The 57,671-nt window shown below is 75.6% G+C and carries 29 protein-coding genes, 5 pseudogenes and 1 riboswitch (1 of these 35 running past the window's edge); of the genes and pseudogenes, 20 read left to right on the top strand and 14 right to left on the bottom strand.

Features of this window, described 5'->3' with window-relative positions:
* From ACFY4B_RS39260 to ACFY4B_RS39225, 8 genes and pseudogenes are all read right to left on the bottom strand, one after another.
* On the bottom strand, nucleotides 1–1,542 hold the 5' portion of the coding sequence (locus tag ACFY4B_RS39260; protein ID WP_387976103.1) for a bifunctional 3-(3-hydroxy-phenyl)propionate/3-hydroxycinnamic acid hydroxylase. The gene continues 84 nt to the left of window position 1, outside the view; 1,542 of the gene's 1,626 nt are visible here — the first part of the coding sequence; the start codon lies at nucleotides 1,540–1,542; its stop codon lies off the left edge, out of view.
* The gene (locus ACFY4B_RS39255; RefSeq protein ID WP_387976101.1) at nucleotides 1,539–2,327 is read right to left on the bottom strand and encodes an arylamine N-acetyltransferase; all 789 of its coding nucleotides are present in this window, start codon (nucleotides 2,325–2,327) and stop codon (nucleotides 1,539–1,541) included. The genes ACFY4B_RS39260 and ACFY4B_RS39255 overlap by 4 nt, the downstream gene beginning before the upstream one ends.
* Before the next feature lie 5 nt (nucleotides 2,328–2,332).
* Nucleotides 2,333–5,509: pseudogene (locus tag ACFY4B_RS39250) on the bottom strand (type I polyketide synthase); the annotation flags it as partial.
* A gap of 195 nt (nucleotides 5,510–5,704) precedes the next feature.
* Nucleotides 5,705–11,023, bottom strand: a pseudogene (locus ACFY4B_RS39245) (type I polyketide synthase); the annotation flags it as partial.
* Nucleotides 11,024–11,058: 35 nt separating this feature from the next.
* Nucleotides 11,059–24,780: an SDR family NAD(P)-dependent oxidoreductase gene (locus ACFY4B_RS39240; protein WP_387976098.1), complete on the bottom strand. Its 13,722-nt coding sequence runs from the start codon at nucleotides 24,778–24,780 to the stop codon at nucleotides 11,059–11,061.
* A 441-nt stretch (nucleotides 24,781–25,221) separates the two neighbouring features.
* Complete coding sequence (locus ACFY4B_RS39235) at nucleotides 25,222–25,938, bottom strand: HAD-IA family hydrolase (protein WP_079272307.1); 717 nt, start codon at nucleotides 25,936–25,938, stop codon at nucleotides 25,222–25,224.
* A gap of 180 nt (nucleotides 25,939–26,118) precedes the next feature.
* Nucleotides 26,119–27,225, bottom strand: a complete 1,107-nt coding sequence (locus ACFY4B_RS39230) for a Gfo/Idh/MocA family protein (RefSeq protein WP_387976096.1) — start codon at nucleotides 27,223–27,225, stop codon at nucleotides 26,119–26,121.
* Between the two features lie 8 nt (nucleotides 27,226–27,233).
* The gene (locus ACFY4B_RS39225) at nucleotides 27,234–28,400 is read right to left on the bottom strand and encodes a DegT/DnrJ/EryC1/StrS family aminotransferase (RefSeq protein ID WP_387976093.1); all 1,167 of its coding nucleotides are present in this window, start codon (nucleotides 28,398–28,400) and stop codon (nucleotides 27,234–27,236) included.
* A gap of 162 nt (nucleotides 28,401–28,562) precedes the next feature.
* Here ACFY4B_RS39225 and ACFY4B_RS39220 point away from each other — a divergent pair, with 162 nt between their 5' ends.
* The 13 genes from ACFY4B_RS39220 to ACFY4B_RS39160 all read left to right on the top strand — a co-directional run bounded on the left by ACFY4B_RS39220 (nucleotide 28,563) and on the right by ACFY4B_RS39160 (nucleotide 42,200).
* Complete coding sequence (locus tag ACFY4B_RS39220) at nucleotides 28,563–29,003, top strand: type II 3-dehydroquinate dehydratase (protein ID WP_074003444.1); 441 nt, start codon at nucleotides 28,563–28,565, stop codon at nucleotides 29,001–29,003.
* A 173-nt stretch (nucleotides 29,004–29,176) separates the two neighbouring features.
* Entirely contained in the window at nucleotides 29,177–30,082 is a 906-nt protein-coding gene (locus ACFY4B_RS39215; protein WP_387976091.1) for an ROK family protein, read from the top strand.
* 74 nt (nucleotides 30,083–30,156) lie between these two features.
* Nucleotides 30,157–31,221, top strand: a complete 1,065-nt coding sequence (locus tag ACFY4B_RS39210) for a 3-dehydroquinate synthase (RefSeq protein WP_259316404.1) — start codon at nucleotides 30,157–30,159, stop codon at nucleotides 31,219–31,221.
* A 1-nt stretch (nucleotide 31,222) separates the two neighbouring features.
* Nucleotides 31,223–32,101, top strand: coding sequence for a shikimate dehydrogenase family protein (locus tag ACFY4B_RS39205; protein WP_387976088.1), 879 nt, complete (start codon nucleotides 31,223–31,225; stop codon nucleotides 32,099–32,101).
* A 111-nt stretch (nucleotides 32,102–32,212) separates the two neighbouring features.
* Nucleotides 32,213–32,419: riboswitch (cobalamin riboswitch) on the top strand.
* A 163-nt stretch (nucleotides 32,420–32,582) separates the two neighbouring features.
* On the top strand, nucleotides 32,583–33,527 hold the full coding sequence (locus tag ACFY4B_RS39200) for an ABC transporter substrate-binding protein (RefSeq protein ID WP_387976085.1): 945 nt from the start codon (nucleotides 32,583–32,585) through the stop codon (nucleotides 33,525–33,527).
* The gene (locus ACFY4B_RS39195; RefSeq protein ID WP_387976082.1) at nucleotides 33,524–34,603 is read left to right on the top strand and encodes a FecCD family ABC transporter permease; all 1,080 of its coding nucleotides are present in this window, start codon (nucleotides 33,524–33,526) and stop codon (nucleotides 34,601–34,603) included. The genes ACFY4B_RS39200 and ACFY4B_RS39195 overlap by 4 nt, the downstream gene beginning before the upstream one ends.
* Nucleotides 34,600–35,418 (top strand): ABC transporter ATP-binding protein, encoded by an 819-nt coding sequence (locus tag ACFY4B_RS39190; protein WP_387976079.1) that lies wholly within the window; start codon nucleotides 34,600–34,602, stop codon nucleotides 35,416–35,418. The genes ACFY4B_RS39195 and ACFY4B_RS39190 overlap by 4 nt, the downstream gene beginning before the upstream one ends.
* Complete coding sequence (locus ACFY4B_RS39185) at nucleotides 35,415–36,173, top strand: ferredoxin (protein WP_387976076.1); 759 nt, start codon at nucleotides 35,415–35,417, stop codon at nucleotides 36,171–36,173. The genes ACFY4B_RS39190 and ACFY4B_RS39185 overlap by 4 nt, the downstream gene beginning before the upstream one ends.
* 269 nt (nucleotides 36,174–36,442) lie before the next feature.
* A complete protein-coding gene (locus ACFY4B_RS39180; protein ID WP_387976073.1) occupies nucleotides 36,443–37,549 on the top strand; it encodes a hypothetical protein in 1,107 nt (368 codons plus the stop codon).
* Between the two features lie 309 nt (nucleotides 37,550–37,858).
* Nucleotides 37,859–39,067: a hypothetical protein gene (locus ACFY4B_RS39175; RefSeq protein WP_387976071.1), complete on the top strand. Its 1,209-nt coding sequence runs from the start codon at nucleotides 37,859–37,861 to the stop codon at nucleotides 39,065–39,067.
* Nucleotides 39,068–39,296: 229 nt separating this feature from the next.
* Entirely contained in the window at nucleotides 39,297–39,548 is a 252-nt protein-coding gene (locus ACFY4B_RS39170) for a ferredoxin (RefSeq protein WP_387976069.1), read from the top strand.
* On the top strand, nucleotides 39,538–40,905 hold the full coding sequence (locus ACFY4B_RS39165; protein ID WP_387976066.1) for an NAD(P)/FAD-dependent oxidoreductase: 1,368 nt from the start codon (nucleotides 39,538–39,540) through the stop codon (nucleotides 40,903–40,905). The genes ACFY4B_RS39170 and ACFY4B_RS39165 overlap by 11 nt, the downstream gene beginning before the upstream one ends.
* Nucleotides 40,906–40,955: 50 nt before the next feature.
* Nucleotides 40,956–42,200: a cytochrome P450 gene (locus ACFY4B_RS39160; RefSeq protein WP_387976063.1), complete on the top strand. Its 1,245-nt coding sequence runs from the start codon at nucleotides 40,956–40,958 to the stop codon at nucleotides 42,198–42,200.
* A gap of 28 nt (nucleotides 42,201–42,228) precedes the next feature.
* Here ACFY4B_RS39160 and ACFY4B_RS39155 read toward each other — a convergent pair whose 3' ends face one another.
* Nucleotides 42,229–43,632 carry a short-chain fatty acyl-CoA regulator family protein gene (locus tag ACFY4B_RS39155; protein ID WP_387976060.1) on the bottom strand — a complete coding sequence of 468 codons (1,404 nt, stop codon included), beginning with the start codon at nucleotides 43,630–43,632 and terminating at the stop codon, nucleotides 42,229–42,231.
* Between the two features lie 348 nt (nucleotides 43,633–43,980).
* Here ACFY4B_RS39155 and aceA point away from each other — a divergent pair, with 348 nt between their 5' ends.
* From aceA to ACFY4B_RS39140, 3 genes are all read left to right on the top strand, one after another.
* The gene (gene aceA, locus ACFY4B_RS39150) at nucleotides 43,981–45,273 is read left to right on the top strand and encodes an isocitrate lyase (protein ID WP_387976057.1); all 1,293 of its coding nucleotides are present in this window, start codon (nucleotides 43,981–43,983) and stop codon (nucleotides 45,271–45,273) included.
* 167 nt (nucleotides 45,274–45,440) lie between these two features.
* Nucleotides 45,441–47,051 carry a malate synthase A gene (aceB, locus tag ACFY4B_RS39145; RefSeq protein WP_387976054.1) on the top strand — a complete coding sequence of 537 codons (1,611 nt, stop codon included), beginning with the start codon at nucleotides 45,441–45,443 and terminating at the stop codon, nucleotides 47,049–47,051.
* Between the two features lie 27 nt (nucleotides 47,052–47,078).
* On the top strand, nucleotides 47,079–47,945 hold the full coding sequence (locus ACFY4B_RS39140; RefSeq protein WP_387976051.1) for a 3-hydroxybutyryl-CoA dehydrogenase: 867 nt from the start codon (nucleotides 47,079–47,081) through the stop codon (nucleotides 47,943–47,945).
* A gap of 240 nt (nucleotides 47,946–48,185) precedes the next feature.
* On the opposite strand, the pseudogene ACFY4B_RS39135 reads toward ACFY4B_RS39140, so the two are convergent.
* Nucleotides 48,186–48,836: pseudogene (locus ACFY4B_RS39135) on the bottom strand (adenosylcobinamide amidohydrolase); the annotation flags it as partial.
* A 285-nt stretch (nucleotides 48,837–49,121) separates the two neighbouring features.
* On the opposite strand from ACFY4B_RS39135, the gene ACFY4B_RS39130 reads away from it, so the two are divergent.
* From ACFY4B_RS39130 to ACFY4B_RS39120, 3 genes are read left to right on the top strand one after another with little or no spacing between them, the layout of a single operon-like run.
* The gene (locus tag ACFY4B_RS39130; RefSeq protein WP_387976049.1) at nucleotides 49,122–50,627 is read left to right on the top strand and encodes an MmgE/PrpD family protein; all 1,506 of its coding nucleotides are present in this window, start codon (nucleotides 49,122–49,124) and stop codon (nucleotides 50,625–50,627) included.
* On the top strand, nucleotides 50,627–51,532 hold the full coding sequence (gene prpB, locus ACFY4B_RS39125) for a methylisocitrate lyase (RefSeq protein ID WP_387976047.1): 906 nt from the start codon (nucleotides 50,627–50,629) through the stop codon (nucleotides 51,530–51,532). The genes ACFY4B_RS39130 and prpB overlap by 1 nt, the downstream gene beginning before the upstream one ends.
* Nucleotides 51,533–51,551: 19 nt before the next feature.
* The gene (locus ACFY4B_RS39120; RefSeq protein WP_387976044.1) at nucleotides 51,552–52,688 is read left to right on the top strand and encodes a bifunctional 2-methylcitrate synthase/citrate synthase; all 1,137 of its coding nucleotides are present in this window, start codon (nucleotides 51,552–51,554) and stop codon (nucleotides 52,686–52,688) included.
* Between the two features lie 21 nt (nucleotides 52,689–52,709).
* Here ACFY4B_RS39120 and ACFY4B_RS39115 read toward each other — a convergent pair whose 3' ends face one another.
* From ACFY4B_RS39115 to folP, 3 genes are all read right to left on the bottom strand, one after another.
* On the bottom strand, nucleotides 52,710–53,321 hold the full coding sequence (locus ACFY4B_RS39115) for a polysaccharide deacetylase family protein (protein ID WP_241852960.1): 612 nt from the start codon (nucleotides 53,319–53,321) through the stop codon (nucleotides 52,710–52,712).
* A gap of 446 nt (nucleotides 53,322–53,767) precedes the next feature.
* Nucleotides 53,768–55,231: a short-chain fatty acyl-CoA regulator family protein gene (locus ACFY4B_RS39110; RefSeq protein ID WP_387976041.1), complete on the bottom strand. Its 1,464-nt coding sequence runs from the start codon at nucleotides 55,229–55,231 to the stop codon at nucleotides 53,768–53,770.
* Nucleotides 55,232–55,280: 49 nt separating this feature from the next.
* Nucleotides 55,281–56,162, bottom strand: coding sequence for a dihydropteroate synthase (folP, locus tag ACFY4B_RS39105; RefSeq protein WP_387976038.1), 882 nt, complete (start codon nucleotides 56,160–56,162; stop codon nucleotides 55,281–55,283).
* 134 nt (nucleotides 56,163–56,296) lie between these two features.
* Here folP and metF point away from each other — a divergent pair.
* Nucleotides 56,297–57,214 (top strand): annotated as a pseudogene (metF, locus tag ACFY4B_RS39100) (methylenetetrahydrofolate reductase [NAD(P)H]).
* Between the two features lie 83 nt (nucleotides 57,215–57,297).
* On the opposite strand, the pseudogene ACFY4B_RS39095 reads toward metF, so the two are convergent.
* Nucleotides 57,298–57,585, bottom strand: a pseudogene (locus tag ACFY4B_RS39095) (5-methyltetrahydropteroyltriglutamate--homocysteine S-methyltransferase); the annotation flags it as partial.
* Nucleotides 57,586–57,671 lie beyond the last annotated feature (86 nt).

Genomic DNA, 57,671 nt, shown 5'->3' with positions numbered 1-57,671 from the left:
GGGCCGGACCAGCACCGCGACCGCCCCGGCCTCGGCCAGGTACGGCAGGTACACCCCGTCGGTGTCGCCCACCGCGCCCGCCGGGGGCTCCTCGTCGGCGGCCGCGAGCACCCTCACCGCGTGGCCGCCGAGGTCGGCCAGCCAGGCGCGGTCCCCGGCGGTGAGCAGGCTCTCCGGCGGCTCGGTGGTGAGCAGCACGAAGCCGCGCCCCACCACGTCGTCGAAGAGCCCGGCGGGCCGGCCGGCCGCCGTCACGCGCCCCTGGACGACCAGGTCGCCGGCCGGCCCGCCGCCGTGCCGCAGGCCCGCCGTGAGCGGCTGGACCGGGGTGCGCGGCCGGGCCGCGCCGACCTCCGCGCCGCGCCGGGCCCGCTCCTGGGCGGCCAGCATGACGGTGTCGCGGTCGCGGGCCGCGGCCGAATCGGTCTGGCAGATGACCCGGCCCAGGTCCATCGACATGGTGAGCGCGTGCCGCACGTGCTCGCGCCGCTCGGCGGTGTAGCTGTCGAGCAGCCCTTCGCCGGCCCGGCCGGTGAGCACCAGGTCCAGCTTCCAGGCGAGGTTGGCGGCGTCCCGGAGGCCCGAGCACATGCCCTGCCCGGCGAACGGCGGCATCAGGTGGGCGGCGTCCCCGGCGATCAGCACCCGGCCGCGCCGCCACTGGTCCGCGTAGCGCGCCTGGAAGGTGTAGACGGCGTGCCGCAGCAGGGTGGCGTTGCCGGGGTCGATGTCGAACAGCGAGAGCAGCTTCCAGACGTTGGCCTCGCCGCCGAACTCCTCGGGCGACTCGTGGTCGAGCCGCATGAACTCCCAGCGCCGGTGGCCCGGCCCGGCGGAGACGGCGGTGCGCGGCCGGGCCGGGTCGCAGACCTGGAGGTTGTTGGGGACGAACTCCCGGCCGTCGTGCGGGACGACGTCGCAGGTCAGCCAGTCGTTGAAGAACGCGAAGTCGGTGGCGGTCAGCCCGGCCTCCTCGCGCACCACGCTGTTGGCGCCGTCGCAGCCGATCACCCAGCGGGCGGTGAGCGGGCCGCCCGAGGGGCCGGTCCGCGGTCCTTCGACCGTGAGCGTGACCGCGTCGCCGCGGTCGGCGAGCGCCGTCACCCGGTGGCCGCGCAGGACGCGCAGCGTGGGAAACCGCTCGCCGTGGGCGGCCAGCGCGGCCTCCAGGCCGGGCTGGTAGACGGCGCTGGAGTCGGGCCAGCCGGAGCGGCCGGCGTCCTCGACGTCCACCCGGAAGAGGGTCTGCCCGTCGGCGTTGTGCCAGACGTAGTCCCGGGAGGACTCGACGTGCTCGTCCAGGGCCGCGCCCACGCCGGTGGCGGCGAGGATACGGGCGGACTCGCCGTCGAAGGAGACCGCCCGCGGCATCGGGTACGGCCGGGGGAAGCGCTCCAGGACGGTGACCCGGTGGCCGCGGGCGGCCAGCAGCAGGGCGGCGGTCTGGCCGACCGGCCCGTAGCCGACGATCGCGACGTCGGCGTCGAAGCCGTCGCCGTCTCCCACAGCGGCGGCGGTCTCGGTGTGGACGGGGGTGCTCATGCGGTGGCCGCGTCCTTCCGCAGGATCTCGGCGAGCACCCGGGCGTGCTCCTCCGGGTCGGCGAGGCCGCGCAGCCGCTCGGTGCCGTCCTCGACGACGACCAGGCGGGTGCCGATCAGGATCCGCTGGCCGCCCTCGAAGGCCCGGCCGCGCACCACGATGCCGGAGCCGGCCAGGGCCCGGGCGAACCGGTCCAGCTCCGGCGAGGGGACCAGCCAGTCCGCGAAGGCGCGCGGCCGCGCATGGAGCCGGTAGACGGCGCGCCAGTCGCCGACCCGGCCCCGGCGCTGCACCACATGGTGGCCGGTGTCCGCGCGCACGACGCGGAAGTCGGTGCCGAACTGCGGCTGCACCTCGTCGGGCACCACCCGCAGCGGCTCCAGGTAGGACGGGCCGACGAAGCCGACGTCGACCAGCCAGAGGTCGCCGTCCAGCCGGACGAAGCCGAGGACGTGCTCCAGGTCCGGCCCGAAGCTGTCGTCCACCTGCCGGATCCCGGCCGAGAACAGCCCGGTCTCGTAGCCGAGTTCGCGCAGCAGCGCGAGGAAGAGCCCGTTCAGTTCGTAGCAGACGCCGCCCCGGCCGCCGAGCACGACGGCGTCGAACACGGCGTCGACGTCGATGTCGACGCCCGCCCACAGGGCCTCGCCGCGGGCGGTGTTGAGCGAGGAGTCGTACGGGATGGCGATCAGGTGGCGCCGGTGCAGCTCGCGCAGGGTGTCGGCGGTGGGGTCGAGCGGGCCGTCGTAGTCGAGGGCCTTGAGGTAGGCGGCGGTGTCGAACACGGCGGTCACTTCCCTTCGGTCCGCTGCTCGGCGGGCACGGTCTCGGAGGCTTCGGTTTCGGCGACTCCGGTGTCGGTCAGTCCGGTCTCGGCGGGCACGGTCTCGTCGAGCAGGGAGAGGAGGTGGCCGGCGATCCGCTCCGGGGTCGGCTGGTCGAAGGCGAGCAGGGCGGGCAGTTCGAGCCCGGTGACGTTCTGGAGGCGGTTGCGCAGTTCGACGGCGGTCAGCGAGACGAAGCCGATGTCGAAGAAGACGGCGTCCGCCCCGATCTCGTCGGTGCCCTCGTGCCCGAGGACGGCCGCGACCTCCGTGCGGACCACGTCGACCAGCACGGCCAGGCGCTCCCCCGGGTCGGCGTCCGCCAGCCGGCGGGCGAGGACGGCGCCGGGCGCCTCCTCGGTGGTGGTGTCGGGCTCGGTCTCGGTGGCCATCGGGGAATCTCCTGCGGGGGTGGTCGTCACGGGCACCGACTCCAGCCAGTAGTGCCGGTGTTGGAAGGGGTAGGTCGGAAGTTCGGAGGCGGGGAGGGTGCCGGCGCCCGCGTAGGAGGCCGACCAGTCGACCTCCACGCCGCGGACGTGCAGCGCGGCGGCCGAGAGCAGGACGCGGTCCCAGCCGCCCTCGTCGCGCCGCAGGGTGCCGGTGACGGCCGCGTCGCGCACGGAGGCCGCCTCCAGGGCCTCGACGATGCCGTGGGCGAGTACGGGGTGGGCGCTGACCTCGACGAACGCCCGGTACTCGGCGGCGGCCAGGGTGTCGACGGCCTCGGCGAAGCGGACGGTCTGCCGCAGGTTGCGGTACCAGTACTCCGCGTCCAGCTCCGGGCCCTCCAGCCAGCGGCTCTCGACCGTGGAGAGGAAGGGGATCGCGGCGGGCTGGGGCTTCACGGAGCCCAGCAGCTCGGCGAGTTCGGCCTCGATCGACTCCACGTGCGAGGTGTGCGAGGCGTAGTCCACCGGGATCCGCCGCACCCGCACACCCTGCTCCTCGTACGCGGTCACCAGGGTGTCGAGCGCGGCCGGGTCACCGGCCACGACCACCGAGGAGGGGCCGTTCACGGCCGCGATCTCGACACCGTCCGGCAGCGCGCTCGCCACCCGCTCCCGGGGAAGGCCGACCGAGACCATGCCGCCCCGGCCCGCCAGACCCCGCGCGATGGCCTGCGATCGCAGCGCGACCACGGCGGCCGCGTCGTCCAGGGAGAGGATGCCGGCGACGTGCGCCGCCGCGATCTCCCCCTGGGAGTGACCGACCACCGCGTCCGGAACGACACCCAGCGACGCCCAGAGGCGCGCCAGGCCGACGTTCACCGCGAACGACACCGGCTGCACCACGTCCACCCGCTCCAGCGAGGCGGCACCCGGCACCTGGTTCACCACATCCAGCAACGACCAGTCGACATAGGACGTCAAGGCCTTGTCGACCTCACCGAGCGCCTCCGCGAACACCGCCGACTCGGCGAGCAGCCGACGCCCCATCCCCGCCCACTGGGAACCCTGGCCCGGGAAGACGAAGACGGTCTGCCCGGCGACGTCCGCCGTGCCGGTGACCAGGGCGGGCGAGGCGGCGTCGCCCGCGAGCGCGGCCAGGCCGGTGCGGTGACCGTCGAGCGCGTCGGCCACCACGACGGCGCGGTGCGCCAGCAGGGTCCGGGCCTCGGCCAGTGTCCGGGCCGCGTCGGCGGGTGCCGGGCCGCGTGCCTCGGTGTAGTCGAGCAGCCGCTCCGCCTGAGCACGCAGGGCGCCGGTGGAAGCGGCGGACAGCAGCCAGGGGACGGCGGCGGCCTCGGGGGCGGGTGTCCGCGCCTCCGCGGCGGGCGCCTCCTCCAGGATGACGTGGGCGTTGGTGCCGCTCACCCCGAAGGCCGACACGGCGGCCCGGCGCGGGCGGTCGGCCGCCGGCCACGGCCGGGCCTCCGTCAGCAGCCGCACCTCCCCGACCGACCAGTCGACCTGGGTGGTCGGCGCGTCCACGTGGAGGGTCCGCGGGAGCACGCCGTGGCGCAGCGCCTCGACCATCTTGATCACGCCGGCGACGCCGGCGGCTGCCTGGGTGTGGCCGATGTTGGACTTCAACGACCCCAGCCAGAGCGGCTGTTCGGCCGGACGGCCCTGCCCGTAGGTGGCCAGCACCGCCTGCGCCTCGATCGGGTCGCCCAGCGGGGTGCCGGTGCCGTGGCCCTCGACGGCGTCGACGTCCGCCGCCGTCAGCCGGGCGTTGGCGAGCGCGGCCCGGATCACCCGCTGCTGGGCGGGCCCGTTGGGCGCGGTGAGACCGTTGGACGCACCGTCCTGGTTGACGGCCGAACCCCGGACCACGGCCAGCACCTCGTGCCCCAGACGACGGGCGTCCGACAGCCGCTCCAGGACAAGGACCGCCACGCCCTCCGCCCAGCCGGTGCCGTCGGCGGCGTCCGCGAAGGCCTTGCAGCGCCCGTCGGTCGCCAGGCCGCGCTGCCGGGAGAACTCCACGAACGGCGAGGGCTGGGACATCACCGCGACACCGCCGGCCAGCGCCAGCGTGGACTCGCCGCTGCGCAGCGACTGGGCGGCCAGGTGGACGGCGACCAGTGAGGAGGAGCAGGCGGTGTCGACGGTGATCGCCGGCCCCTCCAGGCCGAGCGTGTAGGCGACCCGGCCCGAGGCCACGGAGCCGGAGGTGCCGGTGGCGAGGAAGCCTTCGAGCCCGGCGGGCACGCTTCGCAGACCGGTGGCGTAGTCGTGGTACATGACGCCGGAGAACACGCCGACGGCCGTGCCGCGCAGGCCCGCCGGGTCCAGGCCGGCCCGCTCCAGGGCCTCCCAGGAGGTCTCCAGCAGCAGCCGCTGCTGCGGGTCCATGGCGAGCGCCTCGCGCGGCGAGATCCCGAAGAAGGCGGCGTCGAAGTCGGCGGCGCCGTGCAGGAATCCGCCCTCGCGGACGTAGGAGCGGCCGGCCCGGTCCGGGTCGGGGTCGAAGAGTCCGTCGAGGTCCCAGCCGCGGTCCTCGGGGAACTCGGCCACGCCGTCGCGTCCGTCGGCGACCAGCTGCCACAGGTCGGCCGGGGAGGCGATGTCGCCCGGCAGCCGGCAGGCCATCCCGACGATGGCGATCGGCTCACCGGCCGCCGCCTCCAACGCGGCCTTCTCGGAGGCGAGTTGTTCGTTGTCCTGGAGCGCGGCCCGCAGTGCCTCGACCAGCCTCGCCGTCTGGTCGAGGGCGGCCGCGCCGTCGTTGGTGGTGGTGGTCATGTCAGCCTTTCGGATGGTGCGCCGGGCGCCGAGCGCGGACGAACGGGCGCGGGTCGGTGAGCGCGGTGCGTCGGCTCGGTGGGTCTGCGCGGTGGGTCCGCGCGGTCGGGTGGGCGCGGTCGGGTTGGGCGCGGTCGGGTGGACGGTTCAGCCGCGGCCGCGCAGGGCGCGGGCGACGAGGCCGTCGATGTCCAGGTCCGCGATGGCGGGCCCGTCCACGGGCACCGGTCCTGCGTCCGGGCCGGCCGCGCGCGGCTCGGGGGGCACGGCCGCCGGACCGGCCGCCGGCTCCGGCAGCAGCTCGGACCGCAGGTGGCGGGCGAGCGCGAGCGGGGTCGGGTGGTCGAAGACCAGGGTCGCCGGGAGCCGGACGCCCGTCGCCCGGGCCAGCCGGTTGCGCAGCTGCACCGCGCCGAGCGAGTCGAACCCGGCCTCCTTGAAGGCCTGGGCGGCGGCGACGGCGTTCTTGGACGGGTGCCCGAGGACGGCGGCGGCGGCGGAGCGCACCAGGTCGAGGACCTCGCGGTGCTGCTCGCGCTCCGGCAGCGCGGCCAGCCGGGCGGCGAAGTCCGCCGCGTCGTCGGCGGGCGCTCCGGTGGCGGCGGTGCGGCGGGGGGTGCGGACCAGGCCGCGCAGCAGCGGGTTCAGCTCGCCGCCCGCCGCCTGCCCGCGCAGCGCGTCGCGGTCCAGCCGGGTCGGGACCAGCAGCGCCTCCGGGGACCGCAGCGCGGCGTCGAACAGCGCCAGCGCCTCCTCCGTCGCCATGGCCGCCAGGCCGCCCCGGGCCAGCCGGGCGCGATCGGCCTCGTCCAGGTGCCCGGTCAGGCCGCTGGCCTGAGCCCACAGGCCCCAGGCCAGCGAGACCGCCGGCAGGCCCCGCTCACGGCGCCACCCGGCCAGGCCGTCCAGGAAGCCGTTCGCCGACCCGTACAGGCTCTGCCCGGCGTTCCCGAAGACACTGGCGCCGGAGGAGAAGAGGACGAAGGCCGCCAGACCCAGGCCCTCGGTCGCCTCGTGCAGGTGCCAGGCCGCGTCCGCCTTCGGCGCGAACACCTCCTTCAGCCGCCCTGCGGGCTGCCCCTCGAACACGCCGTCGGCCAGCGCACCGGCCGTGTGCACCACCGCCGTCAGCGGACGCCCCTCCGGGACCCGACGGACCAGGTCATCGACCACCGAACGGTCCGACACGTCCGCGGCCACCACCTCCACCTCGGCACCCAGCGCCTCGAGCCCGGCCACCAACTCCGCCGCACCCGGCGCCGCCACGCCGCGGCGACTCACCAACAGCAGCCGCCGCGCCCCGTGCGACTCCACCAGGTGCCGGGCCACCAACCCGCCCAACGTCCCCGTGCCACCCGTCACCAGCACCGTCCCCGCCGGATCCAGGACGCCGTGCCCGTCGGCGGAGGCCGGAGCGGAGGCACGCGCCAGACGCGGCACCACCACACCGCCGTCGCGCCAGAGCGCCTGGGTCTCGCCGGACGCCAGCAGGCCGCCCACCACCGACGGGTCCACCGCCGCGGCGGGGAAGCCCGTTCCCTCGCCGCCGAGGAGCACGATCCGGCCGGGCTGCTCCTGCTGGACCGAACGGACCAGCCCCCACACCGCGTTGACCGCCGGGTCCGCGTCCGGCGGCCCGGTCACGACCGCCAGCGGCTCCCCGCTCCGGGCGGGATCGGTGAGCCCCTGGTGCAGGAACTCCGAGACCCGGCCGACCAGCGCCCGGGCGCCCTCGGGCCCCTCGGCCGTCCCGGCGGTCAGGTCCAGCACCGCCGGGGCGGCGACACCGGCGGCGCCGGCGGGCAGGACGAGAGGCGTCCAGCCCACCTGGTAGAGGTGGTCGGTACCGGCCCCGCCGAGGCCGGCGAGCCGGTCGACCGGCACCTGCCGCAGCGACAGGGAGCCGACCGAGGCCACCGGTCCGCCGGTCGGGTCGGTGAGGACGAGCGAGAACGCGTGCGGGCCGGTCTGCCGGGCGTGCACCCGCAGAGCAGTGGGACGCGTGGCGAACAGGGCCACGTCGTTCCAGGCGAACGGCAGCAGGACGTGGCCCGGCTCCGGCTCGGCGATGCCCAGGAAGTTGGTGGCCTGCAGGGCGGCGTCCAGCAGCACCGGGTGGATGCCGAAGTCCTCGGCGGCCCGGCCGGCGGGCAGGGACACCTCGGCGTGCACCTCGCCGTCGAGCCGCCAGACGGCCCGCAGCCCCTGGAACGCCGGTCCGTAGCCGAAGCCGCGGTCCGCCAGCCGCTCGTAGAAGCCGTCCAGGGCAACCGGCTCCGCGCCGGCCGGCGGCCACGCGCCGGGGGCGGCGGTGTCCGGCGCCTGCTCGCCGGCCAGGAAGCCGGTGGCGTGCCTGGTCCAGGCACCGCCCTCGCCGTCCTCGGGCCGCGAGTACAGGGCGAACGGCCGCCGGCCGTCGGGGGCGTCGTCCTCCGGCGCGTCCACCCGCAGGTGCAGCTGCAGGGCGCCGCGCCCGGGGACGAGCAGCGGGGCCTCGATCACCAGCTCCTCGACGGTGGGCGTGCCCGCCTCGTCGCCGGCCCGCGAGGCCAGCTCCAGCACCGCTGCCCCCGGGGCGAGGACGGTGCCGGCGACGGCGTGGTCCGCGAGCCACGGGTGGTCCTTCGGATCGAGCCGCCCGGTGAGGAGCGCCCCGCCCTCGGGCAGCTGCACCGCCGCGCCCAGCAGCGGGTGCCCGACGGGCGCCAGCCCGGCGGCGCCCACGTCGGTGGCGGGGCGGGTCTCCAGCCAGTAGCGCTGGTGCTGGAAGGGGTAGGTGGGCAGCTCGGAGGCGGGGAGGAGGGCGGCGTCCGGGAAGGCCGTGGACCAGTCCACGGGCAGGCCCCGGACGTGGAGTTCGGCGGCGGCGAGCAGGACACGGTCCCAGCCGCCGTCCTCGCGCCGAAGGGTCCCGGTGACGACGGTCGGCGCCTGGACGGCCTCCTCCAGAGCCTCGACGACCGCGTGGGCGAGCACGGGGTGGGCGCTGACCTCGACGAACGCCCGGAAACCGTCACCCGCCAGGGTCTCGACGGCGTCGGCGAAGCGGACGGTCTGCCGCAGGTTGCGGTACCAGTACCCGGCGTCCAGCTCCGGACCCTCCAGCCAGCGGCCCTCGACCGTCGACAGGAACGGGACGACGGCCGGCTGCGGCTTCACCGAGCCCAGCAGCTCGGCGAGTTCGGCCTCGATGGACTCCACGTGCGAGGTGTGCGAGGCGTAGTCCACCGGAATCCGGCGCACCCGCACGCCCTGCTCCTCGTACGCGACGACGAGCGTGTCCAGACCCGCCGGGTCACCGGCGACGACCACCGAGGACGGACCGTTCACGGCCGCGACCTCGACCCCGGCGGGGAGCCGGTCGGCCACCTCGGCGAGCGGCAACCCGACCGACACCATCCCGCCGCGTCCGGCCAGACCACGGGCGATGGCCTGCGACCGCAACGCCACCACCGCCGCCGCGTCCTCCAGCGAGAGGATGCCCGCGACATGCGCCGCCGCGATCTCCCCCTGCGAGTGACCCACCACCGCGTCAGGCACCACACCCAGCGACGCCCACAGGCGCGCCAAACCGACGTTCACCGCGAACGACACCGGCTGCACCACGTCCACCCGCTCCAACGGGGCGGCACCCGGCACCTGGTTCACCACATCCAGCAACGACCAGTCGACATAAGCCCTCAGAGCCTTGTCGACCTCACCGAGCGCCTCCGCGAACACCGCCGACTCCGCGAGCAGCCGACGCCCCATCCCGGCCCACTGGGAACCCTGACCCGGGAAGACGAACACCGACCGGCCACTCACCTCCGCCCGGCCGGAGACGACACCCGCCGCCTCCTCCCCCCGTGCCACCGCGTCCAGCGCCGCCACCGTGTCCGCGCGGTCGGCGGCCACCACCACGGCGCGCTGCTCCAGCGCGGCCCGCGCGGTGACGAGGGTGCGGGCGGTACGGGCCAGGCCGGTGTCCGGCTGCTCGGCCAAGAGCCGGCCCCAGGCGCCGGCCTGGGCCCGCAGGGCGTCCTCGGAGGCGGCCGACAGCACCAACGGCAGTGCGGCACCGGTCGGTTCGGCCTCCGACTGCGGGGCGTCCCCGACCGGGGCCTGCTCCAGGATCACGTGGGCGTTGGTGCCGCTGACACCGAAGGAGGAGACGGCGGCCCGGCGCGGCCGGTCGACCTCCGGCCAGTCGCGGCGTTCGGTGAGGAGCGCGACCGCGCCCGAGTCCCAGTCGACCTTCGAGGTGGGTGTGTCGATGTGCAGACTCTTCGGCAGCACGCCGTGCCGCAGCGCCTCCACCATCTTGATGACACCGGCCGCACCGGCCGCCGCCTGGGTGTGGCCGATGTTGGACTTCAACGACCCCAGCCAGAGCGGCTGTTCGGCCGGACGGCCCTGCCCGTACGTGGCCAGCACCGCCTGCGCCTCGATCGGGTCGCCCAGCGAGGTCCCCGTCCCGTGGCCCTCGACGGCGTCGACGTCCGCCGCCGTCAGCCGGGCGTTGGCGAGGGCCGCCCGGATCACCCGCTCCTGCGAGGGGCCGTTCGGGGCGGTGAGGCCATTGGACGCACCGTCCTGGTTGACGGCCGAACCCCGGACCACGGCCAGCACCTCGTGCCCCAACCGCCGGGCGTCCGACAGCCGCTCCAGCAGGAGGACGGCGACGCCCTCGGCGAGCCCGGTCCCGTCGGCGCCGTCCGCGTACGCCTTGCAGCGGCTGTCGCGCGCCAGGCCGCGCTGGGTGGCGAAGTCGACGAACACCTCCGGCGTGGCCATCACGGCGACCCCGCCGGCCAGGGCCAGCGTGCACTCGCCGTCGCGCAGCGCCTGCGCGGCCAGGTGGACGGCGACCAGGGAGGAGGAGCAGGCGGTGTCCACCGTCACCGACGGGCCTTCGAGACCCAGGGTGTAGGAGACCCGGCCGGAGGCGACCGAGCCCGAGTTGCCGATCCCGAAGTACCCCTCCAGGCCCTCCGGAAGGTTGAGCACGTGGTGCGCGTAGTCGTGGTACATCAGGCCCGCGTAGACACCGACCGGCTGCCCCTTGAGCGAGGCCGGGTCGATGCCGGCCCGCTCCAGGGCCTCCCAGGAGGCCTCCAGCAGCAGCCGCTGCTGCGGGTCCGTCGCCAGCGCCTCGCGCGGGGAGATCCCGAAGAGCGCGGCGTCGAAGCCGCCCGGGTCGGCGAGGAAGCCGCCCTCCTCGGCGTAGGTCTTCCCGGCGGCGTCCGGGTCGGGGTCGTACAGGCCGTCCACGTCCCACCCCCGGTCGCGGGGGAACGGGGCCATGGCGTCGGTGCCGTCGTGGACCAGGCGCCACAGGTCGGCCGGGGAGGCGACGCCGCCGGGCAGCCGGCAGGCCATCCCGACGATGGCGATCGGCTCGGTGCGCCGGGCCTCGACGTCGCGCAGGCGGCGCCTGGTCTGCTGGAGGTCGGCCGTGACGCGCTTGAGGTAGTCGCGCAGCTTGTCGTCGTTCGACATGGGGTTCTTCCTCGTATCCGTCATCAGGAAAGGCCGAGTTCGTTGTCGATCAGGTCGAAGAGCTCGTCGTCCGAGGCGGCGCCCAGGTCGACGCCCTCGGCCTCGGGCTCCTCGCCCGACTCCGCCCAGCGGGCGGTGAGGGCCTCCAGCCGGGCGGCCACCTGGGCGCGCAGCCCGTCGGGCGCCCCGGACGCGCCGGCCGTCCCCGCCGTGGCCGCCAACGCCTGCTCCAGCCGGTCGAGTTCGAGCAGGACGGGCGGCACGGCCACCGAGCCCGCCAGGCCCAGCCGGTCCCGCAGGTGCTCGGCGACGGCGGCCGGGGTCGGGTGGTCGAAGACCAGGGTCGCCGGGAGCCGGACACCGGTGGCCTCGGTGAGGCTGGTACGGATCCGCAGCGAGGTCAGCGAGTCGAAGCCGACGTCCTTGAACGCCTGAGCGGGCTTCACCGTCTCGTCGATGCTCTGGCCGAGCACCTTGGCCGCGCTGGCCCGGACCAGGTCCAGGAGCAGCCGGAGCTGTTCGGCCTCGCCCACCGCGGAGAGCCTGCGGAACAGGACCTCACGGCCGTCGCCGGCCGGTGCCCCGGCGGTGGCGGCGGTGCGGCGGGGGGTGCGGACCAGGCCGCGCAGCAGCGGGTTCAGTTCGCCGCCCGCCGCCTGCCCGCGCAGCGCCTCACGGTCCAACCGGGTCGGGACCAGCAGCGCCTCCGAAGAACGCAGCGCGGCATCGAACAGCGCCAGCGCCTCCTCCGTCGCCATGGCCGCCAGGCCGCCCCGGGCCAGCCGGGCCCGATCGGCCTCGTCCAGGTGGCCGGTCAGCCCACTGGCCTGAGCCCACAGGCCCCAGGCCAGCGACACCGCCGGCAGGCCCCGCTCACGACGCCACCCGGCCAGGCCGTCCAGGAACCCGTTCGCCGACCCGTACAGGCTCTGCCCGGCACTGCCGAACACGCCCGCGCCGGAGGAGAACAGGACGAAGGCCGCCAGACCCAGGCCCTCGGTCGCCTCGTGCAGGTGCCAGGCCGCGTCCGCCTTCGGCGCGAACACCTCCCCCAGCTCCTCCACCGACCGCGTCTCGAAGACGCCGTCGGCCAGCGCGCCGGCCGTGTGCACCACCGCCGTCAGCGGATACTCCGCCGGAACCCGACGGACCAGGCCGTCGACCACCGAACGGTCCGACACATCGGCGGCCACCACCTCCACCTCGGCACCCAGCGCCTCAAGCCCGGCCACCAACTCCGCCGCACCCGGCGCCGCCACGCCGCGGCGACTCACCAACAGCAGCCGCCGCACCCCGTGCGACTCCACCAGATGCCGGGCCACCAACCCGCCCAACGTCCCCGTACCACCGGTCACCAGCACCGTCCCCGCCGGATCCAGGACCCCCTGCCCGTCAGCCGAGTCCTGGACGGAGGCACGCGCCAGGCGCGGCACCACCGCGGTCCCGTCGCGCCAGGCGACGTGGGGTTCGCCGGACGCGAGCGCGTCGGCCACCAGTGAGGCGGGCACCGCCGAGCCGTCGGTGTCCACCAGGACGATCCGGCCCGGGTGTTCGAGCTGCGCGGTGCGGACCAGGCCCCGGACGGCGGCTGCCGCCGGGTCCCCGGCGCCGTGCGCGGTCAGGAGCGCGAGCGGGCCGGCGGAGTCACCGGCCAGGTGCTCCTGGATCCCGCCGAGCGCGGCGCCGACGAGTGCCCGGGCCGCCTGCGGCACCGGCAGCCCCTCGGGGACGCGGGTCAGGTCGAGCACATCGTCCCCGGACGGGCGGTCCGCCGCGCGCGGCAGGTCGGCGGGCGCCCAGTCGACGCGGTAGAGGTGCTCGGCGGCGGTGTCCCGGGCAGCGGACAGCCGCTCGGGCGCCACCGGCCGCAGGACCAGCGCCCCGACGGCACCGACGGGCCGGCCGGCCGGGTCGGTCAGCGCGAAGGAGACGCTGTCCGGGCTCTCCCGGCGGGAGTGCACCCGCAGCGCGGTGGCCCCGGACGCGTACAGGGCCACGTCGTTCCAGGCGAACGGCAGCAGCACCTCCCCCGGTCCGGCCACCGGCGCCGCACCCAGGTTGGCGGACTGCAGGGCCGCGTCCAGCAGGGCCGGGTGCAGTCCGAACCGCCCGGCGGAGTCCGTCAGTTCCTCCGGCAGCGCGACCTCGGCGAACACCTCCTCGCCCGACCGCCAGGCGGCCCGCAGGCCCCGGAACGCGTCGCCGTACTCGTAACCCGCCTCGGCCAGCCGCTCGTAGAAGCCGTCCAGGGCGACCGGCTCCGCGCCGGCCGGCGGCCACGCCTCGTAGCCGAACTCCGGTGCGGTCTCGGCCGCCAGGAAGCCGGTGGCGTGCCGGGTCCACACGCCGCCCTCCGCGTCCTCGGGCCGCGAGTGCACGTGGACGGCCCGGCGGTCGTCGTCGGCGGTGGCCGGGTCGACCGTGACACGGACCTGGAGGCCACCGCGCTCGGGCAGGATCCCGGGCGCCTCGACGACCAGCTCGTCGAGGCGCCCGAGACCGGTCCGCTCCCCCGCCCGCAGGGCGAGTTCGAGGAAGGCCGCGCCGGGCAGCAGGACCGTCCCGGAGACGGCGTGGCCGGCCAGCCACGGGTGCGATCGGACCGAAAGCCGTCCGGTGAACACCTCGCCCCCGTCGGGCAGTTCAACCAGGGTGCCGAGCAGCGGGTGCTCGGCGGCGGCGACCCCGAACGCGGTCACGTCACCGGTGGCGGCCACGGGCTCCAGCCAGAAGCGCTGGTGCTGGAAGGCGTAGGTGGGCAGTTCGGAGGGGCGGACGGTGCCGGCCCCGGCGTGGGCCGTGGACCAGTCCACGGACAGGCCGTGCACATGGAGTTCGGCGGCGGCGAGCAGGACGCGGTCCCAGCCGCCGTCCTCGCGGCGCAGGGTGCCGGTGACGACGGTCGGCGCCTGGACGGCCTCCTCCAGGGCCTCGACGACGGCGTGCGCGAGGACGGGGTGTGCGCTGACCTCGACGAAGGCCCGGAAGCCCTCGCCGGCCAGGGTCTCGACGGCGTCGGCGAAGCGGACGGTCTGCCGCAGGTTGCGGTACCAGTACCCGGCATCCAGCTCCGGGCCCTCCAGCCAGCGGCCCTCGACGGTGGAGAGGAAGGGGATCGCGGCGGGCTGGGGCTTCACGGAGCCCAGCAGCTCGGCGAGTTCGGTTTCGATGGACTCCACGTGCGAGGTGTGCGAGGCGTAGTCGACGGCGATCCGCCGCACGCGCACGCCCTGCTCCTCGTACGCGACGACCAGCGTGTCCAGACCCGCCGGGTCACCAGCCACCACCACCGAGGAGGGGCCGTTGACGGCCGCGACCTCGACCCCGGCGGGGAGCCGGTCGGCCACCTCGGCGAGCGGCAACCCGACCGACACCATGCCGCCGCGTCCGGCCAGACCGCGGGCGATGGCCTGCGACCGCAGCGCCACCACGGCCGCCGCGTCGTCCAGGGAGAGGATGCCGGCGACGTGCGCCGCCGCGATCTCGCCCTGGGAGTGGCCGACCACCGCGTCAGGGACGACGCCCAGCGACGCCCAGAGACGGGCCAGCGCGACGTTCACCGCGAACGACACCGGCTGCACCACGTCCACCCGCTCCAACGAGGCGGCACCCGGCACCTGGTTCACCACATCCAGCAACGACCAGTCGACATAGGGCTTCAAGGCCCTGTCGACCTCACTGAGCGCCTCCGCGAAGACCACGGACTCGGCCAGCAGCCGACGCCCCATCCCGGCCCACTGGGAACCCTGCCCCGGGAAGACGAACACCGACCGACCACTCACCTCCGCCCGACCGGACACCAGCCCGGCCGCGGCCTCCCCCTCGGCCAGGGCCTTCAGGGCGGCGACGAGCGCGGCCCGGTCGGCGCCGACGGCCACGGCACGCTCGGTGAACCGGGTGCGCGCGGTGACGAGTGCCCGGGCGGTGGCGGCGAGGTCCGGCGCCGGCTGCCCCTCCGCGAAGGCCGCCAGCCGCGCGGCCTGCTGACGCAGCGCCGCCTCCGACGCGGCCGAGACCACCCAGGGGACCACGTTCTCCCCGGCGTCAGCGGGCGTTGCTGCTCCGTCGATGGGCTCGGCGGCGCCGACCAGCTCCGCCTGCTCCAGGATCACGTGCGCGTTCGTCCCGCTCACACCGAACGCCGAGACGCCGGCCCGGCGCGGGCGGTCGGCCTCCGGCCAGGCCCGCTGCTCGGTGAGCAGGGCGATGCCGCCCGAGGACCAGTCGATGTGCGAGGAGGGCGCGTCGATGTGGAGGGTCCGCGGTAGTACGCCGTGGCGCAGCGCCTCGACCATCTTGATCACGCCCGCCGCACCGGCGGCGGCCTGGGTGTGGCCGATGTTGGACTTCACCGACCCGAGCCAGAGCGGCTGTTCGGCCGGGCGGTCCTTGCCGTAGGTAGCGAGCAGGGCGTGGGCCTCGATCGGGTCGCCGAGCGGGGTGCCGGTGCCGTGCGCCTCGACGGCGTCGACATCGGCGGCCGTCAGCCTGGCGTTGGCGAGGGCTGCCCGGATGACCCGCTCCTGCGAGGGGCCGTTCGGGGCGGTCAGGCCGTTGGACGCACCGTCCTGGTTGACGGCCGAACCCCGGACCACGGCCAGCACCTCGTGCCCCAACCGCCGGGCGTCGGAGAGCCGTTCGAGCAGCAGCAGGCCCACGCCCTCGGACATCCCGAACCCGTCGGCGGCGTCGGCGAAGGCCTTGCTCCGGCCGTCGGCGGCGAGGCCGCGCTGCCGGGAGAAGCCGACCAGGCCTTCGAGCGTGGACATCACCGAGGCGCCGCCGGCCAGGGCCAGCGTGCACTCCCCGGCGCGGAGCGCCTGGGCGGCGAGGTGCAGGGCGACCAGGGAGGAGGAGCAGGCGGTGTCGACGGTGATCGCGGGTCCCTCCAGGCCGAGGGCGTAGGAGAGGCGGCCGGAGAGCACGCTGCCCGCGTTGCCGGTGACCAGGTAGCCCTCGTCGGCGGCGCCGCCGGTGCCCTGGGTGCCGTAGTCCTGGCCGTGGGTGCCGATGAAGACGCCGGTCGGGGTGGCGCGCAGGGCGGTGGGGTCGAGTCCGGCGCGCTCCAGGGTCTCCCAGGCGACTTCGAGCAGCAGGCGCTGCTGCGGGTCCATGGCCAGGGCCTCGCGCGGGTTGATGCCGAAGAAGGCGGCGTCGAAGTCGGCGATGCCGGGCAGGAATCCGCCGCCGCGCACGTAGGTGCGGCCGGGGGCGTCGGGGTCGGGGTCGTAGCTGCCGTCGAGGTCCCAGCCCCGGTCGGCGGGCAGGCCGGTGACGGCGTCGCCGCCGGCGGCGACGAAGCGCCAGAGGTCCTCGCCGGAGTCGAGGCCGCCGGGGAAGCGGCAGCCGACGGCGACGATCGCGATCGGGTCGTCCTCGGTCCCGGCGGCCTGTGCCGCGGGGGTGGCGGGGGCGGCGGGGGCCGGTTCCTCGCCGACGAGTTCGGTCGCGAGGTGGGCGGCGAGGGCCTTGGGCGTCGGGTAGTTGAACACCAGGGTGGCGGGCAGGCGCAGGCCGGTGGCGGTGCCGAGGGCGTTGCGGAGCTCGACGGCGGTGAGCGAGTCGATGCCGAGTTCCTTGAACGCCTTGTCGACGTCCAGTGCCGTGGCCGAGCCGTGGCCGAGGACGGCGGCGGCGGTGTCGCGGACGAGGGCGGTCAGCAGTCCGTCGCGGTCGGCGGCGGAGAGTCCGGCGAGCCGCCGGGCGAGGGTGCCGGCGCCGTCCGCGGCGGTGCGGGCGGCGGCCCGGCGCAGGGCGCGGGGTGTGCGGGCGGCGGGTGCCAGGTCGCGCAGCAGCGGCGGGAGGTCCTCGGTGCGGACGCCGGTGACGTCGAGCCTGATCGGCACCACGGCCGCGGGCTCGCCGGTGAGCGCGGCGTCCAGGAGGGCGAGGCCCTGGTCGGCGGAGAGGGGGCGGGTGCCGACCCGGGCCATCCGGGCGAGGTCGGTGTCGCTGAGCCGGCCGCCCATGCCGGCGGCCTCGGCCCACAGGCCCCAGGCGAGCGACACGGCGGGCAGTCCGAGCGAGCGCCGGTGGGCGGCCAGGCCGTCGAGGAAGGCGTTGCCGGCCGCGTAGTTGCCCTGGCCGGAGCCGCCGAGGACGCCGGAGGCGGAGGAGTAGAGCGCGAAGGCGGCCAGGTCGAGGCCGGCGGTGAGCTCGTGCAGGTGCCAGGCGGCGTCGACCTTCGGGCGCAGCACGCTGTGCCACTTGGCGGCGTCGAGCGCTTCGATGACGCCGTCGTCGACGATCCCGGCGACGTGGACGACGCCGGTCAGCCGGTCGGCGAGGGTGTCGACGACGGCGGCCAGCGCGGTGCGGTCGGCGGTGTCGACGGCCTCGGCGCGGACCAGGGTGCCGTGCGCGGCGAGTTCTTCGAGCAGGTCGGCGGGCACGGCGGAGCGGGAGAGGAGCACGAGTTCCGCGACGCGGTGGACCGCCGCGAGGTGACGGGCCACCAGGCGGCCCAGGCCGCCGTTGGCGCCGGTGACCAGGACGGTGCCGCCGGCCAGCGGGGACGGCGCGTCCTGCGCGGGGGCGGGCCGGGCGGCCGGGCGGCGCAGGCGGGCGACCAGCCGTCGCCCGTCGCGCAGCGCCAGCTGCGGTTCGTCGTCCGGTGCGGCGGCCACCGCCCGGGCGGCGTCGGCCGGGTCGTCGGCCTCGACGAGAACGAAGCGGCCGGGGTTCTCCGACTGGGCGGTGCGCACCAGGCCCCGGACGGGTTCCTGGACGAGTTCGCCGCGCCGGGTGACGACGACGAGCCGGGAGTCGGCCGTCCGGTCGTCGGCCAGCCAGGCCTGGAGCGCCCGCAGGACGTCGTGGCCGACGGCGTGGGCGCGCTCGGGCACGGTGTCGGAGGGCGCGCCCACGCCGGCGGGGAGGACCACGAGGGGCGGCAGGGCGCCGTCCTCGGGCAGGTCGCTGTGGAGGGTCCAGTCCGCGGGCGTGTCGGCGGGCGCGTCGGCGGTCTCGGGTGCGGGGACCCAGTCGACCTCGAACAGGGCCGCGTCGTCCGCCGGACCGGCGGTGAGGCCGCTCGGGTCCACCGGCCGCACGGTGAGGGCCTCGACGTCCACGACGGGGGCGCCGGTGTCGTCGGCGGCCCGGATGGTGAGGGTATCGGGGCCGGCGGGGGTGACGACCACGCGCAGTGCCTCGGCACCGGTGGCGTGCAGGCGCACGCCGGCCCAGGAGAAGGCGAGCCTGGGCACGTCGGCGCCGGGGAGGAGGCCGGCCTCGCCGAGCGGGTGGAGGGCGGCGTCCAGCAGGGCGGGGTGCAGGCCGTAGGCGGCGGTGTCGGTGGTGGTGTCGGGGAGGCGGAGCTGGGCGTAGAGGCGGCCGTCGGCGAGCCAGGCGGCCTCGACGGCGTGGAACGCGGGGCCGTAGGCGACGGTGAGCCGGTCGTAGAGGCCGTCGGTGTCGAGCGGGCGGGCTCCGGCGGGCGGCCAGACCGTCAGGTCGTCGGCGGTGGCGGGCTCCGGGCCCTCGGGGGCGAGCGTTCCGGTGGCGTTGGCGTGCCACGGCAGGCCGGGGCCGGTGCGGGTGAGCAGCCGGACGGCGCGGCGGCCGTCCTCGGCCTCGCCGACGTGGACCTGGAGGTCGAGGCCGCCGCCGTCCGGGACGACGAGCGGGGCGGAGACGGTCAGTTCCTCGACCGTGGGCGCGCCGAGCCGGTGGCCGACGTGGGCGAGGGCGTCGAGCAGCGCGGTGCCGGGCAGCAGCGTCGCGCCGCCGACCCGGTGGTCGGCCAGCCAGGGCAGGGTGCGTTCGGTGATCCGGCCGGTGAAGACGGCGCCTTCCTCGGTGCCGAGCAGCAGTTCGGTCTCCAGCAGCGGGTGGCCGGCCTTGTCCAGGCCGACGGCGGCGAGGTCGCCGGCGGAGCGGCCCGGCCGGAGCCAGTAGCGCTGGTGCTGGAAGGGGTAGGTGGGCAGTTCGGAGGGACGGACGGTGTCGGCCCCGGCGTGGGCCGTGGACCAGTCCACGGGCAGGCCGCGGACGTGGAGTTCGGCGGCGGCGAGCAGGACACGGTCCCAGCCGCCGTCCTCACGGCGCAGCGTGCCGGTGACGACGGTCGGCGCCTGGACGGCCTCCTCCAGGGCCTCGACGACGGCGTGGGCGAGCACGGGGTGCGCGCTGACCTCGACGAACGCCCGGAAACCGTCACCGGCCAGGGTCTCGACGGCGTCGGCGAAGCGGACGGTCTGCCGCAGGTTGCGGTACCAGTACCCCGCGTCCAGCTCGGGGCCCTCCAGCCAGCGGCCCTCGACCGTCGACAGGAACGGGACGACGGCCGGCTGAGGCTTCACCGAACCCAGCAGCTCGGCGAGTTCGGCCTCGATGGACTCCACGTGCGAGGTGTGCGAGGCGTAGTCCACCGGAATCCGGCGCACCCGCACGCCCTGCTCCTCGTACAAGACGACGAGCGTGTCCAGACCCGCCGGGTCACCGGCCACCACAACCGAGGACGGGCCGTTCACGGCCGCGACCTCGACGCCGTCCGGCAGCGTGCCGGTCACCTCGGCGAGCGGCAGCCCGATCGACACCATGCCGCCGCGTCCGGCCAGACCGCGGGCGATGGCCTGCGACCGCAGCGCCACCACAGCGGCCGCGTCCTCCAGCGAGAGGATGCCCGCGACATGCGCCGCCGCGATCTCCCCCTGCGAGTGGCCCACCACCGCGTCCGGCACCACACCCAGCGACGCCCAGAGGCGCGCCAAACCGACGTTCACCGCGAACGACACCGGCTGCACCACGTCCACCCGCTCCAGCGAGGCGGCACCCGGCACCTGGTTCACCACATCGAGCAACGACCAGTCGACATGGGGCTCCAGCGCCTCCGCGGCCTCCTCCAGAGCCCGCGCGAACACCGCGGACTCGGCGAGCAGCCGACGCCCCATCCCGGCCCACTGGGAACCCTGACCCGGGAAGACGAACACCGACCGACCACTCACCTCCGCCCGACCGGACACCAGCCCGGCCGTGGCCTCCCCCTCGGCCAGGGCCCGCAGCCCGCTCAGCGCCCGCGCCCGGTCGGCGGCGACCACGACGGCCCGCCGTTCCAGCGCGGCCCGGGAGCCGGCGAGCGCGCGGGCCACGGCCGGCGCCTCGGCGAGGGGCCTGGCCTCGGTGAACCCGGCGATCCGTTCGGCCTGTTCGCGCAGGGCCTCGGGGGAACGGGCTGAGAGCAGCCAGGGCACCGGGGTGCCGGAGCCGGCGTCGGGTTCGCCGTCGAGTCCGGCGGGCACCGCCCGGTGCGCCGGCTCCTGGGCGGGGGCCTGCTCCAGGACGACGTGGGCGTTGGTGCCGCTGACGCCGAAGGAGGAGACGGCGGCCCGGCGCGGCCGGTCGACCTCGGGCCAGGCCCGTTCCTCGGTGAGCAGGGCGACCGCGCCGGACTCCCAGTCCACCTTGGTGCTGGGCTCGTCGATGTGCAGGCTCTTCGGCAGCACGCCGTGGCGCAGCGCCTCGACCATCTTGATCACACCGGCGACACCGGCGGCGGCCTGGGCGTGGCCGATGTTGGACTTCAACGACCCGAGCCAGAGCGGCTGTTCGGCCGGACGGCCCTGGCCGTACGTGGCCAGCACCGCCTGCGCCTCGATCGGGTCGCCCAGCGAGGTCCCCGTCCCGTGGCCCTCGACGGCGTCGACGTCCGCGGGTGTCAGCCCGGCGTTGGCGAGGGCGGCGAGGATCACCCGCTCCTGCGAGGGACCGTTCGGGGCGGTCAGGCCGTTGGACGCGCCGTCCTGGTTGACGGCCGAACCCCGGACGACCGCCAGCACCTCGTGCCCCAGCCGCCGGGCGTCCGACAGCCGCTCCAGCAGCACCAGGCCCACGCCCTCGGCCCAGGCGGTGCCGTCGGCGCCGTCCGCGTAGGCCCGGGCCCGGCCGTCGGCGGAGAGCGCGCGCTGGCGGGAGAACTCGACGAAGGAGGTGGGCCGGGCCATGATCGCGGCGCCGCCGGCCAGGGCGAGCGTGCACTCGCCGTCGCGCAGCGCCTGCGCGGCCAGGTGGAGGGCCACCAGGGAGGAGGAGCAGGCGGTGTCCACCGTCACCGACGGGCCTTCGAGGCCGAGGGTGTAGGAGATGCGGCCGGAGGCGACCGAGCCGGCGTTGCCGGTGCCCAGGTAGCCCTCCAGGCCGTCCGGGACCTCGGCGAGGTCGGTGGCGTAGTCGTGGTACATCAGGCCCGCGTAGACGCCGACCGGCTGCCCCTTGAGCGAGGTCGGGTCGATGCCCGCGCGCTCCAGCAGTTCCCAGGAGGTCTCCAGCAGCAGCCGCTGCTGCGGGTCCGTCGCGAGCGCCTCGCGCGGGGAGATCCCGAAGAAGGCGGCGTCGAACTCGCCCGCGTCGTGCAGGAATCCGCCGTGGCGGGCGTAGGAGGTGCCGGGGACGGCCGGGTCCGGGTCGTAGAGGGCGTCGAGGTCCCAGCCGCGGTCGGCGGGGAAGGGGGTGATCGCGTCGGTGCCCTCGGCGACCAGCCGCCACAGGTCGGCCGGGGAGGCGACGCCGCCGGGCAGCCGGCAGGCGGCGCCGACGATGACGACGGGGTCCTCGGCGGGCGGCACGGTGCGCGGTACGGGCGCGGGCCGGGCGGCGGTGGCCGGACGGCCGGTCAGCGCGTTCACCAGGAAGGCCGCGACGGCGGTCGGGTTGGGGTGGTCGAAGGCGAGGGTGGCGGGCAGCCGCAGGCCGGTGGCGGCGGTGAGGCGGCCGCGCAGTTCGACGGCGGTGGCGGAGGTGAAGCCGAGGTCCTTGAACGGGCCGTCGGGGCGGATCGGGTCGGGGCCGTCGCCGGCCAGCCCGGCGGTCTCCGCGAGGACGAGGTCGAGCAGCTCGCGCTGCCGGTCGGCGGCCGGGCGGCCGGCCAGTCGGCGGCGCAGCGCGGCGGCGGTCGCGGTGTCTGGGGCGCTCGGGCCGGCCGGGGTGTCGATGAGGTCGCGCAGCAGGGCCGGGACGTCCTGCGGGGCGAGGGCGTCCAGCCCTTCGGGGTCGAGCCGGAGCAGCAGCAGGGAGGTGTGGTCGGCCAGGTGGGCGGCGTCGAAGGCGGCGGCGCTCTCCTGGGCGGTGAGCCGGCCAAGGCCGGGCGGCACGGGGCGTCCGTCCCCGTCGGCGGGGCCGGTGATGAGGGCGAGGCCGGGCAGGCCGTGGCGGCTGCGGTGGTGGGCGAGGGCGTCGAGGAACGCCGCGGCGGCGGCCTCCCCGGGGGCGCCGGGGGTGCCGAGCGGTCCGACGGTGGGGGTGTGCACGACGAAGGCGGACAGCTCGGTGCCGGCGGTCAGTTCGTGCAGGTTGACGGCGGCGGCGAGGGCGGCGCCGAGGCCGGGGAAGGCCGCGCCGGGGGTGTGGACGACGGCGTTGAAGCGCGTGCCCGGGCCGGCCAGCCAGTCGGCGAGGGCGTCGCGGTCGGCGAGGTCGAGGGCGCTGAGGGTGGTCTCGGCGCCGGCGGCGGTGAGCCGCCCGGCGAGTTCGGCGGCGGCCCGGTCGGCGGGGCCGTGGGGGCTGGTGAGCAGGATCCGGCGCACGCCGCGTCCGGCCACCAGGTGGTGGGCGACGGCGGCGGCGGCCGGCCCGTCGGCGCCGGTGACCAGGACGGTGCGGCACGGGTCGAAGCGGGCGCCGGGCTCGCCGTGGGCGAGCGCGGCGGACACCCGGGCGGCGCGCGGGCGCAGCGCCACGCCGGAGCGGACGACGAGTTCGGGTTCGCCGGAGGCGACGGCGGTGGCCAGGGCGTCGGCGGCGTTCTCCTCCGCGTCGAGGTCGACCAGCAGGAACCGGCCGGGGTTCGCCACCCGGGCGGCGCGGACCACGCCGCGCAGCGCGGCCTGGACGAGGTCGGTGGCGCCGCCCGGTCCGGCGGCGCCCCGGGTGACGACGACCAGCGCGGTGTCGGCGAGCCGTTCCTCGGCAAGCCAGGCGGTGAGCTGCCCGTCGAGGGCGCGCACGGCCTCCTCGACGTCGGCGGCGAGCGGCCCGGGGGTGCGCAGGCCGGCGCCGACGCCGAGCACGGCGGCATCGGGCAGCGGGCCGGCCGCGGCCAGCGCGGCCGGGTCGGGGTGGGCGGCGGCGCCGAGGGCGTCGGCGAGGCCGAAGGCGTCCGCGCCGAGCACCGCCCAGGTGCCGGCGGCGGAGCGGGCGCCGGGGACGGAGGAGAGCGGCAGCCAGTCGACGCGGAACAGGTGCTCGTAGTGGCTGCCGCCGGCGGCCCGCAGCCGGGCGGGCGCGTCGAGCAGCACGTGCCGGGTGATCTTGCCGGAGGCGGTGCGCGGGATGCGTTCCGTCTCGTACAGCTCCTCGGGGACCTTGAAGTAGGAGAGCCGTTCCCGGCAGGCGGCCAGCAGGGCCTCCGGGTCGAGGCCGCCGGGGCCGGGCACCAGGAAGGCCACCGGCACCTCGCCGAGCACCTCGTGGGGCTTGCCGACGACGGCGACGTCCGCGACGCCGGGCACGCCGCGCAGCACCTCCTCGACCTCGGCCGGGTGGATGTTCTCGCCGCCGCGGATGATGAGTTCCTTGATCCGGCCGGTGATGGTGAAGTAGCCGGAGCCGTCCCGCCGGGCGAGGTCGCCGGTGTGGTACCAACCGCCGCGCAGCGCCTGCTCGGTGGCCTCGGGCTGGTTGTGGTAGCCGAGCATCACGCTCGGGCCGCGCACCCAGACCTCGCCCTCCTCGCCGTCGGCGGCGTCCAGGCCGGTCTCCACGTCGACCAGGCGCACGCCCAGGCCGGGGACGGGCAGGCCGCAGGAGCCCTCGACGCGGGCGCCGGTGGGCCAGTTGACGGTGATCGAGCCGCAGGTCTCGGTGGAGCCGTAGGCGTCGATGAGCGGCGCGCCGAACGCCTCCTCGAAGGAGCGCCGCAGCGCGGCGGTGGTCATGGCGCCGCCGACCAGGCACATCCGCAGGGCCGGCGCGGTGAAGCCGTCCTCCCGGGCGGCGCGCACCAGCTGCTGGTACATGGTGGGCACGCCGGCCAGGAAGGTCGCGGACTCCTCGCGGACGGCCTCCAGGACGTCCCGCGCGGCGAAGCCGTCGAGGATGCGGGCGGTGGCGCCGACCGCGGTGACGCTCAGCACGCAGGCGATGTGGGAGAGGCTGTGGAACAGCGGCAGCGGCCAGACCACCCGGTCCTCGGCACTCAGGCCGGGCACCGGCACGTAGCAGGCGGCGACCGACCAGAGGCAGTTGCGCTGGGTGGACAGCACGCCCTTGGGCCGGCCGGTGGTGCCGGAGGTGTAGAGCATCCAGGCGGGGTCGTCGAGGCCGAGGTCGTCGCGCGCCGGGGTGGCGGGGTCGGTGCCGGCCAGGGTCTCGAAGGAGAGGGTGCCGGCCGGGACGGGGCCCTCGCCGGTGACGATCACCCGCAGGTCGGCCCGGCCGCGGGCGAGGGCGTCCAGGCCGGCGGCGCGGGCGGCGTCGGTGATGACGACGCGGGCGCCGCTGTCGTCCAGCAGGTGGGTGAGCTCGGCCTCGGTGGCGTGCGGGTTGAGCGGGACGCCGATGGCGCCGGCGCGCAGGATGCCGAAGTAGGCCTCCACCACCTCGACGCTGTTGCCGAGCAGGATCGCGGCCCGGTCGCCGGGCTGGAGGCGCAGGTCGGCGAGGTGGCCGGCGATCCGGCCGGTGCGGGCGTGGAGCTCGCCGTAGGTCACGCCGCGGACGGCGTCGCGGAACGCGGTCTTGTCCGAGCTGTCGCGGGCGTGCTCGGCCAGTAGTTCGGGCAGCGGCCGGATCAGCTCGGTGCGCAACATGCCGTCACTTCCTTGGGTCGGTTCAGGGTCGGTTCAGGGTTGGTTCGGGGTCTGTTCCGGTCGGCCCGGTTCGGGCCTCGGGCGGGGCATTCGATTTCCGCCCGGCACCGGGGGTGGGCGGCGGCGGAATGGGATGGCATTTCCGGGCCGGAATGTCGCGGTACGGAGCCGGCGCAATTGCCGGGCGGCCTTTCCGGGGCGGCCGTACGCGAATTCCCGCCGGTCACAGTCTCGTGCGGCGGGGGCTCCGGGCCGCCCCTATCCGACCCCCTATACGGGCCCTAATCACGGTGGACGGGGCAGGGGTAGCGGGCGCGGCCGGCGGCTGAGCGGTAGGTGGGAACGGCGCCGCCCCGCCGGGCGTGGGCGCGGCGGGGCGGGGCGGGGCGGGCGGCCCGGACCGACCGGTGGGGCGGCCGGGTGGGGCGGGCTCGCGGCCGGTCAGTGGGCCGGGACGGGTTCGGGCAGCAGGGCGAGCAGGTCGTCGGGCCGGCGCAGCACCGCGTCGGGCCGTTCGGCGAGCAGCGCCGCCTCGTCGCTCTCGCCCCACAGCACGGCGATCGCGCCGACCCCGGCGCCCCGGGCGCTCGCCAGGTCGGTGACGGCGTCGCCGACCATGACGGTCCGTTCGGCCGGCACGTCGAGCAGTTCCAGGGCGCGCAGCACGATGTCGGGCGCGGGCTTGGCCCGGGGGACCTCGTCGGAGCCGAGCACGTGGTCGAAGTGGTGCAGCAGGCCGAGCTGGTCGAGCAGCGAGCGGGCCCGGGGGCCGCTCTTGCCGGTGGCCACGGCCAGCCGGATGCCGCGCCGGTTGAGGTCGACGAGCAGCTCCCGCACCCCGGCGTGCACGGTGACCTGGGGGGCGAGCCGGTAGCTCTCCCGGACGAAGGGCTCCTCCAGGGCGAGCGGCAGCCCCATGATCCGCATGATGTCCGGGAAGTAGCGGCCGAGGTGGCGGCAGTACTCCTCGAACGGCGGGTTGCCGTCGCCGACCACCTCCTCGTAGGCGGTGAGGAACGCCCGGCGCATCACGTCGAAGCTGTCGACGATGACGCCGTCGAGGTCGAAGACCACGGCGCGCAGCGGGGAGCGGGCGGCGAGCGCGTGGCCGTCGGGCCCGGTGGTCGGGGCGGTTGCTGCGAGCTGGTCGATCGGCATGGGATCTCCATGGGACGAGGGGCTGCCCGGACGGGTGACCGGGCCTGGCGCCCCGGGGCCGACGGGATGGGCACGGCCTCCGGGGCCGGGGCACGGGGCTGCTCGGGTGGAGCCGCGGCTCGGCGGGGAACGGCGGGAACGGCGGGAACGGCGGGGACGGCAGTCGGACGCCGACGACGGTCAGACGGCGAGCGCCGCGGCCTCGTCGGCGAGCCGCGGCCGCGGGGCGCGGGCCGCCGCGTAGAGCCGCTCGATGACCGAGATGGTGTGGTGGGCGCGCTTCACGGCCGCGCCGCGCGAGGCCGGGTCGGCGAGCACGGCGGGCAGCTCGTCGAGCTGGCGCACGTACTCGGTGCCGACGTCCTCCCCGGGCAGCGGGACCTCGGTGGTGACGCCGTCGCGGGTCCGGGTGAGGCGCGGGACCCGGCGGTTCGGGCTGAAGCCGAAGGTGCACTCCAGGGTCGCGGAACCGGTGGCACCCTCCACGGTGATCCGGGTGGTGTCGACGGACTCGTGGGAGGCCCAGCTCGCCCGCACCGCCACCGAGACGCCGGTGTCGGTGAGCAGGAAGCCGCGGGCGGTGTCCTCGACGTCGCCCGCGCCGTCCGGCCCCTCGGTGCCGCGCCAGCCGGCGCCGCGCCTGCCGTCGTTGACGAAGTCGGCGGAGAGCGAGCCGAGCACCGACGGGAACCGGACGTCGCCGCCGAGCACGGCCTGGGCCGTGTCCAGCAGGTGCCAGCCGAGGTCGACCAGGGCGCCGCCGCCGGAGAGCCGCCGGCTGGTGAACCACCCGCCGGCGTCGGGGACACCGCTGGCGCGGACCCAGGCGAGGTCGACGTGCCGGATCGGGCCGAGGTCCGCCGCCAGCTCCGTGAGAGCGGCGACGTCCGGCCGGTAGCGGGCGGCGCTGCCCGCCAGCAGGACGGTCCCGCCGGTGCGTTCGGCGGCGGCCAGCCGGTCCGCCTCGGCGGAGCTGAGGCAGACCGGCTTCTCCAGGAACACCGGGATGCCGCGGGCGAGCAGGCGTTCGGCCACGGGGGTGTGCAGGTGGTTGGGCACCGCGACGACCGCGAGGTCGACGTCGGGGCCGAGCAGGTCGGCGTCGGCGAGGAGCGCGGCGCCGGCCGGCACGTGCTCCGCGCCGCCGGGGCCGGGCTCGACGACGGCGGTGACCTGGTAGGCCGGGTGGGCCGTCAGGCGGGGCAGCCAGATGGTGCGGCCCGCCCACCCTAGGCCGACGACGGCCACCCGCACCGGGGCGTCCGGCCCCCGTCCGGCGGTGCTCACCCGCGCGTTCACACCGCGGCCAGGGCGTCGGCGATGATCTGGGCGGTGTCCTCGATCGCCCGCTCGCTCGCGAGGAGGGTGCGGTGGTGCAGCCAGATGCCGTCGGCGGTGAGCGCCTCGCTGTTGGGGCAGGCCTTGGCCAGCGCGTCGACGGTGGTGTCGGGCGCGGCCGACTCCCAGAAGCCGTCCGAGCGGTAGATGGCGCGGAAGACCACGAAGGCGGGCAGGCCGCGCGCGATCAGGTCGTCGACCAGGGCGTTGCGCCGGTCCTCGCCGAGGCCGGGCACCCGGAACATCGCCATGTAGTGCGGGACGCGGTCGGCCCGCTCGTCGTGGCCCTGCGGCACCACGCCGGGGATCTCCGTCAGCAGGCTCTTGAGCAGCTTGGCGCGCTCCTCGCGGACGCTGATCTGGCCGTCCAGGCGGGCGAGCTGGGCGCGCAGCACGCTCGCGGAGAACTCGTTGAGCCGGAAGTTGGAGCCGGAGGTCTGGTGGTAGTACTTCCGGTCCGTCGGCGGGCGGCCGCAGCTGTGCCGCAGGAACGCCTCGTCGTACTGGGCGGTCTCCGGGAAGGTGACGGCGCCGCCCTCGCCGGCCGTCATCAGCTTGCCGTTCTGGAAGCTGAACGCGGCGATCGAGCCCAGCTCGCCGACCCGGCGGCCGCGCCAGCGGGCGCCGTGGGCGTGCGCGGCGTCCTGCACGATCGAGACGCCCGACTCGGCGGCGAGCTTGTCGAGGGCGTCCAGGTCGGCGATCTGGCCGGCGATGTGGACGGGCATGATCGCCCGGGTCCGCGGGGTGATCGCGGCGGCGGCCGCCTCGGGGCTCAGGTTGTAGGTGTCGAGGTCGATGTCGACCGGCACCGCGGTGGCGCCGAGCCGCTGGGCGGCCTGGGAGGAGGAGATGAACGTGAACGCGGGCACGATGACCTCGGTGCCCGGGCCGACACCGAGCAGCTGGAGGGCGATCTCCAGCGCGTGGGTGCCGTTGGTGACGGCGAGCGCCTTGGCGGCGCCGTGGTACTCGGCGAACTCCTGCTCGAAGGTGTCGACCTCCTTGCCGCCCATCCGCCACCACTGGCCCTGCTCCAGGGCCCTGAGCAGTCCTTCGCGCTCGGCATCGTCGTACTGGGGCCAGACCGGGAACTCCGGGGCCGGACGTCCTTGGGCACTCATGATTCCGCGCAGCCTTTCCTGTCGGGGGGACCGTGGAACGGGACGCTAACCCAGGAAATCCGGCCCGTCACCTCCCCTACGCACCCCCCTACAAAGCCCTTGTCCTGCAGTTCGGCAACCCGCTCCGGTTTCGTCCGGGGAATTCGCTGCTATAACCGGAATATGAGCGAACTGCTATTGCTGAACGGCCCCAATCTCGGGATTCTCGGCCGCCGCGAGCCGGAGGTCTACGGCACCGACACCCTGGCCGACATCGAGGCCGCGGTCGCCGCCGAGGTGGCCGGCCGGGGCTGGAAGGTGGTCTCCGTCCAGCGCGAGTCCGAGGGCCAGCTGATCGAGGCGGTGCAGGACGCCTGGGACGGCTCCGTCGGGGCGATCGTGAACCCGGGCGCGCTGATGATCGCCGGCTGGGGCCTGCGCGACGCGCTCGCCGCCTACCCGCGACCGTTCGTCGAGGTGCACCTGTCCAACGTCTGGGCGCGCGAGTCCTTCCGGCACGAGTCGGTACTGGCGCCGATCGCCTCGGGCGTGATCGTCGGGCTCGGCGCGCTCGGCTACCGGCTCGCCGCGCAGGCGCTGCTGGCGAAGGTCCCGGCGTCCTGATGGGCTTCGCGACGGGCGCCCCGGCAGGGGGCACCACCACGACGCGGGCCGCGGCGGCGCCGGGCCCCGCGGTTCAGGCTCCGACGGCTCAGGGCCCCGCGGCCCAGGGCCCAACGCCGCAGGCCCCGACGGCTCAGGCCCCCACGGCTCAGGCCCCGACGGCCGCCCGGGGCGTGCTCGGCATCGACATCGGCGGCACCAAGGTCGCGCTGCGCGCCGAGGACGGCCCGCCCGGCGGGCCGGTCCGCACCGAGGAGGCCGTACTGCGCTGGCCCGGCGCCCGGGTGGCCGGCGCCTACGCCGACTGGACGGCGCTGGCCGGCACGGTCGCCGACCTGCGCGAGCGCTGGGAGGGCGACTTCGCGGCGGTCGGGGTGGCCGTGCCCGCGACCCTCGGCCCGGACGGCCGGGTGCTCGCCTGGCCCGGCCGCCCCGACTGGCGCGGCTTCGACCTCGTCCCGGCGCTGCGGCGGCTCTTCCCCGCCGCCGCCCTGGCCTGGGCGGACGACGGTGATCTCGCCGCGCTCGCCGAGGCGATGCACGCCGGGACCGGGCACGTGGTCTACCTGGGTGTCGGGACGGGCGTCGGCGGCGGCGTCGTGCACGGCGGCGCGCCGCTGCCGGGCCCGGGGCGCGGCTCCTGCGAGGCGGGCCACCTGATCGTCGACCGCCGGGGCCCGGTCTGCGACTGCGGGCGGCGCGGCTGCCTGCAGGCCACCGCCTCCGGTCCGGCGACCCTGCGGCGCGCGGAACTGCTGCGCGGCGCGCCGGTCGAGTACCCCGAGCTGCGGTCCGGGCTGGCCGAGGGCGCGCCGTGGGCGGTGGAGGCCGTCGAGGAGACCTGCGCCGCGCTGGCGGCCGCGGCCGTCTCGCTCGGCGAGCTGTTCCACCCCGAACTGACCGTGCTGGGCGGCGGGTTCGCCGACGGACTGCCCGGCTTCACGGCGCGGGTGGAGGCGCACGCCGCCGCGCTGGCCCGCCCCGGCGGCCCGGTCCCCGCGATCCGGCCGGCCGTGCTCGGCGGGCTGTCCTCGCTGCACGGCGCCCTCGCGCTGGCGCGGCTGCAGCCCGCGGCCTGAAGCTCACCCGGCCACACCCCCATCGAGCGACACCGCACCGCACACCATCTCACCGACCAGCCCTGGGAGCCGAGTTGACCACGACAGAAACCCTCGTCCGCACGGACGGCGGGCTGCGGCGCATCGACGTGGAGCTGGGTGAGCGCGGCTACCCGGTGCTGATCGGCCCCGGCGCCCGCCACCGGCTGGCCGGGGTGCTCGCGGGGATCGGCGCCCGGCGGGTCGCGGTGGTCAGCGCCCGGCCCGCCGAGTGGCTGCCCGACACCGGTCTCGACACCCTGGTGGTGGAGGCGAAGGACGGCGAGGAGGGCAAGTCCCTCGCCTGGGTGGCCGAACTGTGCAGCCGCTTCACCGCGTTCGGCCTGGGCCGGGCGGACGCCGTGGTCTCCTGCGGCGGCGGCACCACCACCGACGCGGTCGGGCTCGCCGCCGCGCTGTACCACCGGGGCGTGCCCGTGGTGCACCTGCCCACCTCGCTGCTGGCCCAGGTCGACGCGAGCGTCGGCGGCAAGACGGCGGTGAACCTCCCGGAGGGCAAGAACCTGGTGGGCGCTTACTGGCAGCCGTCCGCCGTGCTCTGCGACACCGACTACCTCGACACCCTCCCGCCGCGCGAACGCGTCAACGGCTACGGGGAGATCGCCCGCTGCCACTTCATCGGCGCCGGGGACCTCCGCCACCTGCCGCTGCCCGAGCAGATCGCCGCGAGCGTCGCCCGCAAGGCCGCCGTAGTGGCCGCCGACGAGCGCGACACCGGGCTGCGGCACATCCTCAACTACGGCCACACCCTGGGCCACGCGCTGGAACGCGCCACCGACTTCCGGCTGCGCCACGGCGAGGCGGTCGGCGTCGGCACGGTCTTCGCCGGCCGGCTGGCGGGCGCGCTCGGCCGGATCGGCCCCGAGCGGGTCGCCGAGCACCACGAGGTGGTCGCCCACTACGGGCTGCCGACCGCACTGCCGCCCGAGGTCGGCACCGGGGCGCTGATCGCCCTCATGCGGCTGGACAAGAAGGCCGTCGACGGGCTCTCCTTCGTCCTGGACGGCCCGCGCGGCGCCGAACTCGTCAGCGACGTCCCCGAGTCACTGGTCGCCCGCACGCTGGACGCCATGCCGCGCGCCGCCGCCGGGGAGGCCTGAGATGTCCCTTCACCCCGACCTGCCGGCCGCCGACGCACCGATCCCCGACGCACCGGCCGCCGACGCACCCGACGCGCCGGCCGCCCGTCCGCCGATCTCCGGCCGCACCCGGCTGTTCGCGGTGCTCGGCGACCCGGTCGCGCAGGCCAAGGCGCCCGCCCTGCTCAACCCGCTGTTCGCGGCGAGCGGCGTGGACGCCGTGCTCGTCCCCGTGCACGCCCCGGCGGACCGGCTGGACGAGGTCGTCCGAGGGCTGAAGGCCGTCGCCAACCTGGACGGGCTGCTGGTCACCGTCCCGCACAAGCTGGCGATGTGCGGGCACGCCGACGAACTCAGCGACGCCGCCGCCCTGTTGGGCAGCACCAACGCGCTGCGCCGCGAGCCGGACGGCCGCTGGTACGGCGACAACTTCGACGGCGCCGGGTTCGTCCGGGGCCTGGCCGCCGCCGGGCACCACCCGGCCGGGCTGCGGGTGGCGCTGGCCGGCGCCGGGGGCGCGGGGCTCGCCATCGCCGCCGCCCTGCTCGCCGAAGGAGCCGCCGCACTCACCGTCACCGATCCCGACCGGGGCCGGGTGGACGCCCTGCTGGAGCGGCTCGGCACCCGCTGGCCCGGCCGCGTGGCCGCCGCCCCGCGCCCGCCCGCCGACGTCGACCTCGCGGTCAACGCCACCCCGCTGGGCCTGGACCCGGCCGACCCGCTCCCCTTCGACCCGGCACCGCTGGCGCCCGGCGCGCTGGTCGCCGACATCATCATGACGCCCGCCGAGACCCCGCTGCTGCGCACCGCCGCCGCCCTCGGCCTCGCCACCCACCCCGGCATCCACATGCTCGCCGAGCAGCTGCCGCTCTACCGCTCCTTCTTCCGCCTTCCGGGGTGATCCCCCGTCCCTCCGGAGCCGGCCGACCCCGTGGCCGTTCCCTCCCCCATCCCCGCAAACGATCCAAACGATCATCCCACCGGCCGGTCGCCACCGACCTGACCACGCCTGATAGCGTGCCATCGCCGTGGTGTTCGGGAAACCGGTCTGAGTCCGGTGCGGCCCTCGCCACTGTTACCGCGGAGTTCCGCGGCCCTCGCTGACCGGCTTTCGCCAGCGGTCAGGGCCACTGGGCGGGCTGGGAGAGCCGCTCGGGAAGGTCGGTCGCGGCGTGTTGATGCGGAAGCCAGGAGACCGGCCACGGCGCGACATGTTCCACGAGGGTTTTGGAGAACACGTGCCCAGCGGTCAGCCGTACCCGCATCCGGTCCGATCCATACGTTCCATGCGCTCCGCGCGCTCCATGCGTCCTGTACATCCCGTATGTCCCACAGGTCCGACACGTGTCGGCCGGGCCGTCGCGGCCCTGCTGTTCGTCGGTGTGGTCGGAGGTTGCGCGGGCGCCCCCGCGCCCGCCGCGTCCGGCGGGGCGACCGGGAGCGCCGCGCCGGTCAGCGTGGACAACTGCGGGACCACCGTGACGGTCGGCGCGCCGCCCGAGCGGCTGGTGACGCTCAACCAGGGTGCCACCGAGGTGGCCCTGGCCCTCGGCCTGCAGTCCCGCATGGCCGGTACCGCCTACCTCGACGACTCCGTCCCGGAGAAGTGGAAGGCCGCCTACGACTCCGTCCCGGTGCTCTCCAAGAAGTACCCGACGAAGGAGAACCTCCTCGCGGCCCGTCCCGACTTCCTGTACGCCTCCTACTCCAGCGCGTTCACCGACAAGGTCGCGGGCACCCGGGAGGAGCTGCGCGGCCAGGGCGTCCCGTCGTACCTGTCCCCGTTCGGCTGCTCGGACAAGAGCCAGGTGCCGCCGACGACCTGGCAGGCGGCGTGGGGCGAGCTGAACGACGTCGCCAAGGTCTTCGGCGTCCCGGAGCGGGCCGCCGCGATCCAGCGGCAGCAGGAGCAGCAGCTGGCGCAGTTCACGGCGACGGCCGCGGGCAAGGGCCTGAAGGTCCTCTGGTTCGACTCGGACACCAAGACGCCGTACGTCGGCACCGGCCAGGGCGGACCCCAACTCGTGCTCGACGCCGTGGGCGCCCGCAACGTCTTCGGGGACCTGCCCGGCAGTTGGCAGAACGTGAGCTGGGAGAAGGTCGTCGCGGCGGACCCGGACGCCATCGTGGTCGCGGACGCCGACTGGGACACCGCCCAGTCCAAGATCGACTACCTGGAGAACGACCCGGTCCTGAGCAAGCTCACCGCCGTGCAGCGCAAGGCCTTCGTGACGGTGCCGTTCTCCGAGTCGACACCCGGCGTGCTGCTCGCCGACGGTGCCGCCCGGGTGTCCGACGGGCTGGGCCGACTGCACCCGGCTTCATGACCGCCGCGCCCCACCCCGTCGCGCGGCCCGCTGGTCCGGGCCGCGCGACGGCGGCCCTGGCCGTCGCCGCGGCCCTGCTCCTGAGCACCCTGCTCCTCGGCCTGGCCGTGGGCTCGCAGCACGAGTCGGTCCGGACGGTGATCGAGGTCGTGGCGCGCCGTCTCGGGCTGGGCGACCCGCACGTGACGCTGCTGGACGACCAGATCGTCTGGCAGCTGCGGCTGCCCCGGGTGCTGGGGGCGGCCGCCACCGGCGCCGGCCTCGCGGTCTGCGGCGCGGTGCTGCAGACGCTGACCGGGAACGACCTGGCCGATCCCTTCCTGCTCGGGATCTCGGACGGAGCCGCCGCCGGCGCGGTCACCGTGATCGTCCTCGGCGTCGGCGTGTCCGGCGCCGTGGGCACGGGCGCGGTGGCGACGGCGGCCTTCGCCGGCGCCCTGCTCGCCGCCGTCGTCGTCCTGGCCCTGGCCGGCGCGCGCACCCGGTCGCTGCCCACCGCCCGGACCGTGCTCGCCGGCATCGCGGTGGGCCAGATGTGCGGGGCCTACACCTCGTTCGTGGTGATGGTCCTCGGGGACCGCGACGCGGCGCGCGGTGTCATGGAGTGGACCCTGGGCTCGGTCGCCGGCGTGCGGTGGCCCACGGCCGTCTTCCTGCTGGCGGTCGCGCTGGTGGGTGTCACGGTCCTGGCCTCCTCGGCCCGCGACCTGGACGCCTTCGCCTTCGGCGAGACCGCCGCCCGCTCCCTCGGCGTCCACGTCGAGCGCACCCGCTGGGTCCTCGTCGCCACCGCCGCGCTGGTGACCGCGTGCCTGGTCGCCAACACCGGCGTCATCGGGTTCCTCGGCCTGGTCGTCCCGCACGTGGTCCGCCTCGTCTGCGGTCCGCGCCACGCCCTCCTGCTGCCCGTGTCGGCGCTGGTCGGCGCGTCCCTCCTGGTGGGCAGCGATGTCGTGGCGCGCTCGGTCCTCCCCGACCGGGAGATCCCCGTCGGCGTCGTCACGGCCGGGCTCGGAGCGCCGTTCTTCGCCTGGCTGCTGTGGCGCCAGGGGCGGGCCGACGGGAGGGCGCAGTGACGACGACGCCCCCTGTCGGGCTGCGCGCGGAGGGACTCGGTGTCCGCGTCGGCGGAGCCACCCTGCTGGACGCGGTCTCGATCGCCTTCCGCCCCGGCCGGATCACGGGCCTGCTCGGGCCCAACGGCGCCGGGAAGACCACCCTGCTGCGCGCGGTCGCCGGACTGACCCGGCCGAGCGCGGGCCGGGTCCTCCTGGACGGCGAGGACCTCCACGCGCTCACGGCCCGCCGGCGGGCACGACGGGTGGCCTTCATGGAGCAGCAGGCGGACACCCGACTGTCGCTGACGGTCCGTCAGGTCATCGAACTCGGACGCACGCCGCACCGCGGCCGCTGGCCCGTGCCGACGGACTCCGCCGCCGACACCCACGAGCGGTCCGTGGTCGCCGACGCCGTCGCCGCGGCCGACGTCGGCCACCTGCTCGACCGCTCCTGGCCGACGCTGTCGGGCGGCGAGCGGCAGCGGGTCCAGCTCGCGCGGGCGCTGGCACAGGAGCCCGACGTGCTGCTGCTCGACGAGCCCACCAACCACCTCGACCTGCGCCACCAACTCGGCTTCCTCGAAACCGTCCGCGGGCTGGGCATCACCACGGTCGCCGCGCTGCACGACCTCGAACTCGCCGCCGCCTACTGCGACGAGGTCGCCGTCCTGCTCGACGGCCGGCTGGTCGCCCACGGGCCCGGCTCCGAGGTGCTCACCTCGCGCACGATCGCGGAGGTCTACGGCGTCGACGTCACCGTGGAACGGCACCCCCGGCACGACAGACCGCACATCCGGTGGAACGGACTGCTCCACGAAAGGACGACGCCATGACCTCCCCCGCCCCGGACGCCTCCGCCCTGGATGCCCGCGCCCGCCGCAGTGCCGTGGTCCTGGTCGGCATGTCGGCCGGGGAGGCCGTCCGTCGTGACGAACTCCTCCGGGCGGCGGCGTCGCACCGGGCCTCGATCGCGTTCCTGCAGCTGGCGGACCCGTCCCTGTCGGCCGAGCTGACCAGGCTGGCCGACGCGGGCACCGGGACCGTGGTCCTGGTCGGCGTCCGCCTCACGGCTTCCGGCCCGGGCCAGTCCTGGCTACGGCGGATCGCCGCGTACTGGTGGCGCGAGCGCGCGGGCCACCGTCCCGAACTCCTCGTCGCCACCCGCCTCGCCGACTCGCCGGACGCGGTCGCCACGGTGGCCGCGGCGACGAAGGCCGTCACCGGCACGGAGCCCGGCCTCACCTCCGCGGCCTGGGAGGAGGTGCCCGGCCACCGGCACCAGGTCATGGTGTGCCGCGGCCCGCGCTGCGCGGCCAAGGGCGTGGAGGAGGGACTGCGCGCCCTGGTCCAGGGACTGACCGAGCAGGGCCTCGGCGACGACGACGTGCTCGTCACCCAGACCGGCTGCCAGTTCCCCTGCAACCAGGCCCCCGTCGTCAGCGTCCAGCCGGACGACGTCTGGTACGGGAACGTCGACCCGGCCACCGCCGCCCTCATCGTCACCGAGCACCTCGCCGGCGGACGACCGGTCGAGTCCCACCGCCTCACCCGCCACCGGAGAGAGCGGGCGGACCACCACGACGGCTGACCGCGGCCACCGGCCCGGGAGCGGGGCGCACTCCGTTCCCGGGCCGCCGCGACGCGTCCGCCGGACGGGCCGTCACCACGTGGTCCCGAGACCGGTCCGCCCGGTCGAACCCCGCCCCCCGTGTGGGGCGCCATGGACTGCGGGCGGGGCGCGCGCCGGAGCCGAGCAACCGGTCGGCGTAGCCAGGGGGGCGGTGCGTCTGAATGATGGAATGCATGTGCGCTCTTCGTAGTCGTAGAACTCCTTTGCGTTACGGACTTTCCGGAGTCGTGGCGTCGGCCATCGCCGTGCTGCCGTGCGGCCCGGCCGTGGCGGCCGCGGCCGTCGCCCCCGTCGCGGCGCCTCACGGCGAGCAGGGCTTCCCGGCGACCGCCAGGTTCGTGGTTCCGGACGGGGTCACCCAGCTGACCATCCACCTCTGGGGCCGGGGCGGCGAGGGGGCGGGCGGCGGCGGTGGAGGCGGGGGCGGAGGTGGAGGCGGCGGCGGCGAGTACGCACTGCTGGTCGGCAACCCCGTCAAGGGTGGTGGCGGTGGCGGGGGCGCCGGAGGCAGCGGCGGCGGAGGCGGCGGGGGTGGCGGCAGCGGCGGCTACGCGGAGTGCACCACCAGCGTCACCGCGGGACAGACCTTCGAGGTCTACGTGGCCACGGCGGGCCGCCGGAACCCCGGTGGCGGCGGCGGATCGGGCGGTGGTGGCGGCGCGGCCGGGACCTTCCTCACCAGCGGCCGGGCCGGCGTCACCGGCGCGAGCGGTGGCAGCGGAAGCATCAGCACCTTCGTTACGGTCACCTCCGTCGTCGGGCCCGACGACTACGTCGAGGCGGGCGCCGGCGGCAACGGAGGCTCCGGCGGCTCGGGCTCCGGCGGACGGTCCGGGCAGGGCGGCGAGAACGGCAAGCTCGGCGGTTCCGGCGGCGCCGGCGGGGCGGGCGGCGCGCCCGTGGGCCCGAGCGCGGGCGGCGGTGGCGGCGCGGCAGGGGCCGGTGACGCGAGCTCCTGCTCCGGCACGGGCATGGCGCTGGCCGGCAACCCCGGTGCCGCGGGCGGGTCCGGTGCCGCGGGCGTCGGCGGGATCACCGGCGGTCAGGGCACGTCGGGGAACCCCGGGTCGGGCGAGTACGGCGGCCCGGGCGGCACCGGCGGGGCGGGCTCCGCCGGTGGCGCCCCGCCGGTGACCGCCGTCACCCCGCCCGCCGGCATCGGTGCCGGCGGAAGCGGGGGAACCGGCAGTGCCGGCGGGGCGGGAGGCCGGGGAGGGAACGGCGGAGGCCCGGCCCCCTACCCGAACCCGCAGTCGGGCGGTCACGGGACCTCGGGCACCGGCGGCCAGCCAGGCGGACCGGCCGGCCCCGGCTACGTCCTGATCACCTGGTAGGAACCCGCCGGTCGGGGCCTTCGCCGAACACCGCCCTGCGAAGGCCCCGACCGACGGACCGGCTCCGGTGAGCAGCCGGTGTCCGGGACGACGACCTCGCGACCAGGGCCGGGCCCCGCGCCGCGACCACCAGCCGGACCACTCCGCCGCCACGGTACGAGCCGGCCCCACGGACCGGTCCGCACGGTGACCGGCCCGGAGACCCGGGCCCTGGCGGAACCGAGCGCGGGTCGCACCCGCGGGCCCGTCAGCGCCCTCCCCCCAGAACTCTCACGGAACCCTGAACCCTCCTCATGGAAGGCGAACACCATGCGCGACACGAACCACGCACCCGTTCCGACGGCCGGGGCCGGATCGCCCAGGCGGTCCGGAAGGCGCCTGATCGGTACCGCGAGCGTGCTGGCGCTGGGCTGGAGCACGCTCTGCGGTCCGCTGCCGGTGGCCTCGGCGGCCCCGACCGCGCCCACGGCCTCGAAGCCGGCGGCCAAGGCCGCGGGCGGTTCCCAGCTCTTCACCACCCCGGGGCTGGACTACTTCACCGTCCCGGCGGGAGTGACGTCCCTGACGGTCTCGCTCTGGGGAGCGGGCGGACCCGGCGGTGGCGGTGGTGGCGGCGGTGGTGCGGGCGGCGGAGGCGGCGGGGCGAGCGCCGGCGGCGACACGGGCGGTGCCGGCGGCGGGGGTGGCGGAGGCGGCGGCGGGGGCGGCGGGGGCCAGGGCGGCCAGGCCGGTACGTTCGTCACCTGCCGGCTGGACTTCGGGGGCCTGCGGGTCGACAACCTGGAGGTCAACGTCGGCGAGCCGAGGGGGGCGACCGCCGGCGGGGCGGGCGGGTCCAGCGGGTCGGGCGGCCCCGGGGACAACAAGGACGGCGGCAACGGGGGCAACGGCGCGAACGGCCAGGCCAACCCCGACCCCGCGTTCGCGGCCGACACCTACGTCTCCGCACGGTTCGTGATCCCCCTGCCCTACCTCGCGATCGCCACCGGTGGCGGCGGAGGGCACGCGGGCGGGCGCGGTGGCGGTGGCACGGGCGGCGGCGGCGCGGGCGGCTTCCTCGAACCGTACGGCAAGGGCGGGTCCGGAGGCGGTGCCGGCAGCGGAGGCTCCGGTGCTCCCGGCATCGGCCAGCAACCCTTCTGCTACGGCCCGGGGGAACAGACCACCGTCGGGGCCGTCGGCGTCAACGGCAACTCGGCGGGCTCCGGAGGCGGCGGCGACAACGGTGAGGGCGCCCTCCCCGGCGGTGTCGGCGGGTTCGGCGGCAGCGGCGGGTCCGGCGGGTACTCCGGAGGGGGCGGCACGGGCGGCTCGGCCATCGTGTCCGGCGGCTACGCGTTCGGCGCCGGCGGCCGGGGCGGCGACGGCGGGCCCGGCCACAGGGCAGGCGACGGAGGCCAGGGCGGTACGCCCGGAGTCAACGGCGGCGATCCGCAGAGCGGGGGCCCCGGCCCGCACGGCGAGAACGGCACGGGCGGAGCCCTCGGCGGAAACGGGGCCGTACTCATCCAGTGGTGACCGCGCCACCCAGCTGACACTGCCCGGCTCCGGGACCTCCACTCGGAGGACGTCGAGCACGGGAGCGACGGTCCGCACCGCGTGGTGCGGACCGTCGCTCCCGTCGTTGCCGACGCCGCGCACCGGCGCGGGCGGCCACGCTCCGCGACCCCTCCCGCGGAGCACCCCCGGGCGCGCGGCCGGGGCGGCGGCGGTAGGACGGATACGGACCCGGCCGGGAGGAGTGTCCGTGAAGATCGTCGTCGACCTCAACCGCTGCCAGGGCTACGCGCAGTGCGCGTTCCTCGCGCCCCGGGTGTTCGAGCTGCACGGCGAGGAGGCCCTGATGTACACCCCGCAGCCCCCCGACGGGCAGCGGGAGCGCGTCCTGCGGGCCGCTGCGGCCTGTCCGGTGCAGGCCATCCTGGTCGAGGACCTCGACGGGGCCGGGGCCGTCGGCCCAGACAGCCCCGGCCGGGAGGGCCGGTCCGGTGTGCGGTGACCTCCGGAGCGGCCGGATCGTCGTCGTCGGCGCCTCGCTGGCCGGGCTGCGCGCCGCGGAGACGCTGCGCGACGAGGGCTTCGCCGGGCGGCTGACCGTGGTCGGCGAGGAGCGCCGACCGCCGTACGACCGTCCGCCGCTGTCCAAGCAGGTGCTGCTCGGGCGGGTGCGCGCCGGGGAGACCGCGCTGCCGCGCCGCCGCGAGGTGGACGCGGACTGGCGGCTCGGCGTCCGCGCGACCGGCGTGGACGGGGCGGCCAGGCAGGTGCTGCTCGCGACCGGCGAACGGCTGCCGTACGACCGGCTGCTGATCGCGACGGGCACCCGGGCCAGGCCCTGGCCGGACCCCGCGCAGGCCGCCCTCGACGGGGTGTTCACCCTGCGCACCGCCGACGACGCGGCCGGGCTGGCCGAGCGGCTGGCGGCCGGCCCGCGGCGGGTGCTGGTGATCGGTGCCGGATTCACCGGCTCCGAGATCGCCTCCGCCTGCCGGGAACGCGGCGTGGCGGTGACGGTCGCGGAGCGCGGCCCCGCCCCGCTGGTCGGCGCCCTCGGCGGGGCCTTCGGCGCCTTCGCGGCCAAGGTCCAGCGCGCCCACGGGGTCGACCTGCGCTGCGGGGTGACCGTCACCGCGCTCCACAGCCGGGACGGTCGGCTCACCGGGGCCGAGCTCTCCGACGGCAGCCGGATCGAGGCGGACGTCGCCGTGGTCGCCCTGGGGGCCGTCCGCAACACCGAGTGGCTGGCCGACTCCGGGCTCGCCGCCGGTCGGCGCGGCATCGCCTGCGACGCCGGCTGCCGTGCCTTCGACATGTACGGGATCGTCACCGACGACGTCTTCGTCGCGGGTGATGTCGCCCGCTTCCCGCACCCGCTCTTCGAGTACCAGCTGCTCTCCCTCGAACACTGGGGCAACGCGGTCGCCCAGGCCGCGGTGGCGGCCCACAACATGGTCAACCCGGGGCCGCGGCGGCTGCCGCACCTGAGCGTGCCCGCCTTCTGGTCCAGCCAGTTCGGCCTCAACATCAAGTCCGTCGGCGTGCCGACCTTCTCCGACCACGTGGTGGTCGCCCAGGGCTCGCCGGAGGAGCGGCGGTTCGTCGCGGTCTACGGGTACCGGGGCCGGATCACGGCCGCCGTGAGCGTGAACCGGGCCAAGTGGCTGGAGCACTACCAGGGGCTGATCGAGACCGCCGCCCCGTTCCCGCCCGACTGGGTCGGCGTGGAGCCTCCGCCCTCCCGTACCCCCGTCCCGTCCGACGTGCCCGATCCGAAGGTGCTCTCGCACGGTCCCACCGTCGCGCTCACCGGTCACCTGCCCGACCGGCGGCTGACCTTTCGGCGCTGGGACGGCTGAGCACCGTCCCGGCGCCGCGGACCGCCGCCGCCACCCCCGAGGAGCCCGCCATGGCCACCACCGACACCCCCGGCACCAGCACCGGATCCCCAGGCACGCTGTACCGCCGGATCACCGACTACGCCAACCGCGCCGACCCCTACCCCCTCTATGCCGAGCTGCGCGAGCACGGCGTGGCCCGCCAGGACGACGGCGGCTACCTGGTCGGCACCTACGACGAGGTCGCCGCGCTGCTCCACGACCCGCGGATCAGCTCCGACCGCCGCAACCGCACCGACCCGGACGAGGTGCAATCCGTCCCGGTCGCCTTCATCGGCCGCGACGACCCCGAGCACGAACGGCTGCGCGACATCGCCATGCGCCCCTTCGGCCCACCGCACGCGCCCGGCCGGGTCGACGCCATGCACGACGAGATCACCGCGATCGCCGGGGAGTTGATCGACGGGCTGCGCGGCCGCGACCGGATCGACCTCGTCGAGGACTTCGCCTACCCGCTCCCCGTCACCGTGATCTGCCGGCTGCTCGGGGTGCCGCGCGAGGACGAACCCCGCTTCCACGCCTGGTCCGAGACCCTGATCGAGGGCTTCGACCCCACCCCCGGCACCGACCCGGCCGAGCGGCAGCGGGTGGCCCTCCAGGCCCGGACGGACATGGGGCTGTACCTCGGCGAACTCGCCGAGAGCCGGCGCGGCAGGCCCTCCGACGACATGCTCTCCGCCTTCGTCAACGACCCCGGCCCGGACGGCGGCTTCACCACGCCGGAGCTGATGGCCACCGCCGTCCTGCTGCTCATCGCCGGGCACGAGACGACCGTCAACCTGGTCACCAACAGCGTGCTCACCCTGCTGCGCCATCCCGAGGCCCTCCAACTGATGCGCGAACGGCCCGAGTTGATGCCGGGCATGGTGGAGGAGGTGCTGCGCTACGAGCCCCCGGTCCAACTGCTGCCGCAGCGCACCGCGCTGACCGACGTCGAGGTCGACGGCGTCACCATCCCCAAGGGCGCGCCGTTGGTCCTGGTCCTCGCCGCCGGCAACCGGGACCCGCGGCGGTTCCGCGACCCGGACCGCTTCGACCCGACCCGGCAGGACAACCAGCACCTCGGCTTCGGCAGCGGCGTGCACAGCTGCTTCGGCGCGCCGCTCGCCAGGGTCGAGGGGCAGATCGCCCTCACCGCGCTCGTCCGCCGCCTCGACGACCCCCGACTGCTCCAGGACCCGCCCGTGTACCGCCGCAGCCCGATCCTGCGCGGGCCCCGCCACCTGCCGCTGGCGGTCTCCGGCATCACGGACTGAGCGTGCCGCCCCAGCCGTCCGGGCGCCCTCAGTCCCGGGGGCCGGGCAGCGCGGCGTACGGGACGAAGGTGCTGGTGTGCTCGTCGACGGCCAGCGGTCGGCCGATGGCCGGGGCGGAGCGCTGCGGGCAGGCCGGGCGTTCGCAGACCTTGCAGCCGAGGCCGATCGGGGTGGCGGCCGCCTCGTCGCCGAGGTCCAGGCCGGCGGAGTAGACCAGTCGGCCGGCGTGCCGGATCTCGCAGCCGAGGCCGATGGCGAAGGTCTTGCCGGGGCGGCCCCAGCCGCCGGGCGAGCGGGTGACGGCGCGGGCGGTCCAGAGGTAGCGGCGGCCATCCGGCATGGCGGCGACCTGGACGTGGACGCGCCCGGGGGCGGCGAAGGCGTCGTAGACGTTCCACAGCGGGCAGGTGCCGCCGGTGCGGGAGAAGTGGAAGGGCGTGGCGGACTGGCGCTTCGAGACGTTCCCGGCCCGGTCGACGCGTACGAAGGAGAACGGCACGCCGCGCAGGCCGGGGCGCTGGAGGGTGCTGAGCCGGTGGCAGACCGTCTCGTAGCCGACGCCGAAGTGGTCGGCGAGGTGCTCGATGTCGTAGCGGGCCGCCTCCGCCTGGGCGTGGAAGCCGGCGTAGGGCAGGACGAGGGCGGCGGCGAAGTAGTTGGCCAGGCCGATGCGGGTGAGCGCGAAGGCGGTGGATCTCTCCGGGCTGTCCTGGGAGGCGAGTTCGGACAGCAGGGAGTCGTGTTCCAGGTAGGCCAGTTGCGTGGCCATCCGGAAGGCCTGCTGGCCGGGGCGCAGCCGGTCGGACAGCCGGAGGGTCCGGGTCGGCTCGTCGTACTGGTGCAGTCGGCCGCCTCCGGTGGCGATCCGAACCCGGTGCCCGGTGGCGAGCCGTTCGGCCAGAACGGTCCGGACCTCCCCGCGCCGCAGGCCGATGGATGTCGCCAACTCCTCGGCGGCCGTGTCGAGTTCGTGGAGGTAGTTCCGGCGGCGATAGAAGAACTCGCGGACCTGCTCGTGCGGGGTGTGCGTGTCGACCCCGAGGCCGCGGTCCCCGGCGAGGACGGCGAGCTGCTCGGCGGCGTCCCGGCGGCCTCGGGCCAGGTCGCTCAACAGCCGTGCCACGGAGGGCAGTCGGGCGGCGAGCTCGTCGAGGTCACCGCCGGTGATCCGGCCGGCCGTGACCTCCTCGCCGAGCGCGTCGCGCAGTTCGGCGGTGAGCCGGGCGCTGTCGGGCGGGGCGAAGTAGCCGGCCTCGACGCCGAAGGCCTCGGTGAGGCGCAGCAGGACGGGCACGGTGAGGGGCCGGGCGTCGTGCTCCAACTGGTTGACGTAGCTGGGCGAGAGGTCGAGCAGCCGGGCGAGGGCTGCCTGGCTGAGGCCGCGCTCCTCGCGCAGGCGGCGCAGCCGTGCACCGGCGAAGGCCTTTCCCATGGTGTCGCTCTCCCCGCTGTGCGCATCGGTCGATCCGGCGCGGGCAGCCTAGCCGCAGGGCAGCCGGCCAGGCCTTCGCAACCTTCGCGGATTCACCGGGAAGCATTCGCAGAAGTTGGCGGTGGTCCACCGGTGACGGCGGCTCAGCGGGGGTGCCAGAGTCGGTGCTGCGGCCGGGAGGTGTGCAGGACAGCCGCAGAACACCAGGTCGCTCGCGGTCCGGTGGGCTGTCCGGGCCTCCACGTCCCGCGGTGCGCCACCGCAGCCCGGCACCGTCCGGCCGCCCACTCGCCCTCGCGGTGAAGTGCGTCACATCCTTCGCAACAAGCACCCCTGGGGAGCAGACCCATGACTCAGTCGGTCCGGCAGCAGCAGGAGCAGCAGGCGGCGGAGCTCGCCGCCCGGTGGGCCTCCGACCCGCGGTGGGCGGGCATCGAGCGCACGTACACGGCGGCGGATGTGGTCCGGCTGTCCGGGACGGTGCGCGAGGAGCACACCCTGGCCCGGCGCGGCGCCGAGCGGCTGTGGCGGCAGCTGCACGAGCAGGACTACGTCCACGCGCTCGGCGCGCTGACCGGCGGCCAGGCCGTGCAGATGGTGAAGGCCGAGCTGCAGGCGATCTACCTGTCCGGCTGGCAGGTCGCGGCCGACGCCAACCAGGCCGGGCAGACGTACCCGGACCAGAGCCTCTACCCCGCCAACTCCGTTCCCCAGGTGGTGCGTCGGATCAACAACGCGCTGCTGCGGGCGGACGGGATCGACGCGGCGGAGGGCAACGGCGGCCCGGACTGGCTGGTGCCGATCGTCGCCGACGCGGAGGCCGGCTTCGGCGGCCCGCTGAACGCCTTCGAGCTCACCAAGGGCATGATCGCGGCCGGCGCGGCGGGCATCCACTACGAGGACCAGCTGGCCTCCGAGAAGAAGTGCGGCCACCTCGGCGGCAAGGTGCTCGTCCCCACCGCCCAGCACATCCGCACCCTGAACGCCGCCCGCCTCGCGGCCGACATCGCCGACGTGCCGACCCTGATCGTCGCCCGCACCGACGCGCTCGCCGCCAACCTGCTGACCAGCGACGTGGACGAGCGCGACGCCCGGTTCTGCACCGGCGAGCGGACGGCCGAGGGCTTCTACCGGGTCGAGCCCGGCATGGCCCCGGTGATCTCGCGCGGCCTGGCCTTCGCCCCGTACGCGGACCTGCTCTGGGTGGAGACCGGCACCCCGGACCTGGAGCAGGCCCGGGAGTTCGCCGAGGCGGTCAAGGCCGAGCACCCGGACACGATGCTCGCCTACAACTGCTCGCCCTCCTTCAACTGGAAGGCCGCGCTGGACGACGACCAGATCGCCAAGTTCCAGCGGGAGTTGGGGGCGATGGGCTACCGCTTCCAGTTCATCACGCTGGCCGGCTTCCACGCCCTCAACCACTCGATGTTCCAGCTCGCCCGCGGCTACGCCGAGCACGGGATGACGGCCTACGTCGACCTCCAGGAGGCCGAGTTCGCGGCCGTGCCGGACGGCTACACCGCCGTGAAGCACCAGCGCGAGGTCGGCACCGGGTACTTCGACCTGGTCTCCACCGCGCTCAACCCGAACGCCGAGACGCTCGCCCTGACCGGCTCCACCGAGGCCGAGCAGTTCCACTGAGTCCGAAGGAGGCCGCCGGGCCCGAAGCGGGCCGCCGAGCCGGAAGGACAGCACCACCGAGCCACCCCGGCGGCCGCTTTGGGGAGCGGACGCCGCCCACCCCGCCGCCCGGGGCCTCGTTGAGGGACGAGGCCCCGGGCGCCTTCCACCCGCCCCTGGAGCACCGGATGAGCCAGCCCAGCCGCATCGAGGTCCTCGGAGAACACGAGGACCGCTTCGACGAGATCCTCACCCCCGAGGCGCTCGCCTTCCTCGCCCGTCTGCACGACCGGTTCGCCGCCCGTCGCACCGCGCTGCTCGCCGAACGCGACCGGCGCCGCGCCGAGTTGGCGGACGGCGGCAGCCTCGACTTCCTCCCCGGGACCCGCGCCGTCCGCGAGGACAGCACGTGGCGCGTGGCCGGCGCCGGGCCGGGCCTGGCCGACCGCCGGGTGGAGATCACCGGCCCGCCCGAGCGCCGGATGACCGTCAACGCGCTCAACTCCGGTGCCAGGGTGTGGCTCGCCGACTTCGAGGACGCCACCACCCCCACCTGGCACAACCTGGTCTCCGGGCAGCTCAACCTGCTCGACGCGGTCGAACGCCGGATCGACGACACCACCCCGGAGGGCAAGCGCTACCGGATCGGCGACTCCCCCGCCACCATCGTCGTCCGCCCGCGCGGCTGGCACCTCGACGAGCAGCACCTGCTGGTCGACGGCCGCCCCGCCGTCGGCGCCCTGGTCGACTTCGGCCTCTACCTCTTCCACTGCGGCAAGCGGCAGATCGAGCGCGGCAGCGGCCCGTACTTCTACCTGCCCAAGCTGGAGGACCACCGCGAAGCCCGGCTCTGGAACGAGGTCTTCGCCTTCGCCCAGCCCGAGTTGGGCATCCCGCACGGCACGATCCGGGCCACCGTGCTGATCGAGACCATCACCGCGGCCTTCGAGATGGACGAGATCCTCTACGAGCTGCGCGAGCACGCCGCCGGGCTCAACGCCGGGCGCTGGGACTACCTGTTCAGCCTGATCAAGAACTTCGCCCAGCACGGCCCGCGCTACGTCCTGCCGGACCGCGCCACCCTCACCATGACCCAGCCCTTCCTGCGCGCCTACACCGACCTGCTGGTGCGCACCTGCCACCGGCGCGGCGCCCACGCCATCGGCGGCATGGCCGCCGCCATCCCCCAACGCGCCCCGGAGGCCAACGCGGTGGCCCTCACCAAGGTGCGCGCCGACAAGGAGCGGGAGGCCGGCGACGGCTTCGACGGCTCCTGGGTCGCCCACCCCGGCCTGGTCGCCACCTGCCGCACCGCCTTCGACGACGTCCTCGGCGACCGGCCGAACCAGCTCGACCGCACCCGCGAGGACGTCGAGGTCACCGCCGCCGACCTGCTCGGCGTGCACAGGCTGTCCGCCGGCCTGCCGACCGACCAGGGGCTGCGCTCCAACATCGCCGTCGCCCTGCGCTACCTCACCGCCTGGCTCGGCGGTTCCGGAGCCGTCGCCGTCTTCGGGCTGATGGAGGACGTCGCCACCGCCGAGATCGCCCGCTGCCAGATCTGGCAGTGGCAGCACCACTGCACCCGGCTGACCGGCGGCTCGCTCGTCACCCCGGACATGGTGCGGCGCCTGATCGACCGGGAGCGCGCCACGCTGCTCGCCGAGGGCGCCGACCCGACGCTGGTGGACGACGCGGTGCGGATCCTGGAGGACACCGCCCTCGGCGCCGACCTGCCCGCCTTCCTCACCACCGAGGCCTACGCCCGCCACCTCGTGCGGATCCGCACCGCGGCCTGAGCCGCCCCACCACGGAGGCAGTGCACCATGAACGACATCCGCCGCGTCGCGGTCGTCGGCGCCGGACAGATGGGCGCCGGCATCGCCGAGGTCTTCGCCCGCGCCGGGCTCGACACCGTCGTCTGCGAGGCCGGCCGGGACGCCCTGCGGACCGCCCGGGCCCGGATCGACCGCTCGCTGCACCGCGCCGCCGACCGCGGCCGGATCAGCGAGGAGCAGCGCACCGACGCCTGGGCCCACCTGCTGTTCGCCGACGACCTGGAGGCGCTCGCCGACCGCCAGTTGGTGGTCGAGGCCGTCGTCGAGGACGAACGGGTCAAGACCGAGGTGCTCACCACCCTGGACAAGGTGCTCGTCGCCGAGGACGCCGTCCTGGCCACCAACACCTCGGCCATCCCGGTCACCCGCCTCGGCATCACCACCGGCCGCGCCTCCCACGTCCTGGGCCTGCACTTCTTCAACCCGGCCCCGGTGATGCCCCTGGTCGAGCTGGTGGCCTCGCTGCACACCGCCCCGACCGTCCTCGACCGGGTGGCGGCCTTCGCCCGAGGCGCCCTCGGCAAGCACGTCGTCCACTCCCGCGACCGGGCCGGCTTCGTCGTCAACGCCCTGCTGGTGCCGTACCTGCTCGCCGGGATCCGGATGGCCGAGGCCGGCCACGCCAGCCCCGAGGACATCGACGCCGGGATGGTCCACGGCTGCGCCCACCCCATGGGGCCGCTCCAACTCGCCGACCTGATCGGCCTGGACACCGTCGAGGCGATCGCCCGGTCCATGTACGAGGAGTACAAGGAGCCGCTGTACGCGCCCCCGCCGCTGCTCTCCCGCATGGTGGAGGCCGGACTGCTCGGCCGCAAGAGCGGACGGGGGTTCCACGCGCACGCCTCGGCGTGACGAGCGCGCCCCGCCGGTGCCCGGCTCCCGTCGCGGAGGGCCCGGCACCGGCGGGGCGGCGTGGTTTCAGGCGGTGACGCGTCCGGGCGCTCCAGCCGCTCCGGGCACTCCAGCCGCTCCAGCCGCTCCGGCCGCTCCGGCTGAAAGGACGTCCGCCCGGTGGCAGTCCGGCCGGGGCCCCTGGTGCGGCACACCCGGCCCCTCCCGCCGCCGGGCCCGGTCGCGTTCCGCCCCGTCGAGGACGGCCCGGTGGACGGCGCGGGCCAGCCGGGAGCCCCAGACCGACCGCGGGCCGCCGAAGGGGTCGGCCGCCTCACCGTCGACCGGGGTGCGGACGGCCACGCACACGGCGTCGGACGGGGTGCCCGAGCACGAGTAGCCGGCGTCCAGGAGGGCCTGCACCTTCGCCTCGGTGGCCGTCGCCAGCAGGTTCACCAGCCCCGCGTCGGCCACCGGCGCGGGCACGACCGCGAGGATGTTGATCGTCCCCGGGACGTACGGTCCGGTCGGTGCCGCGGCTGCCGCGGCCCAGGTCGGGACGCCGATGCCGGTCGTCACCAGGGCGACGGCGCCGCCGTCCTCACCCCAGGTGCAGTCGTCGACCTCCGCGGCGGTCATCAGCCCGACGCCCGGCCCGCGCAGGCCCTCGGCCTCGGCCAGCTCCGCCAGGTGCCGCTCCGGATCCATCCGGCTGTAGCCGGGCCGGACCTGGGCGTTCACCACCCAGCCGCGCTCGCCGATCCCGCCGCCCAGCACGCCGCTGCTGACCATCCGCCAGCCCGGGCCGGCCTTCCACACCAGCAGGTGACGACACGAGCCGTCCTCCGACCGCGCGGACCGGAGGACGGCGGGTCGCCGCAGCTCGGACACCAGGCTGTTCGCTGTGATCACCTCAGAGGCAGGGGGCGGTCGGGGCCGGCCCGGTCCGGCGGCGTGGTGCGGTGATCACCGGCGGAGGAGGCCCTGTGGATCCTAGCCCCGCGAGACCGGTCCGCAGGATTCGCGGTTTCGCGGGCTCCGCAGGTTCGCACGATCCACGGTTTCGCAGGATTCGCGGATTCGCAGCCCGGAGCTGTCCGGATTCCGCGGATTGGCCTGCTGGATCCCCGCCCGCCGGCGCGGCAGCCTGGAGCGTACGAGCCCGTCAGGGCGGTCCCGACACTCCCGAGGAGTCCCGTGATCGAGCACCACGTCCGCGTCCATCCCAGCGCCGACCGGCTGCCGCGAGAGGAGCAGTTGGCCTGGAAACTGGCCGCCGTCGCGACCGCCACCGAGGAACTGGACCCGGCCGCCGTGGGCATGGCCGTCAACCGGGTCGTCGACAACGCCTCGGTGGCGGTCGCGTCGCTGCTGCGCCGGCCGGTGGCGGTGGCCCGGTCCCAGGCGCTCGCGCACCACGGGGCGCCCGGCGCCCGGGTGTTCGGCAGCCTGGCCAGGGTCTCCCCCGAGTGGGCGGCCTGGGCCAACGGCACCGCCGTGCGCGAGCTGGACTTCCACGACACCTACCTCGCCGCCGACTACTCCCACCCCGGGGACAACATCCCGCCGCTGCTGGCCGTCGCCCAGCACACCGGGCGCACCGGCGCCGACCTGCTGCGCGGCATCGTCGCCGCCTACGAGGTCCACGTCGCCCTGGTCAAGGGCATCTGTCTGCACGCCCACCGGATCGACCACGTCGCGCACCTGAGCGCGGCCACCGCCTGCGGGCTCGGCGCGCTGCTGCGGCTGCCGACGGAGACGGTGTACCAGGCGGTGCAGCAGGCCGTGCACACCACGACGGCGACCCGGCAGTCCCGCAAGGGCGAGATCTCCAGCTGGAAGGCCTTCGCCCCGGCATTCGCCGGCAAGGCCGCGATCGAGGCGGTGGACCGGGCGATGCGCGGCGAGACCTCGCCCTCCCCGGTCTACGAGGGCGAGGACGGCTTCCTCGCCTGGATGCTCGACGGCCCGGACGCCGACTACACCGTGCCGCTGCCCGAGCCCGGCGAACCGCGCCGGGCGATCCTGGACACCTACACCAAGGAGCACTCCGCCGAGTACCAGGCCCAGGCGGTCATCGACCTGGCCCGGCGGCTGCGCGAGAAGACCGGGCCGCTGGAGCGGGTGCGCTCGGTGGTGCTGCACACCAGCCACCACACCCACCACGTGATCGGCTCCGGCGCCAACGACCCGCAGAAGTACGACCCGACGGCCAGCCGGGAGACCCTCGACCACTCGATCCCGTACATCCTCGCCGTCGCCCTGGAGGACGGCGGCTGGCACCACGAGCGCTCCTACGCCCCCGAGCGCGCCAACCGCCCGGAGACCGTCGCCCTGTGGCGGAAGATCAGCACGGTCGAGGACCCGGAGTGGACCCGCCGCTACCACGACCCCGACCCGCAGCGCCGGGCCTTCGGCGGCCGGATCGTGATCACCCTGGACGACGGTTCCGTCATCGAGGACGAGCTGGCCGTCGCCGACGCCCACCCGGCCGGCGCCCGCCCCTTCGACCGCCCCGCGTACCAGCGGAAGTTCCGCACCCTCACCGAGGGCGTCGTCACCCCCACCGACCAGGACCGCTTCCTGTCGGCCGCGGCCGGTCTCGCCGAGCTGACAGCCGCCGGCCTCGACGAACTGTTCCCGGCCGTCGACTTCGAGGCCGTCCGCGAGTTCGACCGCACCCTGCCGAAGGGCCTGTTCTGATGCTGCACACCCGCACCACCGCCGCCGAGCGCCGCCGGGCGCTGCGCGAACAGCTCGCCTCCGGACGGCTGCTGCGCGTCCCCGGCGCGATCAACCCGCTCTCCGCCCGGCTCATCCAGGACACCGGCTTCGACGCCGTCTACCTCTCCGGCGCCGTCCTCGCCGCCGACCTCGGCCTGCCGGACATCGGCCTGACCACCTCCGCCGAGATCGCCGCCCGCGCCCAGCAGACCACCCGGGTCACCGACCTCCCGGTGCTGATCGACGCCGACACCGGCTTCGGCGAGCCGATGAACGCCGCCCGCACCGTCCAGCTCCTGGAGGACGCGGGGCTGGCCGGGCTGCACCTGGAGGACCAGGTCAACCCCAAGCGCTGCGGCCACCTCGACGGCAAGACCATCGCGCCCCGCGAGGAGATGGTCCGCCGGCTGCGCGCCGCCGTCGACGCCCGCCGCGACCCCGACTTCCTGCTGATGGCCCGCACCGACGCCCGCTCCGTCGAAGGACTCGGCGCCGCGATCGACCGGGCCAAGGCCTACGTCGACGCCGGAGCCGACGCGATCTTCCCCGAGGCCCTCGCCGACGAGGCCGAGTACGAGGCGTTCCGCAAGGCCGTGGACGTGCCGCTGCTCGCGAACCTCACCGAGTTCGGCAGGACCCCGCTGCTGGACACCCGCACCCTGGAGAGCCTCGGCTACAACATCGCCCTCTACCCGGTCACCCTGCTGCGGCTCGCCATGGGCGCGATCGAGGACGGGCTACGCACCATCGCCACCGAGGGCACCCAGCAGTCCCTCCTGCCGCGCATGCAGACCCGCTCCCGGCTGTACGAACTCCTCGGCTACGCCGACTACGCGGCCTTCGACTCGGCCGTCTTCGACTTCACCCTCCCGCCCGGCACCTGACCCGCACCGGAGACCAGCCATGCCCACCACCGCACCCGGGATCCACCGCGGCCTCGCCGGTGTCGTCGTCGACACCACCGGGATCTCCACCGTCATCCCGGAGACCAACTCCCTCACCTACCGCGGCTACCCCGTCCAGGACCTCGCCGCCCACCGCTCCTTCGAGGAGGTCGCCTACCTGCTCTGGCACGGCGAACTGCCCGACGGCGCCCAGCTGCGCGAGTTCCGGGCCCGCGAGCGCGCCCTGCGCCCGCTCGACCGCACCACCGCCGAGCTGCTCGCGAAACTGCCCGAGACCTGCCACCCGATGGACGTGCTGCGCACCGCCGTCAGCTTCTTCGGCGCCGAGGACCCGACCGAGGACGACGGCCGCCCGGCGTCCGGCCTCGCCAAGTCCCTGACCCTGCTGGCGAGACTGCCCACCGTCGTCGCCGCCGACCAGCGCCGTCGCCGGGGCCTCGCCCCGATCGCCCCGGACCCGGACCTCGGGTACGCGGAGAACTTCTTCCACATGTGCTTCGGCGCCGTGCCCGCCCCCGAGGTGGTCCGCTGCTTCGAGGTCTCGCTGGTGCTGTACGCCGAGCACAGCTTCAACGCCTCCACCTTCACCGCCCGCGTCGTCACCTCCACCCTCTCCGACCTCTACAGCGCCGTCACCGCCGCGATCGGCGCGCTCAAGGGCCCGCTGCACGGCGGCGCCAACGAGGCCGTGATGCACATGCTGGAGGAGATCGGCGACCCGGCCCGCGCCGCCGACTGGCTCGACGACGCCCTGGCGGCGAAGCGGAAGGTCATGGGCTTCGGCCACCGGGTCTACCAGCACGGTGACTCCCGCGTCCCGATCATGCAGGCGGCCCTCGACGAGCTGGTGGCCCTGGCGGCCGACCCCGGGACGACCCGGCTGGCCGCCCTGCACACGGCGCTGCGCGAGGCGGTGCTGGACCGCAAGGGCATCCACCCCAACCTCGACTACCCCGCGGGCCTCGCCTACCACCTGATGGGCTTCGACACCCCGGTCTTCACCCCGCTCTTCGTGCTGAGCCGGGTCACCGGCTGGACCGCCCACATCACCGAACAGCTCGCCCACAACGCCCTGATCCGCCCGCTCGCCTCCTACGACGGCCCGGAACAGCGGCCGGTGCCGGCCTCCGCGTAGGAGACCGGCACCGCCGTCCGGTCAGGCCCGCGGGGTGGTGAAGCGGTAGCCGGAGTCGATCAGGGAGGGGAGGAAGCGCGTGAGAGCGGCCACCGTCTGCGAACGGTCGCCCCCGCCGTCATGGGTGAGCACGATCGCTCCCGGGCGCATCTCCTTCGTGAGCCGACCGAGGATCACGTCCGTCCCCGGCTCTGCCCAGTCCTCCGGGTCGACCGTCCAGCCCATCGGCCGCATCCCGAGCTCCCTGCTCGTCCTGAGCGTCCTCGGGGCCCAGTCCCCGCCCGGGGCCCGGAACCAGACGGGCGACTTGCCGGTGATCCCGGCGAGGAGGTCGGAGGTGCGCGTCAGCTCCTCCCGCACCTGGGCGTCGTCGGGAAGGTGACGGAGGTCCGGATGGCTCCAGGTGTGGTTCCCGATGCGGTGCCCCCGCGCCGCGATCTCCCGGACCAGGTCGGGACGGGCGGCCGCGTTCTCGCCGATCAGGAAGAACGTCGCCCGGATCCCGTGCTTCTCCAGCAGCGCCAGGACGTCGGGGGTGTGGCGCGGATGGGGTCCGTCGTCGATGGTGAGGGCCACCACCTTCCCCTCCTCGGCGAGTTCGAACAGCGGCCGGCTCTCCGCCTCGGTCAGCACCCTGGGCGCTTCCGGGGCGGCCTCCGGTGCGGCCGCCGGTGCGGCCTCCGGTGCGGCCTCCGGGGGTGCGGCCGCCGGGGGCGCGGCCGCGGGCGGCGGCCCGGCGTTCCCTCTCGGCGCGGTACCGGGTTCCCCGGCCCGCCGTGCTCCCCCGCACCCTGCGGCGCCGAGGACCGACAACCCGGCCGCGGCCAGGATCAGCCTTCGCGAGACAATCTGATGATCTGACATTTTCTGGGTGTCCCCCCGGGCCTGACGCCCCCTCCCGGCGTTCACCCCGAGGGACCCACATCACCACCCGGAAGGACCCAGGGCCACACGGTCGGCGGCACGGTGCCGGGTCCGTCGCCGTCGCCCGGCCTGCGGCCGGGACGCCCCGACCACAGGGCCCCGACCGCGGCACCCGGGTGCCGCCCGCCGCCGGTGCGACGTCTCGGCGGCACCGGTCAGCGGCGCCCCTCCCGATCTCCGTCGCGCCCTTCGGCGACGACCGGGTACGGCACCCTGGTGCGCCGGTCCGGGTCCACCAGCAGCCGGCCGCTGACGGGGGGCCGGGCCCGCTGGGCGCAGTCGGTCCGCTCGCAGATCCGGCAGCCCAGGCCGATCGGCGTGGCCGCCTCCCGGCCGTCCAGGGCGATGCCCTCGGCGTAGACCAGGCGGTGGGCGTGGCGCAGCTCGCAGCCGAGCGCGACGGCGAACTCGCTGCGCGGCGCGCGGTGGCCGAAGCCGCCGTGGGTGACGGTGCGGGCGATCCAGAAGTACCGCTTGCCGTCCGGCATCTCGGCGATCTGGGTGAGGATCCGGCCGGGCGCCGAGAAGGCCTCGTAGACCGTCCAGAGCGGGCAGGTGCCGCCGAGGCGGGAGAAGTGGAAGTCGGTCGCGGACTGCCGCTTGGAGATGTTGCCCGCCCGGTCGGCGCGCAGGAAGGAGAACGGCACGCCCCGGCGGCCGGTGCGCTGCAGGGTGCTCAGCCGGTGGCAGACCGTCTCGAAGCCGACCCCGAAGCGGGCGCCGAGCAGGTCGATGTCGTAGCGCAGCTCCTCGGCGGCGGCGTGGAAGGCCGAGTAGGGCATCAGCAGCGCACCGGCGAAGTAGGTGGCGAGGCCGATCCGGGCGAGGTCCGCCGCCTGGGACGAGGTGAGGTCGGGCCCCGCCGCCGAGACCAGCGCGTCGAGCAGCGGCCGGTGCTCCAGCAGCGCGAGCTGGGTGGCCAGTTGGAAGGCCCGCTGGCCGTCGGTCAGCCACGCGGAGAGGCGGAGGGTGCCGCTCACCGGATCGAACCGGCGCATCTCCGCCTGCTGCCGGTGGTCCGCGTCGACCACCCGCACGCCGTGCCGTGCACCGAGTGCGGCCGCCAGCGCGGCGGCGAGGCCACCCGCTGTGGTCGCCCCGAGCGCGGTCGCGGTGCGCTCGGCCTCCTCGTCCAGGGCCGGGATGTGGTTGTGGTGCGTGTAGAAGAAGTCCCGTACCTCGTCGTGGGGTTCGGCCGGGCTGAGCGCGGCGGTCCCGGCGGCGTCGCCGAGATCGGCGACCCTGGCGGCCGCCTCCCGGTAGCGGCGGTACAGCGCGACGAGCGCCCGGGCCACGTCGGGGTGGTCCCGGCTCACCTCCGCGACGTCCTCGGCCGGGACGGGGGCGCCGCACGCCTCGTCGGCGAGGGCGGCGCGCAGGTCGGTGGCGAGGCGCTCCTCGTCGGCCTCGGAGAAGAACTCCGGGTCCACGCCGAACACCTCGGAGATCCGCAGCAGCACGGCGGCGGTGAGCGGGCGCTGGCTGTGCTCGATCTGGTTGAGGTAGCTGGTCGAGATGCCGAGCTCGTGGGCCAGCTCGACCTGGTTCATGCCGTGCTCGCGGCGCAGCCGGCGCAGCTTGGCGTGGGCGAAGATCTTGCGCCCGACGGGACGTGCCATGGTGCGACGCACCCCTCTTCTCTGTTCTTCCCCGGATGGTTGCGAAGGCCTACACCGGTACCTGGCCGACGGTCATCCGGTGGGCCCGTACGGCCGCCTCGACCCGCACGGCGTCGGCGGCCGCCCGCACCTCGTGGACCCGTACGGCCCAGGCGCCCTGCGCGGCGGCCAGGACGGCGGCGGCCGAGGTCGCGTCGTCCCGCTCCCGGGCCGGGCGGGGCGCGCCGGTGGCCGGGTCGGCGAGCAGTTCGCCGAGGAAGCGCTTGCGGGAGGGCCCGACCAGGAGCGGGCGGCCGAGCACGGCCCAGGCGTCCAGGGCGGCGAGCAGCGCCCAGTCGTCGCCCCGGCCCTTGGCGAAGCCGAGGCCGGGGTCGAGGACGACCTGCTCCGGGTCGACCCCGGCCGACACCACGGCGTCCAGCTGGCGCCCCACTTCGGCGACCACCTCGGCGACGACGTCCCCGTAGTCCGCCAGGTCGTCCATCCCCTGGGACTGCCCCCGCCAGTGCATGACGACGAACGGCACACCGGCCCGCGCGGCCGTCTTCGCCATGGCCTCGTCCGCCCGGCCGCCGCTGACGTCGTTGACGATCCGGGCCCCGGCGTCCACCGCGGCCTCGGCGACCCGGGCGCGCATCGTGTCGATGCTCACCAGGACGCCCTGCCGGGCGAGTCCGCGCACCACCGGCAGCACCCGCGCGAGCTCCTCCTCGACCGGCACCCGACGGGCGCCGGGGCGGGTCGACTCGCCACCCACGTCCACCATGTCGGCGCCCCGCGCGGCCAGCGCCAGTCCGTGTTCCACCGCCCGGCCCGGGTCCAGCCAGCACCCCCCGTCCGAGAACGAGTCCGGGGTGACGTTGAGGATTCCCATGACCGCGCAGCGGCCCCAGTCGGGAAGTCCGGGAAGGGCGTACGCATGTCTTTCCATGGCCCTATTGTGCAGCCTCCGGAGGCCGTTCCGCGACCACTCCCGACCGCCCTCGATCGCGGCCGGAGAAAACCCGCGTATCACACTGTGGACTTTCCACCACGCCATTCCGACCGGGCGTATACCGTCCTGTCATGACACTCGGGAAACCCTCCACGCGCACCGACCGGGCGGCAACCGTCCGCGACCTCCTTGCCACCGGAAAGCACTCCTATTCGTTCGAGTTCATGCCACCGCGGAACGCCTAGGCGGAAGCCGGCCTGTGGAACGCGATCCGCCGACTGGAGGCGCTCTCCCCCACCTTCGTCTCGGTGACCTACGGTGCGGGCGGCTCGACCCGGGAGCGGACGGTGAACGTCACCGGCCGCATCGCCCAGGAGACGACCCTCACCCCGGCCGCCCATCTGACCGCCGTCGGCCACAGCGTCGGCGAGCTCAGGAACATCCTCGGGCACTACGCCGATCAGGGAGTACGGAACATCCTGGCCCTACGCGGCGACCCTCCGGGCGACCCGCTGGGCGCCTGGGTCCGGCATCCGGGCGGGGTCGAGTACGCCGCCGACCTGGTTCACCTCATCAAGGACTCGGGCGACTTCTGCGTCGGGGTGGCGGCCTTTCCGGAAATGCACCCGCGGTCACCGGACTGGGAGTCGGAAATCCGGCACTTCGTCACGAAGTGCCGTTCCGGGGCCGACTACGCGATCACCCAGATGTTCTTCGAGGTGGACGGATACCTCCGTTTCCGGGACCGTCTCCAGAAGGCCGGATGCGATATTCTGGTGATTCCGGAGATCATGCCGGTGACCAGCATCCGGTCACTGCGCCGAATTCCGACCCTGAGCACCGCCGCCATTCCCACGGCCCTCTCCGACCGCATGCTGGAACATCAAAATGATCCCGCCGCCGTGCGCTCGATCGGGATCGAGCACGCCACCGCCATGTGCCGGCGGCTGCTTTCCGAAGGCGTGCCCGGGCTGCATTTCATGACCATGAACTTCTCCACGGTCACCACCGAGATCTACCAGAACCTCGGCCTGCCCCGGTCCGGCTGAACGGGCATGCGGGCCGCGCCGCGACGCGGCCCGCATGCCGTGGCGGGCGTCCCGAACCGGCGGAGGAGTCCCGCCCGGGCGTGTCAGCCGGCGAGCTCCGCGCGCAGCAGGCGGGCGGCGCCGACCAGGCTCTCCAGCGAGGCCCGGGTCTCCGACCAGCCGCGGGTCTTCAGCCCGCAGTCGGGGTTGACCCAGAGCCGCTCCGCCGGGATCGCGGCCAGGCCCGCGCGCAGCAGGGAGACGGCCTCCTCGGTGCTGGGGACGCGCGGGGAGTGGATGTCCCAGACGCCGGGGCCGACCTCGCGCGGGTAGCCCGCCTCGGCCAGCTCGCCGGCGACCTCCATGTGGGAGCGGGTCGCCTCCAGGGAGATTCCCAATGATGTTGTCAAGCCAGGGCGGTGACGCCTCGTGACTGCCTTACTGCGCTGGGGCGGCGTTCTTGGGCGCAACTGCATCG

The organism is Kitasatospora sp. NPDC001261, from assembly GCF_042896795.1.
GTDB lineage: Bacteria > Actinomycetota > Actinomycetes > Streptomycetales > Streptomycetaceae > Kitasatospora.
This window is presented reverse-complemented; position numbering and strand designations above follow the sequence as displayed.

What these genes read in the sequence shown, in the direction of transcription:
- ACFY4B_RS39240 (WP_387976098.1), bottom strand. Translation starts at nt 24,780, where the DNA reads ATGTTGCGCACCGAGCTGATCCGGCCGCTGCCCGAACTACTGGCCGAG.
- ACFY4B_RS39235 (WP_079272307.1), bottom strand. Translation starts at nt 25,938, where the DNA reads ATGCCGATCGACCAGCTCGCAGCAACCGCCCCGACCACCGGGCCCGAC.
- ACFY4B_RS39225 (WP_387976093.1), bottom strand. Translation starts at nt 28,400, where the DNA reads ATGAGTGCCCAAGGACGTCCGGCCCCGGAGTTCCCGGTCTGGCCCCAG.
- ACFY4B_RS39220 (WP_074003444.1), top strand. Translation starts at nt 28,563, where the DNA reads ATGAGCGAACTGCTATTGCTGAACGGCCCCAATCTCGGGATTCTCGGC.
- ACFY4B_RS39205 (WP_387976088.1), top strand. Translation starts at nt 31,223, where the DNA reads ATGTCCCTTCACCCCGACCTGCCGGCCGCCGACGCACCGATCCCCGAC.
- ACFY4B_RS39195 (WP_387976082.1), top strand. Translation starts at nt 33,524, where the DNA reads ATGACCGCCGCGCCCCACCCCGTCGCGCGGCCCGCTGGTCCGGGCCGC.
- ACFY4B_RS39185 (WP_387976076.1), top strand. Translation starts at nt 35,415, where the DNA reads ATGACCTCCCCCGCCCCGGACGCCTCCGCCCTGGATGCCCGCGCCCGC.
- ACFY4B_RS39175 (WP_387976071.1), top strand. Translation starts at nt 37,859, where the DNA reads ATGCGCGACACGAACCACGCACCCGTTCCGACGGCCGGGGCCGGATCG.
- ACFY4B_RS39160 (WP_387976063.1), top strand. Translation starts at nt 40,956, where the DNA reads ATGGCCACCACCGACACCCCCGGCACCAGCACCGGATCCCCAGGCACG.
- ACFY4B_RS39155 (WP_387976060.1), bottom strand. Translation starts at nt 43,632, where the DNA reads ATGGGAAAGGCCTTCGCCGGTGCACGGCTGCGCCGCCTGCGCGAGGAG.
- aceA (WP_387976057.1), top strand. Translation starts at nt 43,981, where the DNA reads ATGACTCAGTCGGTCCGGCAGCAGCAGGAGCAGCAGGCGGCGGAGCTC.
- aceB (WP_387976054.1), top strand. Translation starts at nt 45,441, where the DNA reads ATGAGCCAGCCCAGCCGCATCGAGGTCCTCGGAGAACACGAGGACCGC.
- ACFY4B_RS39140 (WP_387976051.1), top strand. Translation starts at nt 47,079, where the DNA reads ATGAACGACATCCGCCGCGTCGCGGTCGTCGGCGCCGGACAGATGGGC.
- prpB (WP_387976047.1), top strand. Translation starts at nt 50,627, where the DNA reads ATGCTGCACACCCGCACCACCGCCGCCGAGCGCCGCCGGGCGCTGCGC.
- ACFY4B_RS39120 (WP_387976044.1), top strand. Translation starts at nt 51,552, where the DNA reads ATGCCCACCACCGCACCCGGGATCCACCGCGGCCTCGCCGGTGTCGTC.
- ACFY4B_RS39110 (WP_387976041.1), bottom strand. Translation starts at nt 55,231, where the DNA reads ATGGCACGTCCCGTCGGGCGCAAGATCTTCGCCCACGCCAAGCTGCGC.
- folP (WP_387976038.1), bottom strand. Translation starts at nt 56,162, where the DNA reads ATGGAAAGACATGCGTACGCCCTTCCCGGACTTCCCGACTGGGGCCGC.